Genomic DNA, 57,671 nt, shown 5'->3' with positions numbered 1-57,671 from the left:
CACCACAGATTGATGTAAAAAAACGCCTTGTTGATGTTTTTATTACAACGCCCCGTGATAGTGCCTTCCAATATGACATTGATCTTGTGAGTGGCCGTCTCTACAAAGAAAGAAATTATTGTAAAACTGAAGATATCTGGAAAAATTATTCCTCATCTATTAATAGGCCAAACTTTTCTTGGGCCTATATTCCAAGGCTACTTGGAAGCAATGGAAGACCTCAACGAGTTGCAGTATTTGGCGACTTGAAATATCTCGTTGATGGCAAGTTTCCTAATGAAGAAACAATTCAGGTTCAAGTTATAGGTGGTGTTATCCTTAAGAGTTGCTTGAGTGGTTTATGTGACTTGAGAAACCAGTGGGACTCAGAGGTTATTTTGATAGCAAAGAGTATGCTTGATGAAGATCTTACTAAAGCATATGGGCTTAATTCGTTAAAGAAATATGTTGATTGGGATTATTTTAAAGCATTCCTTGAAAATTCAATGGGTCACAATGATATCGGTCGTACATCAAAAGGCGCTTATCGCTTAGAGTCTCCAATTCTACCAACTAGAGCTTTAAAATACGTCATTAACTCAGGACATTTATTTACAAATAAAGAATTAGCAACCCTAAGAAACTCATGCCAAAGTGTTTATGATAAGGCCTTAAGGGTATTTAAGTCTAAAGAGGGAATCGCTAAGAGATTTCAAAATTATCATAAGAATTATTGGAATAAATTTTTAATTTGTCGTAAATATGTCCGCCACTTTAATATTAAGAATCAGATGAAAGAACATTGGTTAATTGAATATTTAAGTGCATTTGAATATGCAACTGATTCTGGTTATTATTACAATTGTCGAAGTCGCTCATGGGTTAGAAATATCAGAGACTCTAAAGGGGAGTTTGTTGTGGATTCAGCAAAGGAGATTAGAGGCTGCAATGATAGGGAAGTAATGGGAGCATTTCCATCTGCTATTAGTTTACTAGCTTCTTTGGCCAATGCAAATGCTCCACACTATCGTTATATTGAATATGATAGTGGTGCAGACACATTCAATCAAAAGATTTATAATTGGGTATGGTTCAACGGTAAGAAATTGAGTTGTGATAATTCTAAAGTTAAACAAGTCTTTCCAGTTGATGTGAAGTTTAAATTAGGTTTTAAATGAAATTTATCAATATATTAGATTCTATTCGTATTTTATCAAAGTCTGAGTTTGCTCTTGAAGCATTTAGACTCAAAGACAATGATCATATTGTCTTTAATAGTTTAACTTGTCTTGATTTAATGAATTCGCAGAAAATTAAAGATGAGTTAAATCTCTTTAACGGAAGATTCTTACTTATTTATCAATTTCAAAACTTATTGGAACACAAAAGATACTTCTATGGAATTAGCCTGAGCTATGGGCAAACAATGTCTTCGTATGGACACTTGTTTAATGCACTAACTTGGCATGAAGCTGAAGTAAATCGAAACTTTGGAATTCATTTCTATCAAAAAGAAGATCGTATTCAAGAAGAAATTATCACTCCTCAAAAAAAGTATCGTTTTGAAAAGGATTCAGGCTCTAGTGAATTATGTAATACTTACTTTAAACAGGCTTCTCTTAGAGGAGAAGGTGTTGAAGTAAGCTTACAAAAGTTTTTAAATCCTGCTTCTAAATCAAAGATGATCTTTGATGTGGACTCTGATAAAGTTGAAAACTCTATTTTTAAATTTCACTTTGATAATCATATAAGCTTTGAAAAAAATATTGAAACAATGACTATTGAAAACGCCATCAACTCAATGTTGGGGACAAGCTTTTCAAATCGTCTAATGGCCTCGTTATTACTTTATGAATTTGATGAATATGTAAATCATAAAAATAAGCGCACAGACTTAAATATTCAAAGAATGTTTACGTTTGAAGTTTTTAGCGCATTAGAAAATATTAAATGCCTTGAAAAGACATTTGCAAAGAGTTCTGTGGCCGAACTTAAATGTATATTTAAATCTCAATATAATAAAATTATGCAACTCTTTGCTCCTGAAGGAATTAAAGACCTTGAACAATTAAAGGCCATTTTAGAGATGCAAGATCGTAAATGGCTATATGACATAAGAGACTGCATTCATAATTTTGAAAAAGAATTAGATAATGCCTATCAAGTTGTTGAAGGAAATGAGTTGTTTTTAAAGTATAAAGACTATTTTAACTCAAATCTTTCGGCACTTGATCATTCACTAAAGTCATATCCTCTACAAAGCTTAGGTTATCATTATAATTTAAAGAAATTTGAGAGTTTTTATGAATATGATGATTTAGACACTCAAGAGTTCTTAAGCCTAAACGGCTCTACTTATGAGTTGCTAATTATTCGTATTAAAGAACTGAGAAATACTTATTCGAATATCATTAAGATTTGTGAAGAATATCCTGTTGTGAAATTAAAATACCAAACACCTTCCTCGGATAGTGAAATAAAACCTAAATCTGGGCTTTTCTTAGGTGTTACTCAAGTTTCATCTGGAGAGCTAGGTCTCGTACTAAATTTAAATGATGATGGTAAGTTTGATCGCTTGCACTACATTTCTCCATCTGTGACTAATCTTGAGTACTTCAAAAGACGCATCAAAAAATTTGCATTGCCTCAAATGGCATGTGAATGGAATGTTCTTGGCCTAGATGAAGAGGAGATTGTTAAATGATTTTAAAAAAGTCGATTTATAAAAGAAAGTCTCGTATCTTAATATTTTTAAAAAGATTAGCATTATTTATTAATACTAAAAAGAAAGCTTAATAGCTATATCACTTGCTTTTATTGATGTTGTTGGAAGATTTAAAGTACCTTTGTTAAATAAGGGGGTGATCGCCTTTATGAAATCTATTCGAGGAATCTCAGTTGCTCCAAATGATTCTGTAATAGGTGTAACCATTTGAGTGTCTAAAAATGGTATGCCTTCTTCAATAAGAATACTTAAGATACCTAGGAGTGCAAGCTTTGAAGCATTTGTCTCTTTAAAAAACATGGACTCACCACTTAGGAAATGTCCAATTTTCACTCCGTAGAGTCCTCCTATCAAGTCGCCATTTTCGTTTTTTACTTCTACGCTATAAGCAAGACCTTGGTGGTAGAAGTTGTAATAACCATCAATAATTTCATCTGTTATCCATGTTCCATCATTTGATTTGGCATGTACTTTTTGACATTCTTTGATAACTCCCAAAAAGTCTTGGTTAAAACTTATCTTCCAATTACATTTTTTTACAAACTTTTTTAAACTACGATTAAATCGTATGTTTTCTAGTAAGATAACTCCTCTTTGCGGTGGTGAGAACCAAGCAAGGGGATATTCTTCAGAAATTGGCCAAGGGAAAATACCACTTTGATAGGCAAGCAGTAGAGAGTCGTGATGAAGGTCTCCTCCGATGGCAAGAAGACCCTGTTCATCTGCTATATCGACTGGTGGAAACTCAATTATTGGCATTCGTCATGGCCTCAATCATAAGAGCACTCATTGCGGCACCAACTTCTAATGTTGTTTTGGACCCTTGTTCGCTTAGCCCAACAAGTGGAGCAATTTCAACCATATCAGCACCTGTTAATGAAAATGCATTAGTAAACTCTTTGATCATTATAGCACATTCATGAGGCATAAGACCTTCAGGCTCTGGAGTTCCTGTCGCACTTGCTACGCTCTCATCAAGAGCATCAATATCAAAGCTAATATATATTTCTTCGATGCCTTGTTCTTGTAATTCTTTGATTGATTTAAGAGCAAGCTCTTTTGCTCCTATTTCTTTCACATCCTTTGCCCAGTATTGGTTGATTCCAAATTCTTTTTCCCAATGCTCTTTTGTTTTACCAGTTGAACGAATACCGAATTGGTAACAGTGAGAAGGGCTTTCTAGGTCATCCAGTACATGTGTAAGCCATGAACCAAAACAATAATCAATACCAAGTCTCTCACGTAATAAGTCTGTATGGGCATCAAAATGAATTAGGCCAACTTTTTTACCAAGTGAGCGACGGTTTGTTATCCATGCCTTAACAAGAGGGAAACTTACTGAGTGGTCACCACCAATACTAAAGAGCTTAAGGTTTTGATTGAATTTAAAGACTTCATCAACACTTGCTTTTGCAATACTTAAAGGTGATACACTTAATTCTTTGCCTTTATAGAGTGCATTTTGAGCACTCTTAATTGTTTCGTCATTAAGATATTTATCGTGAAGTAGGTGGGGAATAACTCTGATATCACCAAGGTCAAAACATGCTTTGTAGACTTCTTGATGATCTTCTAAGAGTGTATTTCTTAAAAATAATGGTCCCCAATTTGCACCTCTTTGAATTCCGCCACCACAATCAGATGCGACACCTAAAATAGCGCATCCATCTTTTTGTGAAAGAGATTCTAAACTTTTTCTCCATTTTTTCTCAATTTCCGAAGTTTCTGTACTTTGGTATAGGGATTGAGTGAGCTTATCTTTTCTTTCTTTTGCAGTATTGACGGTAAAAACGCCAAAGCCGGGAGGACAAAGGTAGTCGTTTAGTAAATTTTCTTTGTTACTCATATCGTTATTCCTATTTAAATTAAGAGATTTCCTTTTAATCGATTCTTCATTTGAGCATTCTCGTACTTACTGAGAGTGTTATCTTGCATGAATTCTCTTATAATATTTTTTTCAAAATTAATTATTTCTTCATTTATTCCATTGTAAACACCTGCAATATGAGAGCTAAGCTTTATATTAGAAAGATGTTTAAAAGTAGCAAACTCGATTGGTTCTTTTTCAAATACATCTATGATGGCAAAGGCCTTACGATTCTTAGTTAGAAAATCATTAAGTTGATCTCCGTCAATAAGCTTTCCTCTTGCGGCATTCATTATAATGATCTCTTCTTTTAAAAGAGAGAACACTTCTTCATTAATTATGTGATGAGAACTTTCATTTAAAGAACAGGCCATAATAAGGATATCTGTAGTATTTAAAGCCTGCGCGAAGTATTTTTTGTTATGCGACTTATCTTGGTATGGATCGTAGTAATTGACTCTGCTTCCCAGTGTTTCAAGCGTGTGGCCGACTTTTCTGCCAATAGGTCCTTTCCCAATTATTAGAACATTCTTTTCGTTTAAGAGGTTACGTCGAAACCGCCTCGATTCATCCCATTCTTTTGTAATCGGAATCTTACCGAGATGATTTAACAGGGATTGTATGTAAAATTGGGCCACGGCATTTGCTCTTATTTCATTTCCTAGAATAATTGGAAACTGAGCTTCTTTAATGAATTTATAACTGAAATTATCATATCCAGAGTTTGGGTGAATCCAAAGTGAGATATTTGCATGAGAAAGAGATTCTACAATTTCTTCATTCTTAGTGTAGCTTGTGGAAATAACGATAACTTTCTTTCCATCAGGTATCTCTATACTTGTGTCGACGTACTTTATCCCTAGTTTACTAAGGGCATCTCTTTCATTTATACGAAAGCTTTCACCTTGGTAACTCGATATTTCTGGCCGATAGAGATAGTATGTCATGCCTCTAATTTAGCAAGTTTTTTACTACTTTACTACAGGTCGTTGTAGATTAGAGGCTTATCATATGTGGTGCATCGTCTATGGTAACGAGATGCACGATTATTCGCATGGCGATATGTCGTAACTGTTCGACATTTCTTTTCTTTCTTCGTGAAAAGGTCCTCTTGCGCATTGTAATCGATATCAAGATTTGAAGCCATTTCAACTTTAGAGACAAGATTTAATCTACGATCACGTTTTGCCTTAAGTGATAAAATAAAATCGACACCAGAGCCTTTTGTAAAAGCATTTTGAATGATTTCATCTGGTGAAATAGTATGACGTCCCAGAACATAACTTGTTGGCCATCGCTTATAACCAAATGCATGGTATGGAACTTCTGAACATACAACCTTATCTAAAGTTGAGATATCAAAATTAAAGTCATATTCTTTCCAGAGCTGCTCAAGTGCTACTTCTGCAGTCATTCTTGCTTGCCATTTATCATTAAGAATGTTTCGGTCGCGAATAATTGTAATTTCATCAATTTCTAGAAAGTCCTCTAGTGAAACCATACGGCTTCCTGGGCGAATCGATTCAACAATTGTTTTTCCTTGGCGGATAAGGTGATGATACTTGCGAACAAGAGGTACATCCCATAAACCGTATTGTTTTAATTGTTCTTCAGTTCCTAAATAGATGGCAATGTGACCAAAGTGTCCTGGAATGAAAAAGTCTGTTGCCGCAAAAGGTGTTTTTTCAGCAATAATATCAAGCGGTCTTAAAATTTTATAAAGTTCATTAACGGCAACTTGATGGTTTTTCATGTAACCATGACGAAAGCGAATTGCTCCAACAAAGTTTCCAAAAAGACCTGATACAAAGTTTGTCGTTCGATTCCAGATTTCAACAAACCATGTTCCAACATTTTGAAGCTTTAATTTTGGGATTGCTCTTCCTAGTATCGTTTGCTCAATATTGTGTTGTTCTAATATTACGACGGCCTTTGTTACTGTCGGATTAAGTAACTTCAAATAGTAGTAGTGATTATCCACAAAACGATTAGCTTCAAATTGCAGGCTTTGTGCAAATTGATCTGTTTGTGGAATCTCTGAGAACTTCTCCATAACAGCTTTCTGTTTTGGATTATTGATCATATTAAAAATTTCAACCGCAACTTTCTTTACCTCGTTATTCTTAAAGAAGATCTCAACTGCTGATCGGTATAATTTAACATAATTAATTTTAACGATTAGACTTGCTAGTCGTTGTTGGGCAGTCGCGATTTCATTAACTTTAGATGATGTTTTGAATGTATTTGTAAATAAACTCGTCTTCTCTAATAAGAGGATAGTTGAGTTCATAAGGGCCCTCATAATCGAGAGATCTTCGCCCTTTATTGGAAGATTATTTACAGCTCTTTTATGGAGAGTATTCGCATATTGTCTTGCTATGGCCTCTAGCTTCTTTGCTTGCTCATTAATCTTCTGATATTGCGCTAATTTTTCATATGCACCAGACTTGTTAAATGTTGTCTGATTTACCTTGTCGTCAATTTCATGGAGGGCCATGATTGTGGACTTCATATTCTGCTCAGCATGAACCTGAGAAGTTAGAAGGATGACTAAACTTAGAAAAATGGTAGTTAAAATATTATTCATGTAATAATTTCCCTAACTTACGTTAACTTGAATCAGCTTATTTATGCCATTTTTAACGCTACATGTCCTCCCGATTGTAAAATTTTTGTAGTATCTATTCTTTCCAAGTATTTTCTATGTTAAAAGGATGTATATTTAAGGACTTACAATAGAGGATAAATAATGATTTCAATTAAATCAAAGCGTGAAATTGAGCTTATGAGAGCAACGTCGAAGCTAGCTTCTTCGACTTTAGAATATATCGAACAATTTATTAAACCTGGTGTAAGTACTGAAGAGTTAAATGATCTTTGTCATGAATATATTATAAAAAATGGTGCGTACCCATCTCCATTAAATTACCACGGGTTTCCAAAGTCTGTTTGTACTTCTCTTAATGAAGTTATCTGTCATGGAATCCCAAATAAGAAAGATGTATTAAAAGACGGTGATATTTTAAATATTGATGTAACAACGTATTTAAATAAATTTCACGGTGACACAAATAAAACATTCCTTGTAGGTAATGTAAGTGAAGAAGCTAAGAAGCTAGTTGACATTACATACCAATGTACAATTGAAGGAATTAAGCAAGTTCGCCCAGGTGGTCATATTGGTGACATCGGTGCGGCCATTATGGAAATAGCTCACGATCACGGTTATTCAGTAGTTGAAGATTATTGTGGCCATGGAATCGGTAGAGAATTCCACGAAGATCCTCAAGTTGTTCACGTTGGAAAACGTGGAAAGGGCGCAGAGATGAAGCCGGGGATGACTTTTACAATTGAGCCTATGATTAATATGGGTGTTAAAGACTGTAAAACTCTCAAAGATGGCTGGACTGTAATCACACGTGATAAGAAATTATCGGCACAATTTGAACATACAATTTTAGTTACAGATTCTGGTTTTGAAGTCTTAACATTAAGAAGTGATGAGGTTCATCCTTAATAAATGAATACTTCACTTATCGCACCTGATTTAAGAACTAAAAGGCCTTGCTTAATTGAATTAAGGTTTTCGAAATTTAATCAGGTTCGCGAATTCTTTATTGATACCGAAAATGATGAACTCAAGAATTATCTTGGTGATCTCTTATCTAGTGTCCAACAAAATAAATCTTCCCTAAGTGAAGTTATCCTAAGCTACCTTCAAAACGATGAGAGATTTAAAGTCGAATTATTTGATTTCTATAAAGAAGTTCTAATGTACTTTAATCCAAATCAAGGGCTTGTTATTGATACAAGTGAAATTCTTTGTCGCTGTTTTGGAATTACTCGTAATGAAGTACAAAACTTAATATCTAATGGTGCAAAGGACTTACTCACTATCACAAACTTAACGAAAGCAGGTGGAGGTTGTGGTAGTTGTGCTGTTGATATTAGGCCAATGCTTAAAGGACAAGGCAGCGAACGTAAGATTCCAGAAGTTACTTTTTTAAATATGAAAAAAGAAAAAGTAGCAGGGAAGAGCCCAGTCGATTTTCTTAGAGAAGATCTCTTTCCTTTTACGGATAAGTTAAATGATATTGATGTCGAAGGATTAGTTGGAAATCATCTCTATGTTGTTGGAGATGAGGATAGTGAGTCATCTTTAAAATTAAAAGACTTCTTGGCCCAAAAAGATAAGACGATTAGTTTGTTTTTTATTTAACTGCTTTCGTTGGCTTCTTTTGGCACTTCTTTAAGATCTGATCTATATTCTCAAGTGAGTCATAAAGACGTAGAAGGTCTTCTTTTGAACCTTTTAATGCAATTGAATCTATCTCTTCTTCCAAATAGCGAAACCTAGAATAGAATTGAGTAAGGCCTGGAATATTCTTTGTCAGGCAGTCAGCGCTTGCCGCTTGCATTTGAATCTTTGACATATATTGCATAAGAACTTTGATGGATTTCTTTCTAAATTCATCATAGGTTACCATGGCAAATTGCACGCCTGCATCACCCTCATCTTCTTTAAAGTTAAAAAGTCCTTTCTTTCCTAAAGTCATTGCTTTTAAAAGTTTTAAAGAAGGGCTCTGTTCTGGATGGGTACAATATTTCTTGTAATTTCCTGCTGCTAACTCTGGATTCCCAACAGATGAAATCTCATTAATCATAATTTGATTTAGATGATACTTTGGGCCAGTGTAGTGTTTTTTTGCATAGAAACTTTCTTCTTTACCAAGGCAAAGAAGAATTGTCTGAGCACTTGCTTGTGCAGGCATAAATATGAAAAATAGAGTGATAATTAAAAAGTATTTCATTCGCGTTTGTTATGTTAAATTAATACAGTATAATTATTTTACTTTAAGACTAAATTAAAAACTAGGGTAAGTTTTGAAAGAAATGGGTTTGATCGACCATTTAGAAGAATTACGTAGCGCATTGGTAAAGATATTAATTATTATTATGGCCGCCTTTGTCGCTTGTTATGCCTATGGAGACTTAATTCAAGAAATCCTACTAGCACCCCTAAGAGAAGCTTTAGGTGGTGACACTGGTGGAAAGGTTGTCTATTTAGGCCTTCTTGATAAAGTTCTTTCTCAATTTCAAGTTGCTTTCTATTCAAGTGTGATTCTTTCATGCCCACTTTGGTTCTATCAAGTTTGGAAATTTATAGCACCAGGCCTTTATGATCATGAGAAAAAGGCCGTAAAGCCCTTTATCGTTATTGGTCTCTTTCTTTTTGCACTTGGTGTATCTTTTGGTTACTTCATTGTTTTTCCTTTAACTTTCCAAACTCTCATGAGCTTTGGTGTTCAAAATGTTGAAGCAACAATTGCACTTAAAGACTATCTGGTCCTTTCTAGTAAGGTATTAGTGTTCTTAGGTCTTATATTTCAACTTCCAAATGTAATGCTTATTCTAGGCTTTATGGGAATTGTAACAAAGCAATCTTTGGCAAAGATGCGACGCTATGTCTATGTGGGCTTTGCTCTTGTCTCAGCAATGCTAACTCCTCCTGATGTTATTACAATGATGGGATTATGGGCACCTCTTGTTGTTCTCTTTGAAGCTGGGATTTTGGCCGTTGCGTTAATCGTGCACCCATATCTTGCTCGTCATCACATGAAATAATCGGTATGATTTCTCTATGAAATCATTAATGAAAAAGAAACACGTCTTATTAAGTTTAATTTTTGGTATTTGCTTAGCATGGTTTTTTGCCACAGCATTTATTGACTTTATCGCCGCTCCAAATATTTTTCGAAATGTGAGCTCTCTTAAAGAAGCGGGAACGTTAGGTGGGATTATATTTACATCATTTAATATAATCGAGATGATCTTTGCCATTGCTCTTATCTTTTTTACAATTCTTTATAAGAAGAAAGGATCAAAAGCAACGATCATACTTAAAGTTCTGGCGGCTTCAACTTTAGTTCTAGCAATTGTTTATACGACGACATTATCTCCTGGTATCAGAGATACAAATATTGCTAAATCTAATTACACTCACACTGATGAAGAATATCAAGTTCTTGAAGAAAAGCTTAGAACTTATCATAACCTCTATGTAAAACTTGATAGCTATAAATTACTCGCACTTCTTACTATGTGTGGGATAAGCATTACAGGGCTGGCCAGATTAGAAACGAAAGAAGGTGAGGCATGATCTTAGTTACAGGTGGTGCCGGATTTATTGGAAGTGTCTTAGTTGCCAAACTAAATGAACAAGGCCGTGAAGATATTATTATTGTTGATCGTTTTGATCACAAAGATAAGTGGAAAAACTTAAGGGGACTTAAGTACGCTGAGTATTTCCATGCCGATGAATTCTTTGATATCGCTTTAGAAGAAGTACATAAGTCGATTTCTTTCATTTATCACATGGGAGCATGCTCATCGACGACTGAGATGGATATGGACTATCTTATGGTTAATAATGTTGGCCATTCAAAGTACTATTTTGAATTGGCCAGTGATCTAGGAATCCCATTTATCTACGCTTCAAGCGCTGCCACTTATGGTGATGGTGAACTTGGTTATGAAGATAAAGAGGAAGAAATCGGTAAGCTTAGGCCACTAAATCCTTATGGTTATTCAAAGCAGCTATTTGATGAATGGGCCTTAAAGCAGGAGACTAAGCCAAAGCACTGGTTTGGTTTAAAGTTCTTTAATGTATATGGCCCTAATGAATATCATAAAGAAGAAATGCGCTCTCTAGTTCACAAGGCATTTGGACAAATAAATGAGACAGGCCAGGTAAAACTATTTAAGTCTCATAAAGATGGCTATGAAGATGGTAAACAACTTCGTGACTTCGTTTATGTCAAAGATGTTGTCGATGCTATGATTGAATTATCAGATAAAGAAATGGCCAAGCATTCTGGAATTTATAATATTGGAACTGGAAGGGCCGATAGTTTCTTAAATCTTGTCAATGCAACATTCAAGGCAATGGGCCTAGAACCAAAAGTCGAGTTCATCGATATGCCTATGCACCTACGTAAGCAATACCAATACTATACTCAAGCTGATATGGAGAAGTTTAGAGGAATTCTTCCTAACTTCGACTTTCGCATTGTAGATGAGGGGGTTGAAGATTACGTTAAGAACCATCTTATGAAGGATAATCCTTATGTCGAATAAGAAGGAGAGTGGATTTAAGTCAATTCTTGAGGCCATCTCTTTAATGAACAAGGAAGAGAAGGATACTCTTATAGGTAACCTCTCTCGAATGGATGCTCAATTGGCCCAAAAACTTAAGGCCAATATGTATCGTCTTAAAGATCTTCTTTATATAACTCCAAAAATGCTAAGTGAATTTCTAAGAGAAGTTAAAACTGAAAGTTTTGGAAATGCTCTTAAGGTGGAAGATGAAGAGGTTCGTAGCGCAATTCTTGCTAAGCTGCCAAAGAGTATTCGCCAAGATGTTGAATTCTACATTGATAAGAAGGTCCCAAAATCTCATGCTTTTGAGGCCCATCGTGACGTTATGGCCGTATTCACTCAAATGATCGATGATGAGCGCCTTATTATCTCCAAAGACGATAAAACTATCTAATCCGGTGCCATGCTCCTTTTGTTTCGCACTTGCTAAATAATAATGATTTAAGACCTTGATGGATCTTTAGCAAGTGCGAAACAAAAGGAGCATGGCACCGTAGTGGTGCGATATGACAGGGGCGAATCAGGCCCAAATACGCCAGAATGACACCAAATCTTACATAAATATGACTAAATTTCTAGATTACTAAGACAAAAACTTGGCACGGCCGTTGCACTATACATTGGCAGAGAAAGGAATCTCTCTAAAGTTCTCAGGAAGAAAGCTTTAGTTAAGACGTGATGGACTACTTATTTTTAGATTGGATGGAGATACTATGAACATTGAACAAAAAGAACATTTCAAAAATCTTTTTATTAATCTTAAAAATCAACTGGTCAATTCAACAGGAAGTGTCGAGCAAGTTTTAACTAATCAGGCCAGTGGTGACATCATCGACCAAACTTCTAATGAGAGAGATGCTCAACTAAAATTAAAACTAATGGGAAGGGATAAATTTCTTCTAAATAAAGTAAACCGCGCACTTGATAAAATCGCTGCAGGAACTTTTGGTGAATGTGAAGAGTGTGGTGAAGAGATCTCAATGAGAAGACTACATGCTCGTCCAATTGCAACTTGTTGCATCGCTTGTAAAGAAGAGCTAGAAAGAGAAGAAAACTCTCGTACATATGAAAAACGTTCTCATACAAATGGAAATAAGATGAGTGCACACAACAAGAACGTTGGTTTCAATCATGCCGATGGTATGGATGAGAAAAATAATGTTGTCTCAATCGAAACTTTTGCAAGAAAATTCGATGAGAAGAATGCAGCGTTTTAAAAATTAGAAAACAAAAGGATTTATAAAAGAAAGGCCAGCTTATTAGCTGGCCTTCTTTATTTTAAAGTCCTATTACATCAGTTAAGTCTGTATTATTAAAAATTAAATTAGATCGATTAATATTAAAAAAAGTAGTTTCTCTCAAATTTGCATCAGTGAAGTTTAGATCCTTGAGATAAGCATTTTGTATTTTTGAATTATTAAGTTGCGTTCCAATAAATGAATTATTAATAAATGTACCACTTAAAGTGGTGTAACTAAGGTTAGTACCATTGAATGAAGAGTTGTGAATATTTGCATCAATAAAGCCGCCTCTTACATGTGCATTCTCCATTGTTGTCTCATCCATTTGAATACCTCTTGATATAGTCATTCCATGGGCACCAAAATTTTTAACATTATTTAAATTTGATTGAATAAAGATAAGGCCATCAACTTTTGCATTATTAAAGTTTGCACCAGTAAAATCATCTTTTTCTAGAGACATTCCACTCGAGAAAAATGTATCTTCAAAGTTTGCACTAACAAAATCACTTTCTACGATAGTTGTATTACTGAAGATAACTTGAGAAAAGTCTGAACCATTGAAGTTAGATTTATATATGATCGATTCACGAAAACCAGATGCTTGTGTGAAATCTGAATTATTGAAGGAACTTCCGTTGGATTCAATGTGAGTAAGGCGTGCCTTGTTGAATTTCGAGTTATTGAAGAAGCTCCTATGTGATAGAAATTTATCAGTATATAGATTGGAAAAATCTGAGTTATTTAACTCTGAGTCGATGGTGACAATACTTGAAGCTTTAGTGTTACTAAAATTACAATTGTTACATTTTGAGTCTTTAAGTACTAGCTCTCTAGATTCTAAATTATATTGTAATTGATTTGTATTAAAAATTGATCCGCTTAAGTCTGTATTTGCAGTCGCTATTACATCAATATTTGAATGGGAAAAGTCCGTCTTTAGAGCTTCAGACTCTTGAAGGATCAAGCTACCACCTTCATTACTGTTTATCTTTATCCCTTCAACTTTAGAATATAGGATTACAAGTTGATCCAATTTACTGTTGTTGATCTCTAACTCTTTAAATGGTTTGATATTTACAAAACCTACTTCTTTAAGTCGACTATTGTTGATTGAAAAGTTATCAATAGATCCTGCATAAATAGATGACTTCGAAAGTCTCAGTTCATTTGATTTTACTTCTATAAAATCAGCTTTAAGTACTTGAACCTCTTTAAGTTTAGATTGTTCTAATTCAGTGTTTTTTAATATTAGGTTACAAAGGTTTATTCTTTTTAGTTCAAGGCCTTTTATCAACGAGTTTTGTAGCGTTAGTGAGATACTACAATGTTCTTTATCTAAAATCCTATCACTGTCGCCTGTGAGTGAAATGTTTTTTGCAGTAATATCCTTGAGTTGATTTGGACTATTTGTACTGGAACTTAAAGAGACCTCGATGTCTAAGTGATTTATTCTATTTAAGTTAAATATATTCCCTGTAAATTCACCTTTGATTGAAACATTGTTTAATTCATTATCTTCAATTAAACTATTGATAAGACCACTTTTAAAATATGTCTCTTCTAGATTTGTTCTTACTACTTTTATTCCAGAAATTGGTTTTATTTGCTCAAAGACTAGGTGACTTAAATTTGTATCAGTGAAGCGTGAGCCATTAATTGATTTACTCGTGATCCCGATATTGCCATATTTACCATATTTAAAACTGATGCCATTAAAGTCGTAACATTCAAGATCTTTAGCTGTAATTAAATCTTTTGGTTCTGTAACTTTATTTAGACCTTCTGCTTTTGTTGTTGGGTTTATGCAACTTTTTGACTTTGGGTCCCATTTAAAGTTCTTCTCTTTCTTTTCTCCCATAATCTCATCGATACAGCCTTGCATACCTTCTTTAGTTACGGTTGTAGAGCAATATGAGACACCAAGTTTTGAGAAAAACTCTTTTTTTCTATCAATCATTGCCTTATAGCTATAGTTTGGATTTGTCGATTCAAAATAGTCAATTTCTACGAAAAAGATTTTACTACATTGATTGATTATCTTTTTTATTTCTTCTGTTTGTACAAACTCTGTACTGATATCGAATGTGAATAAAACAAAATTGTGACACGTTGATTGTCCTTTTACTCGACGTTTGTATAGAAAACTAAAGTTGGCATATAGGTAGTCTCGCGATTCACTATAATACTTTGAGTAACCATATTGATTAATATCATTAATAATAAGATCTAAATTACCAAATTCGTTTTCAACTTCAGCATTGTAGAAAAAACTGCCTGTCATAAGTCCTGCCTTCTTTCTGCTAGGCTCATTCCTTAAATTCTTTGCAATTGTTCTGATTCCATCTCTTATAAGAGTCAATGAGGAAATAGTCCCATCATAGTGTATTTTATCACTGTGTGTATCGGCCATAAGCCACCACGAAGTAGCATCACTATTCCACTCTGGCGTTGCATAGAGGTTAAATTGTAGGGTGATCCCTAACTGCAATAGAAGTACTATTTTCATTATTTTCATAGTTTAAAAATACAGTAAAGGATATCTGTTGAGGAGATGCCTTGTAATTTCTATATGGCGGTGTCTATAATTTATTACGTTATTTCAAAAGGTTAGGTGAGAGTAAGGCCAGTTAACACTGGCCTTTTTATTTGTCTTGAATAATTAGTTAATCATATTTGAAAGTTCACTAACAAGATCTTGTGAACGCTTCACAAAGAGCTCGCGCTCTTCAGGCTTAAGGCCTTCGCTTGAAATACCAGCAAGGTCTTGAACGTGAAGACAAAGCTTCTTTGCTAGATCTTCATTCTTCCCACTTGTATGAAGTTTAAAAGCATTTTGAACAAGAGGGTTAGAAGCATTAACAACTAATGTTTTCTTGATAGGGAATTGTTGTCCGCCACCCATTGATTGAGTCATTTGGGCAAAGCGCTTCATTGACTCATCAACTTTGAAGTAAGCTGGAGTTGTTGCACTTGCAATGCGACCGATTTCTAAGCCGCGATCACTTGGTGCTTCACCTTCTTTTTCTTCAAGTTTGATATCAAGGAATTTTGCAAACATCTCTTTTACTTTGATATCGTCTTCAGAAGTTGCTTCACTTGCAAGTAGGTTCTCAATTTCACTATCAACACTTACAAATTTTATCTCAACTTCTTCTTCACCTTTTTTGAATTTCTTCATTTCTGAGTGTTGAATAAAGTGTGGATCAATATGATTATCTGTTTCTACAGCAGATAGACCGACTTCTTTTAATTGGGCAAGAAGCGATTGATTCGCATTTTCTTTTTCAAAGTAGAGGATCTTACCATTCATCTTCTCAGCATAATCAGCTGGTACAGACTCAAGGTATTCAGAAAGTGTTACATACTTTCCTTCATTTGTTTTAAAGAGGGCACGCTCACGCATGATCTTATCAAATTTCTCATCTGAGACACATCCGTACTTAACGAAGAGTCCGATATCTTCCCAGATGCTTTCATACTTTTCACGGTCTTTCTTATTAAGAACCTTAAGTGCTTCTGCAACTTTCTTAACAATGTAGTTTGAAATCTTTCTCACGTTTGGATCACCTTGAAGTGATGAACGTGAAACGTTAAGAGGAATATCGTGTGAGTCAATAGCACCTTTTAGAAGTCCTAAGAATTCAGGGATAATATTTTTTACGTTATCAGATACAAAGACCTGACGACAGTAGAGACGGATATTCTTATCACCAACTGGCTTCATTGGATTATATTTTGGGAAGAATAAAATACCATTTAAAGTAAATGGGTGATCAACGTTTAGGTGAATCCAAAATAATGGTTCGCCGTCCATTGGAAAGAGCTTACGATAAAGACCTTTGTAGTCTTCATCTGTTAATTCTTTTGGGTCACGCTTCCAGATTGGATTTGTATCATTAACGATAATTGGCTCAACATCTTTACCTTTGTCATCACCGTCTTGGATCTTCTCATTCACGTCTCGTAGTGAGATTTCATACGGCATGAAATCACAGTGATTAGAGAGAGTTTCATTTAACTTCCACTTATTTAAGAATTCCTCTGAGTCCTCATTGATGTGAAGAGTAATTGTTGTCCCAACCTCTTTCTTATCAGAGTCTGAGAATGTATATTCTGTGTCACCCTCACATGTCCACTTTGTGGCCTTTGCACCCTCATTCATTGAAAGAGAGTCAACTTCAACTTTCTCGGCAACCATAAATGCTGAATAGAAACCAAGTCCAAATTTACCGATGATATCTTTATTTGATTCACCACCAGCATCTTCCATTTTTTTGATAAATTCTTCAGCTCCAGAGAAGGCAAGTTGAGCAATGTACTTTTCAACTTCTTCTTCACTCATTCCAATACCGTTATCTGTTACGGTAATTGTCTTTGCTTCTTTATCAACTGCTACTGAGATCTTTCCAGTTGGAACTTCAGATCCTGTTTGGCGACCTAGCTCGGAACGCTTTGTGATGGCATCACTTCCATTGGCTATAAGTTCACGAATAAAAATATCGTGCTCTGAGTAAAGCCATTTTTTGATGATTGGGAAAATGTCACTTGTTGCTACGGAAATTTGTCCTGTGCGGTTAGTCATTTGTACTCCTTATATTAATAATCAAATAGATAAGTGTCTTACAGCTATAACATGGTATGCTTTTTATAGGCGTCAAGGGTATTGGCCAAAAAAATTACATAAGATCTTAAAATCACTGATAAAACAATGTATAACTAAGTTCATTATTAGAATTCTTTAAAAAGGGTAGTTCATGGATAACCATGTTCAAAATATTCAACTCATCTCAACTGGTGGAACCATAGAGAAATCATATAGTGAAAGTGATGGATCACTTAAGAATCGCGATTCATTTATTCGCCAGACCATTATCGATCGCTTAAGGCTTCCATATACGAAGCTCCATATTATGAATATCATCAATAAGGATTCTCTTTATTTTACTGATTATGACCGTCAGGTCTTATTAAAGACGATCAAGTCCCAGCTTGAGAAAAATATTCCTCTTATAATCCTTCATGGTACAGATACCATGGCAAAGTCTGCAAAGTTCGTTTATGAAGCATTAGACGGAGCAAAAGAGCTAGATGTTCCAATTATTTTTACCGGTGCAATGAAGCCGATGGGCTTTGTTGATAGTGATGCCTTTCAAAATGTTACAGAAAGTCTTTATGCTGCTAAAATAGTAGATGCTGGCATTTATATCTCTTTTCATGGACAATTATTTAAAGTCCCTGGTGTGAGAAAGAATCACGCAAAACGTACGTTCGAATATATTGACGACGAATAAAGAAGCATTTGGAGTATGCAATGGATATGCAAGATAACTCAGAAATAGAAACAGTAACATCAAGCCAATATGGAATCATTGAAGCAATGTATGATGCTATTAGTATAATGAAAGAGCGTCTTGGCCCTTATTCTATTCTCTTTGTCTTCTCATTTCTTTTAAAAGCATATGCTATATACAATGCTAACTTAGGGGATATGGCAACTGATATGAAGATCATTGAAGCGGCCATCGTCAATGTTCTCGGTGCTGTTTTTCAATCTGTTTTAATTTTGAATTTCTTCTTCTTTGCTCTCAATGGCCTAGACTTTAAGATAAAGAAAGTCTTATGGGATATACCGACATATGTCTTCTTTGGTTTTTTAATGAGCTTATTAACTGTTTTAGGTTTTGCCCTGTTTGTTATTCCCGGCCTTTATGTCATGTATTTCTACATGGCCCTGCCAATGGTTGCGATTCTCTTTGATCAAGAAGGTGAATCAAATTTTAAGATCACAAAGACAAAGGTATCAAGTCTTGGTGGTACGTACGCAATTTACTTTGTTCTGACGATGATTATCTCTGGTGTTGGCACTATCGTTACAAATTATGCTCCAGGAACAGGAATCCCAATGGGAATTCTCTACATTTCTTGTCTGATTTTGACTCTTGTTCAGGATGTTATGGCCGGGCTTGTTGTCGCCCTCTTCAATAAAGCATAAGTATCTGAAAATTGGTGATTTTCGACGCCTGCTCTCGTTGGCAGAGGCTTCTACGTTACATTTCGTAATTTCAGTAGGTTAACTGATTTTAGGCAGTTTTTTCACGTTAAAGGTTAATATTTACTTAGGGTTAACTTAATTGTCAGTTAACTCGATAAGTTGAGGGAAGACTATCAACTTACAAAAGGTACTTAAGGCCAAAGTGATGATGAAAAAAACGATTACATTTCTATTAATGCTTACTCTCTTTGCTTCATGCATGGAGCAGCCTCGTTCAAGAAGAGCGAGTCTTGACTCACCAACTGATTCAATAGGTGATGGAAGTGGCAATAATGGGTCTTCTGGTGGAAATAATGCCACTGATGGAGATACTGAGGTCATCACAAATATTCCTGAAGATACGGCCGTTGAGATTACGCAAATTATTGATCCAAATACAGGCTCTTTTAAAAAGAAAGTTTCAATACCAAAGGACTTTAGAGGAAAGCTTCATCTTACGGGGCTAAATATTTCTTCACTTAAAAATCGTGTTATTAAGGGTCGCTTCTACTTTGGACGTGAGCGCACACCAATTGAATTAGATGGTGTTGTTGGTCAAGTTCCTGGGGAAGGGATCACTCAATATTCTACTATTAATGTCATTACTTTTGATATGGCAGCTAGAAAATTTTCTGATATTCGTCTTCTATATAGTCTCTTTGATTATAATGACTACGATAGTGATACAGCTGAGGATGTTATAACTGATCCGACAAATGCTGGACTTTACTGTCGCGGCCTTCGTTTAGAAGACGATCCTACTTTTACACCTTCTATTAGCCATCCATATTGTGATCAAGCAGGTGATGTTTGTCTCTATGCATATGCTGGTGTTGGTGATCAAACTCTTTGGCGTGAAGAAAATGTCGATGGAGAAATTGTAGAGAGAACTAATATTCCAACTTATGAACAAATTGATATTGATGGAAATTTACTTTCAGGTGAGCCTCTATCAAATAATCTTTTAAAGTGTCTTCCTGATCGTAATGATAGTTCGATGTTTCAAAGCTTATTTGGTGTAAATCATCCCGCAAATATTGGTACGACTTTAACTCTTGGTGGAAATCAATATGAGTATCGTGGTCCATATCGTATCTTCAATGAAGATGAATGGGAGATTAAAGGCGCCGCAATTTATCAACAAGGATCTGTACCTAGTGGTGTTTTTAAAGCACCTTTGGCCGGAGCAAGTTCATTTTCTAATGTGGCAGCAGGTATGCAGTCATATATGTTTCCAAGGGCCGGAAAGATTAATTATCAAACAACGGGGATTCAATACTTAGGATCAGATTCACCATTTTCTAATCGCTCAGTTCAAACACTTAACTCAGCAGGTGATACAAAGTATATGGATGGTTGTAATATTCGTGCCAAAAATTATAATGCGACAACTGGTGAGACAATTTCAAGTTGTAATGTAACTGGAACAATTGAACTTTTCACAATGGAGAATGGTTCAGAGGTTCAAATCGCAGTTACAAAAGATATTAAACTTCAACTTCTAAAATCGGGCCTAGGAGCTCAAGATGGTTATGATTACAATTCTCTAAAATCTTGTAATGGAAACCGTGAATGTGGCTCTGGAGAGTGTTGTTTTAATAATCGTTGTTATTCAAGATCGATTGTCGGTCAGTGTAGTGATGATTACGATTCAACAGGAAACCAACCGACTGGTGAAAGTTGTAACTCAGACTTTGACTGTTCATCTCTGTGTTGTAACGGTTCAACTAATACATGCCAAGATCACGTAAATAATGACTTTGAACAAGTTCTTTGTTCAAAAGTTCCAAATCAATCATGTGTGTCGAAGGAATTTTGTCGAATTGAATACGTTCGTCAATGTTACTTAATTCGCATCAATGATCCGAATAATTCACTGACATGTGCTAAGCGTTGTTATTCAGTGCCTACATTTGGGGATTGTGTTTCAGGATATTGTAAACCTCCTGTAACGCCTCAAGAACCGGCAGCTCCAACAACTCCGGCCGATTGTGCAGGGGATAATGTTCTTGATAACCCACCATTTAATTTAAGTGATTTATAGTCAGCTTGCTAAGGGGTAGTGACTTTCTTATAATGCTTAAAAATTAAGTGGAGAAGATTATGTTTAATAAAGATTGTTTCCTTGATCATATTGCTATCGCAGTAGAGAATCTTGATAATGCAGAAAAAATATATCGTGACTTAGGTTTAACTTTTAACCACCGAGAAGTTGTCGAAGATCAACAAGTAACAACTTCATTTGCTCATATTGATGAAAACGCTCATGTTGAATTGCTAGAGCCGATTGATGGAAAAGGGCCAATTGCTAAGTATCTTGAGAAGAAAGGTCCAGGGATTCACCATATGTGTTACCGTGTTCCTGATGTGACAAAAAAGTCCCAAGAGCTTCGCGATCTAGGTTATAATTTATTATATGAAACACCACGCCAAGGGGCGAATAATTGCTTAGTAAACTTTATTCATCCAAAGTCTACAGGTGGTGTTTTAATTGAAATTGCTCAAAAAATGTAAGGAGAAATAATGCAACAAATGTACTTACCACCGCTAACGAAAGTTAATAAATATCTCATTGGTATTTTAGTGGTTTCATTTGTCTTAGGGGCCGTTTTTGCAAAGGCTTTTGATATTTCTCTTGTGGCCATTCTTGGCCTTGATGTAGCAAGTTTAAAATCTGGTTTAATTTATAAGATGGTGACTTATCCTCTTGTGAGTACAGGTCTTTTTAACGTTGTCTTCACTGGGCTTTTATTTTGGTTTCTTGGTAGTGATCTTGAAGCGCGCTGGGGATCACGACGCTATATTCACTATCTATTAATTGCGACATTTGTAAATGCTTTTGCCTACTCGTTATTTGCAATCTTTATGGGTGGCGCTTCATTAAATTATCCATTTCATGGTATGGCCTTTTTATCGTCTGCTATGTGTGTTAGTTATGCCGTGATCTACCCAGATCGAATTTTTCAATTCTTTATGATTATCCCAGTTAAGGCCAAATACTTTTGTTTAATCCTGGCCGGGATGAATGTTTATCAAGGTTTCTTCTCTCCTGGAGGAGCTCAGGCATTTGGAAATATTGCTTCAATGATTTTTGGTGCAGCATTTGTTTTTGGTATGAGAGGACTTGGTTTTTATCTTAGAGATCAAGTTGGTAATCTTAAGAAGAAGCAAGGCAAGGTAAAGAAGAAGCGCAAGGGCCATCTCAGATTAGTGGATGATGAAGAAAAGCCAAATCCAGATGAGCCGCGTTATTGGCAATAAGCTCAAATATCCAGCAAGTTATTGATTACTTTAGACTTTGCAAAGCTTGTAACACATGATATAAAGCTACATTATTACGTTTATAACTCAATTTTACATAAGGAAAATCCATGAGACTTTCAAGAGCTTTAGAAGAAAAAATTCTAGACCTAAGATTAAGAGATAAGCTTATTGCTGAAGGTAAAGTAACACAAGCACAAGTAGATGAGTTTTTAAACTCTCTAGGTGATGATGAAGCTAACGTGACAACTACTGATGAGTCACAAGCTCCAGGAATGAAAAAGTAATTTTCAATTCATTTTCATATATGAAGGCCACCTTATAGGTGGCCTTTTTTATTTAAATATTTTCTGTTAGATATTCAAATAGACTCAAGGCCACTGGCCCCATTTTTCTAGCATTCAGATAAGCGAGATTTAACTCGTTAATCATATGATCTTTCGTACCATTAAATTGTAATAACTTCTTTGAGTTATCAGATCTCTCAAGAACGTGCAAAGGTAATACTGAGATACCAACACCTGCTAAGGTGAGCCTTAGAACACCTTGAACATCCATTAATTGTGCTTTTGCTTCAGTTTGAAAACTCTTTTTAAAGTGATACTTAAACCAACTTGTAATTACTGGAGCACCTTCTAGATAGGCGATAAAATCAAGATTATCCGTTTTTTTAAACTTAGTCTCACTAGTTAATTTATGCTCTTTTGCATAGTCATGAGAACAGCAAAGAATGAGCTTTTCTGAAGAAAGATTTTTCGTTGCAATTTGTTTAGGAAAATTAAAGCTATCGGTAATAGCGAAGTCGAGTCCACCATTTAATAGCAGCTGACTTTGTCTTGCGGCGTGATCGTAATTAATACGGATAGAAACTTCTGGATGAAGCTTTAACCACTGGCCTATAATTGGTAGAACCCTGTTATTTCCAAACTCAATTGGAAGACCAATATTTAAGATACCCTTAAGCTTATTCTTCTTTGCTGAAACTTCGCTTAAAGCATCCTCTAGCCCTTGAAGTGCTCTCTTGCAATTTTCAAAGAGTAGGTGAGCCTGTTCTGTGGGAAGAACCTTTTTATTTATCCGATCAAAGAGACTTATTTGAAGTAAGCCTTCAAGAGATTTTATATGTTGAGAGACTCCTGGTTGAGTCATGGCAAGGTTTTTTGCCGTCTGAGACATATTCTGGGTTTGATAAACCTCAAGAAAGACTCTTAGTGTCGGAATGGAAATATGATCAATATTCATAATTTCAGCTACTTATTACTAGTTCTTTGTATGAAGTATAACATATGATTATGGATATTGATTAGTATATATAATTTTTACTAATTTATATTCTGATCTATAACTCTCTCACAAACAAGATAGGACTTAGATTCTTTTTTAGGGAGAACGTTATGAGCAAATTAATTTCAATTATTCTACTAGCAGTTGTTGCAACAAACATCAGTGCAAAAGAGATTATTCTTAACGGTGACTTAATTGATTCTCAGTCTTTTACTGGAAGAATTTTCAAAGTGATTATCACTGAGGAAAATGAAGAAGTTAAACTTGTTAATGAGTACTTTGAAGCACAAAGTTGTGAAAACGGTGAATTCGCACTTAAAGAAGAGTCTCTTGGAAAATATCGATTAGAAGCAGTTCTTAACTGTAAGAATTGGGTTGATCAACCAGAAGAGACACAGTTTTGCCCAGAGATCTTTTCACCAGTTTGTGGTGCAGTAAGTGGTATTGACGGTGATATGCTAATTAATTATTCAAATTCTTGTGAATTATATAGAGCAAAGGCCATCTTCGTAAAAGAAGGGTCTTGCGAGTAATTTAAAATTCCCTTTTTAAATTCCTTTAAAGTGTTGTTGTCTAAGGCCCGTGTTCCCTCGCGGGCCTATTCATTTAAAAATCTTATTGTACGACAAATTTAGAGTAGAAGACTTCTTTTACAACTCGTTTTTTCACTAGCTCATTAATTCTTTTTTTAATTCGACTTTCAAAAATGAGTTTTCCTGATAGAGAGTTGAGCTCTTCTGGAGAGATGGCCGCAGCAACATCAATTACGATATCGTAGATTTGAGGCTTATATTGATCAAGAATTTCACTGTCATCTTGATTAAAGAGTACAAGATTAATTTGTACGTCTAGGAATCTAAGTCTTCGAGTGGCAGATTCTAAATTGAGAGTTATCTTGTCGAGAACATATGTTGAAGGGAAGTTTAACTCGCCAAAGTCTTCCTTTAGTGACGTTAATTCTTTCTGATTACTAGGAAGTTCTTTTTTATAGATCACATTGGTATAAACAAAGACTCCAACTGTCGCAATTGTCGTCAGTAGAGTTAGGGCAATAATGATTTGATCAAGTAGTTTTCTTCCTGTCATAACTCTATAATATCATAGTTATTTTAGTGATTTAACTGCTCATATTATGGGTAGAAAATACTAGCAAATAGATGTTTAAAACCGAGTGAAGCGCTTGGTCTATCATCGACAAGAATTTTAGTTTAAAATATATATTCAATATAAATTTCTCAAGGATGTGGAGAGTTCTCATGGGTAAGTCTCAAAAGAATAAGCGTAAGAAAAAGTACGTAATGAATAAAGAATCTAATAAAGCGAATAAAAGTTCTAAAATGAATACATGGATCTTAGTGGCCATGACAGTTGTAGGCGCAGGTGTTGTCATCTACCTATCGTAATTTTAGATACTTGAAAATTTCTCACTGCATTAACCCTCTTAAATTTTTGTGATTGTGTTTCAATTTTGCTAGCATTTTTCTTCACACACGCAAAATATTGGAAAATAAAAGTTTAAAGAGGGATAAATGTTTAAATTGATTTCACTTCTAACGGCATGTCTAGTTGCTACTACTGCAATGGCCGAGATTTCAGACCTTAATCAAAATCAAATTGAAAGAATTCAACAAGAAAAAGACTACGTTGGAGTCATTAATCCTATGTCACTAGAGTTAGCAAGCTCAAATGATGATATTACATCTGGTGGATTCAACGATCTAATGAAATATGTTGTAGCGACACCTGATCAAGAAGATGCTGGTTCATGTCTTTATATGTCACATACTGGTGTCGTCGAGTGGTGGTATAACAGATTAAATAACTTAACTGGATCTCGTAAGGTGGACTTTGCTGAACGTTACTACATGTCTTTAAAAACTGAAAAAACAAATCAGGAAGAAATTGATAATTGGAGAACTGATAATATTCGCCGAATTAACAAAAGTTCAATCTTCTTTAGCAATAAAGATTACCGTTTTACTAAGGGTTACTATAAAAGAGTTGATGGTAAACGCGTTGTTACTGATAAAGAAGATGAAGATGCGAGCTATGGTACATCATATAATTGGATTAATTTAACAGATGAAATCTCAAAAGATGCAAATGTATTTAAGCTTCCAAAGTTTAAAAGAGAAGTGCTATTTGCAGATGCTGAGCGTGACCAGTGGGCCGTAGGTAAGGCGCCAAAAAATATCGTTGAAAGAATCAAGAATGCTCTTCATAAAAGAAATGCACCTGTTCTTGTCATCTACAATCATAAAGGCTTTTGGCATGCAAATTATATCTTCGGCTATAATGACAATGCAGATACAAAAGGATGTCCTTTTACAACTTCTTTTATAACACGTATGCAAGAAAAGTATGACTACTGGATTAAGAAGTCACAAACAACAGAGTCTGATAAATGGCGTCAGAAGTATCTTGGATATGCTGATAAAGCAAAAAGAAGAGAAGCCGCTGTTAAGAACCGCTTAGAAGAAGTTGGTGGTTGTGCAAAAAAAGGTGTCTTCTATGTTAGAGATTCAATTTATGGAACAGACACTATGCCAGAGTATGATTATGACTTCTCTCAAAAAGGTGAAGAAGGGCATTTAAATGCACCTTTAATTGCTCGTGAGTTTGCTTGGGTACAAACGACACTTAATCATGCTATTCAGATTTACCCAGAAGGTATGGAGTAATTGAAAAGAAGTTCTTTAAACTTTTTAATATTATTTTTTTTACTTTTTTCTATCTCTGCTAGTGCCGAATGTGGCACTAGCAAAAATCATATTGTTTTCATTCATGGAATAGCCAGTAACAAAGGAGCCTTTGGTTACTGGGACCAATATGTACAAAAATTTCATAAAGATGAATGTTTAAGTTCACACTTCTTTGAATATGATACTGGAAATAATAGATTATCTTTAAATGACTTTGTTGAATCTTTTGATGAATTCATGCATCAAGAAAGCTTATCTGAAGGTAAGATTAAAATTGTTGCTCATTCTCAAGGAGGGCTGATAACTCTTTATTGGTTAAAGAGAATGCTAGATAATAATGATTCTATTAGATTTCGTGTAAATGGCCTTATGACGATGGCGACACCTTATTACGGTGCTAAAATAGCAAATCTTGGTTACAGTCTTGGAACATTTATTTTGCCGATACTTGGAAAAAAAGAGCTAAAAGATATGAGGATTGGCTCCAAGCAAGTGATGCAAACTTATGAGTTATTTAATAATAAAGATTTTCTTTCTTACCTTAAGGGTCTGAATTTTATTTCTATTTCAGCACTGTTTGCTCCAAATCTCTTTGATGTAGAGGGTGATTTTGCAGTAGCGCCTTATAGTTCAAATCCTAATGTCGTTCTGGGAAATAATATTTCAAAGCACTATAATATTCACGGAGTGCATTTGAGATTTAATCTTCCGCGAACGCCTGCTACCACTTATGTTACAAAGACATGCTTAGAAAAACCTGAGCTTTGTAAAAATTCAAGTCTAGCTATATTTGAAAAAGAGTTTCTTTCACAACAATATGTTTCAATTGATAAAGCCGAAGATATAAATACCTTTGCGGTCTACTTAAAATTTGAAAAAGGCTCTTTACCAAGTGGACCAATATTTGTTGGAAGTAAGGGGATTCTTAGAGGTCTTGCTATTAAGTTTCATCATATTCGCGATGGGCTTTATTATTATAAAGGAAGATTGTCCTCTGGTGATTCGAAAGGCTATTTAAGAACATATATTGATGGAAATAAAATTTTAATACCTGTTAAGGCATCTCGAAGTACATTTATCACTCGTTAATATAGAATTTAAACTCACTATGTTGGGAAGCAACTAATTCAAATATTTCTTTTAATCGATCAAAATCATTTCCAAGTTTTAATTGGGCCTCTTTTGCATTTGCCCAATAAACACTTAGATTTTTATCAGTATATGTTTGAAGAAACTCATAGAGTTCATCCAGATTATTTTGGTAAAAAGAAGGGAAGTTAAATAGTCGGCCACATTCAGATAGGTAATCCTCAAGTGTTTCTAGTCCATTTGAATTTAACTCAATTTCTTTTCTCATTTACTTACTTTTTATTTGCTTGATATCTAAATATCGTTAGAATGGTTATAGTGAATAAGTTAATGATTTTTCTATTTACCTGTCAATTATTGTTTTCATCTTCTGTTATTGCGAAAAAGCATATTACTATTAAGCAACAGCAATACCTTAAAGCTAGAAAACAATATCTTCTCGAATACACCACTTTCGGTGTTGATGAGTGCCTAAAGCTTTATAATAACAAGATTACGACGAAGAAGAATGAGTCTGGAAAGATTCTCGTTGGCTCACCCGAGTATTTTAAAATGCTCAGTATGTGTTTTCATAAGATCACTAATAAATGCTACGGTGAGAATTGCATCGTATCACGCTCAATGTCAAAGAGACTCGAGAACGTTAATCATGTGGATTCCATTCTAAAAAGCCTCTAAAATCAAGTATTTTGCCTATTTTCAAAGTGCCATTTCTATTCAAAAACGCTATAATGCATTGATATACGTTTAATTTATTTTTTTAAAAGGATTTGTATGACTGTTCGCGTTCGTTTTGCACCATCTCCAACTGGATACCTTCACATTGGTGGGGCCCGTACTGCTCTTTATAGCTACCTATTTGCTAAGGCAAATGGTGGTAAATATATTCTAAGAATTGAAGATACTGATCTTGAGAGATCAAAGCGTGAATACGAAGAAGCACAAATTGCTGATCTTAAGTGGATGGGAATTGAACACGATGAAGGACCTGATAAAGGTGGGGACTTTGGCCCTTATCGCCAATCAGAAAGATTACAAATTTATAAAGATATTGCTTGGGACTTCGTTAAGCGCGGACTTGCTTACCCATGTTTTTTAACAAGTATTGAACTTGAGCGCTTAACTGAAAAGGCCACAAGTGAAAATAAAGACCCACATGCTTATCACGGTCAATTTCGCGACCTTGATCCAGCGCAAGCTCAAAAGAGAATTGATGCTGGAGAAGAATATGTGATTCGTTTTAAAAACCCTGGAAAGACTTGGGAGTTCACTGACCTTGTTAAAGGACACGTAAAATTTCCAGAAAATATGGTAGGGGATTTTGTTATTTTAAGAGCAAATGGAATGCCTGTTTATAATTTCTGTTGTGTTGTTGATGATGCAAAGATGGAAATGACTCACGTATTCCGTGCAGAAGAGCATTTAAATAATACTTGTCGCCAGCTTATGATCTACGATGCAATGGGTGTAACTCCTCCAAGATTTGGTCACGTTTCACTTTTAATTGGTCACGATCGTCAAAAGCTTTCTAAGCGCCACGGAGCCACTTCTGTTACTCAGTATAAAGATCAAGGCTACTTACCAGCTGCTCTTGCAAATTACTTATGTCTTCTCGGTTGGTCTCATCCAGATGAGACAGATATCTTTGATGTAAATGAGCTTGGAGATAAATTTGGTTATGAGAGATTTTCTAAGTCTTCTGCAATGTATGATATTGCAAAGCTAAACTTCTTCAATGAGCAGTGGCTAAGAAAGTTAGATGATAAAGATATTGCTGCTGGCTTTGATCGCTTTATTCCTGAAGGAAGCGAGTATCATAATCAAGATGAAGCTTGGAAGGTTAAGTTTGCAGGACTTATGAAAGAGAAGATTCAGCTTTTTAGTCATATTAACGAACACCTGCCGATTTTCTTTGATGCAGCTGTCGATGCTGATGATCAATATAACGAGGCCATGGGGTGGGAGACAACTCCACAGATTAAAGAATACCTAAAGGCTCAGCTTGCTGATCAGACAACTAACGTAACTGAAGAGCAAGTCGGTGAGTGGATGAATTACTTAAAGAAAGAATTAAAAATAAAAGGGAAGCCACTATTTATGGGAACACGTGTTTGTCTTACTGGACGAGCGCATGGGCCAGATTTAAAAACTGTCGTGGCGCTGACTCCAATTAAAATTATCAAAGAGAGATTAGCTTAATGAATTTTTTTGAAGAATTAGAAGCCAGAGGAATTGTAAATCAATTCTCGCATGATGAATTAAAAGAAATCTTAAATGAAAAGAAAATATCTTTTTACTGTGGGTATGATCCTACAGCAAAGTCCCTACAACTTGGAAATCTTTTTGCTGTTGTGACAATGATGCGACTGCAGAAACAAGGACATAAGCCTTACGTTCTTGTTGGTGGTGCTACTGGAATGATTGGAGATCCTTCAGGAAAGAGCGACGAGAGAAATCTTCAAACTCAAGATGATCTTGATAAGAATTTGGCGGGACAAAAAGCACAACTTGAAAAGCTTTTAGACTTTAGTGGTGAAAATGCCGCTACCATGGTTAATAATATCGATTGGATTGGTAAGTTTTCACTTATTGAATTTCTAAGAGATGTTGGAAAGCGTTTTAGAATAGGTGAAATGCTTTCAAAAGATTCAGTAAAATCACGTCTTAATTCAGATGCTGGTATTAGTTTTACAGAATTTACTTATCAAATGATTCAAGGTTATGACTTTGCTCACCTTAATAAAGAATATGATGTAAGTCTTCAAATTGGCGGTGCCGATCAGTGGGGAAATATGGTTGCAGGAATGGATCTTACTCGTAAGATGCACTCTAAACCTGCCTTTTGTATGACGATTCCTCTTCTTACTGATTCAAATGGGAAGAAGTTTGGAAAGTCTGAAGGTGGAGCAATCTATCTAGATCCTTCAATGACATCTCCTTATAAGATGTACCAATTCTTACTAAATTCAGATGACTCTTCTGTTATAAAGTATCTTAAAACTTTAACTTTTTTAACTCTTGAAGAGATTGCTGAATATGAAAAGTTAGTAGAAACTGAGCCTCATTTAAGAGCAGCTCAGAAACGCTTGGCCGAAGAAATTGTTACTCTCGTTCATGGCAAAGAAGGGCTTGAGGCTGCCATAAGGGCCACTGACTTCTTCTTTGGAAAGGTCATTGAAAACACGACAGATGAAGAACTTGCTGGAATCTTTGATGATGTACCTTCAATAGAATTAGATAAAGCTCAATTAGGAGAGCTTTCTTATCTTGATATGCTTGCTCTAACCCCTCTTTTTAAATCTAAGGGGGAGGCAAGAAAAATGGTTGGCCAAAATGGTGTGGCCATTAACAATGTAAAGAATAAGGATATTGATCACGTAATCTCAAAAGATGATCTAGCTAGTGAGTCGTGCCTTATCCTTAAAAAAGGTAAGAAGAACTACTGTGTAGTGAAATTTATTTAATTGTTAAACCTTAGGGAAGTATGAACTTAGAGAAGTTTATCGAATTATTAAAATACGGAAATTTTGAAGATCAAAATTCTCGCATTGCTATATTTGATAAAGATGCTCGTTTTGTTTTTGTTTCCACCACTCTTTTTGGCTTCACTGAAAACTATGTGGGTATGACAGTCTATGAATATTATCAAGGTCACCTTGCTGATTCAGAAGTTAAAAAAGTTAAAGACTGCTTTGCTAAGGCCTTAAATGGGGAACCCTCATGTACGCAGGCTATTTTAACGAATCGGTTAAATAAAGAAAAAATCACTTGGGACGTGGACTTTAATTCATTTGTGGATGATAAAGGTGATACCTATGTTTTATCAAGGATACGACCTCATGAAGTCAATTTAAGTACAAGTTCTACAAATTTCTTTATTCGTGAAATGGTTGAACAAAGCTCTGATGTTTTCACTGTATTTGATAAGGACTTTTATATCGTTTATGTTTCAAAAGTTCTTGGAAAGTGGCGTGACGAGTCTGTTTTAGGGCTACATATCTCAGATCTTATTTCTGGAAAAGCTCTTGAAAAATTTTATAAGCGTTATAAAAAAGCAAAAGAAAATCCAGGCGTTGTCATCACTGATATTGTCACTATTGATATGAGTTCTGATGATGATCCTCGTAATGAGTTAATTCTAGAATCATCAGTTGAATTTCATGATTTTAATCAACTCGGTTGTTATTATCTTGATCGTACTTCTGATGTTACAGAAAAGGTTCTACGAAATCGTGAAATTGAAATTCAAAAAGCAACGATTGATAAAATGTCTAAATGGACAGCTCTTGGTCAAATGGCCGCTAATATTGCACATGAAGTAAATAATCCACTTGCAATTATTGAATTACAAACTCAAGCTCTAGAAAAGAGAGGCAAGGACTTAAAGATTGAACAAGTCCTTGAGAAGGTTCGCTCTATAGCTGAACAAAAGAATCGAATAGCAAATATTGTTAGCTCCCTTCATATATACTCTCAAGATGATCGTTCAAAAAGAGAATCTGTAAGTCTCTCGTCTCTTATTCATGACTCTATTGCTCTTTTTAAAACTGCTCTTGTTGACGAAGACTTAAAGATCGTTTTCTCGAATGATTCAGATAATGACATCGTAATGGTTAATTCATCCGAGATTATTCAAGTATTTATTAATCTTTTAAATAATGCTCACGATGCAATTCTTGATTTGAAAGATAAATGGATTGAAATTAATTTGGATGATAGTAATCATAAGGTCTATGTTGATATAATCGATAGTGGCCATGGAATTGAGCCTAAGTTAGCGAGTAAGATCTTTAATCGTTTTTATACAACGAAGGGTGAAAAGAAGGGAACTGGGCTAGGATTAAATATCTGCCAAGAGATCATGAATGATCATGGGGGCCATATCTCTTATGTTAAGGATGCCGAACACACGACTTTCTCATTAACTTTTCCTAGTGTTGAATTAAACTAGAATTTCAAGTTCCCCTTTAAAACTAAACTTTAGTAGCATCGATACCTGAATGCCCTTCTAATAGTCCCTCTGGTAGTCCCTCTGGTAGTCCCCTTGGCTGTGTATTACATGGTTTTTTCTGGTGTGTAATAACTACTTATTACTTGTAATCGAATATTGTTTAGAGGTACAAGTGGTCAATATTTATTCTTTGATACGTAGGTAAGATGAAAGTCGATGAGCTTATTGATATTTTTAAATACGGAAATTACGAAGATCAAAATATTCGTATGGCCGTTATTAATTCTGAATCAAAATTTCTCTACATGTCTTCTACATTGGTGAGCTTTTATGAAAATTATAAAGAAATGCCAGTTTATGATTATTACAAGGACCATTTTCCAAGTAGTGAGTTAGATAAAATTATTAACGGTATTAATAATGCCCTAGAAGGTATTTCAACAAGTTCAGTCATTGTACTTAAAGACAGTTTAGATAAAGAAGAAATTAATTGGGATACGACTTTTTTACCTTTTACCTCTGAAGAAGGGGACAGGTTTTGTGTTACTAAGATTCAACCACGAGAAATACAGCTTTCCACTACTTCAACTAATTACTTAATAAGAGAAATTGTAGAAAAAAGTAATGATTATTTTGCCGTTTTTGATGAAGACTTAAATTTCGTCTATATTTCAAAAACTGATCAGGATTGGGATATTAAACCAATTGTAGGTAAGCATATAAGTTCTCTTATTAATGGTAATGTCTTAGAAATATTTAAAGATCGTGTGAAAAAGGCCACTGAAAATCCCGGAGAGGTTATAACTGATATCGTAAAACTTAATGTAGCTAATCGCGGTCTTGTCTATTATGAATCTTCAATGGAGTTTCATGACTTTGGTGCTCTTGGAAAGTATTATTTAGATCGCACAGCAGAGGTAACTGAAAAGGTTTTAAGAAATCGAGAAATAGAATCTCAAAAGTCTGCAATAGAAAAAATGTCAAAGTGGACAGCTCTTGGGCAAATGGCAGCTAATATTGCTCATGAAGTAAATAACCCTCTTGCAATTATTGAATTACAGGCGCAGTCAATTTCTAAAAGAGGTGCTGACTTTACGATTGAACAAGTAAGGGAAAAGATCAATTCAATTAAAGAGCAAAAGGATCGTATCTCAAATATTGTAAGTTCTTTAAAAATTTACTCTCATGATGACCGTTCAAAAAGAGAGCATACAAGTCTCTCGTCTATTATCCATGATTCAATTGCTCTTTTTAAAACTGCGACAGTTGATGAATCGTTAAAGATTGTATTCTCTAATGATTCAGATAACGACATGGTAAATATAAACTCTTCTGAAATTATCCAAGTCATTATTAACTTACTTAATAATGCTTTTGACGCTATTGATGAGTTAAGTGATCAATGGATTGAGTTAAATCTCTTTGATCACAACGGCCTAGTTTATCTTGATGTTATTGATTCTGGTGTTGGAATTGATAAAGAAATAGCAACGAAAATTTTTGATCGCTTCTATACAACAAAAGGCAGAACGAAAGGGACGGGACTTGGTCTAAATATATGCCAAGGAATTATAAATGATCATGGTGGAGCTATCAGTTTTGATCCTGAAAGTGAATACACTACATTTAGGATTTGCTTGCCTCAAGTTAATCCTTCTTAGTCATTATTGCTTCTTTATGCTGGTGCTGTATGGATACCTAAAACAGAACAAGAAGCTTGAGCAATAATCTTATCATCTTCAGTACCAAAGACGTTATACCACTTATAATTAGTACTTGTGTTGAATAATAGAAGATCGTATTCAACACTTAGAGATTCAATCTTCTCAATCTTATTTTGATAGTGCTCAATGTGACCAACCGCTCTTACATCAAGTTCATCAGAGAGATCTCTAATGTACTTTTCTAAGTTTGATGTTTCGCTAATATCCAAGTCTTTATTTGTTAAGTATACAAAAGTGAGCTCTGCATTGTTATTTTTTGCAATATGATATGCTGCTTGTGCAAGTACTTCATCATTAGAATTCTCATCAAGGATAATAAGAATTTTTCTTGTGTATCTTACTCCTTTATCTCTGTAAATTGCTAGGTGACAGCTTAGGTGTGAACGCAGCCACGCAACTGGACTTTGAGTTGTAAATGTACCGCGAAGTCTTCCTTTCCACTCCATGAATAACCAATTACAGTGAAGTCGTTGTCCAATTTCAAAAATTGACTTAGAAAGGTCGTGTGTAACAATAGGATCAAAGTTAATAGGTGTTGTTTTTTCAATGGCCATTGCAACAACACGTCGTCTTAATGAACGAAGATTAGGATCTTCATCTGTAAAATCATTCAGGTCTGATTGTTCTGGCGCCTCTGTTAAATGGGCCACCTCTATTTGCTCTCCATCTGCGAGAGAAGTTCCAATATCAATGAGCATCTCTGGAGATTTTTCATTTCCAACCAAGGCAACTACGACATTGGCATCTTGGTCAAGTTCACAACGGCCAAGTGAGTGCATTGTTGGTGAGAAGTTTGGTGTATCATCGAATAGATCCTTTCTCTTTCCACGAATTCCAAGTACTCCTTTGCGGTTAACACGACTTTTTGCATATAAGAAGTATATCAAAATTCCTGGTACTGAAATTGAGACAAGACCAATAATTGCAAGATCTTTCATCATTACTAATAAGTAGAAAGTTGAGATGATTCCAAAAATTTGTATATATGGATAAAATGGTGATTTATAAGTCGGTCTATACCATTGAATATGTGTTTCTCGTAAAGCTATGACAGTTATATTTACAAACATATAAAGCACTAAGATAAATGCAGATGCTAGTTTTGCAATTTTTGCAATATTTAAGAAATAGATAGCACAAGCAATAATAATCCCTGATGCAAGAATACTCCATACAGGTGTTAAGAATTTACGATGAATATGGCCAAAGGACTTTGGAAATAAGTGGTCTCGGCTCATAGCAAAAGGGAAGCGTGATGCTGCAAGAAGCCCAGCATTGGCCATTGAAGTCATAGTAAGGATGGCCAAGATGGCCATGATTGTTGCAAATGTATTACCACCAAATACTTGGGCCAATGTATAAATTGGACGTAAGTTACTTTTTAACTGATCAATAGGTAGAAATTTAGCAAGTGCAAGTGTTGTTACACAATAAAGTACCGTCACAATAAGTAGTGATAAAAGAATTCCTCTTGGGAGGTTCTTCTCAGGTGTTTTAATTTCTTCTGCAATAGCCGCAACTTTAGTTACTCCTGCATAAGAGATAAAAACAAGTCCTGAAGCTAATAAAATACTATCCATATGTGAGAATGAAAATGGAATCCCCGGTATGACGGTAGCGGTTGAAAGTGTTCCAATATTTAAAATAGTAAGCCCAAGAGTTGATGTAATGACAACAGCAATTAGTAGCCCACTAACTTTACCAACACCAATAATATTTAAAATTGTGATGATAACTGTCAGGAATAACGCTAGGTATTTTAGATCGAAGCTTGTTGTCAATGTACTTAAGTATGCACCAAAACCCATGAGGGCAAATGCCGCTTTTAAAAGTAGGGAGATCCAAAGACCTAAGCCTGCAATTGTTCCGGCCATTGGCCCAAAAGTTCTTTCGATATAAATATAAGTTCCACCTGAGGCAGGCATGGCCGTCGCAAGTTCTGACTTAGACAGTGCTGCAGGTAGAACACATAGTGCTGCAATTAAATATGATATCCAAACATATGGACCTGTTACTTCAAAAGCTAGACCTGGCAGAACAAAAATACCTGATCCGAGCATTGATGCAATACTTATGGAAATGACTGATGATAGCCCTAAATTTCTTTCAAGCTTCTTCAAATAATCCTCTCTAATTAGGGTAATTAAGTGTGCATTATCCCTTAAATAAAGAGGAATGTTAATAAAAATACTACGTTATCTATAATTCTCGCAATATCTCTTCTAGCGCCTTCTTTACACGATCACGCTTTGAGTCAAGATGCTGATCCATCTCAAATGCCTTTAGTGTAGAGCCTATTTGAAGGAAGTTATAACAGGAGAAACTACCGGCCATCTTGTGAAGAACTTCTCTGAGCTCTTTTTCACTCATAGTGGCAACCTTAGGTAATAAATGGTTGATTTCTGTTTTTTTAGACTGTTTAAACTTCGGAAGAAGTTTTTGAATATGTTGATTGAGACTTTTTTCCATGACTGCACCTTATATATGAGGGCAGAGTAGGACTCTGCCCAGGTTTTAATCATTTACAATTTTAAGCTCTTCTTGTTGATTGGCGAGTTGACTTCTTTTTTGAAGTCGAAGATTTGGCTTTTTTCTTTGCTGTCTTCTTTGCTGCTTTCTTGGCTGTTTTCTTTGCTGCTTTCTTTACACCAGTTGCCTTCTTCTTTGAAGTAGCTTTTTTGGCCGCTTTCTTCGCTGTCTTCTTTGTTGTTTTTTTCTTTGCTACTTTCTTTTTAGCAGCTTTCTTTAGGCCTGTTGCTTGCTTGGCCTTTTTCTTTATAGTTGATTCAGCTTCTTTCACTTTTTTTGAAGCCTTTTTCTTAGCTTTTTTCATTTCATCTTTAAGAAATTTATCCAGCTGTTTTTGAAGCTTTTGAACATCTTTGATATGTCCATCTAGGTATTTCTTAGCAGCTTTAACTTCTTTTTGTATCGTTGAATCAACAAGCTTCTCAACTTTTTGACCTTCTTTCTTTAACGTTTTCACTACTCGAGGAATATCTTTATCCATTACATTTTTGGCCTCTTTTTCAACTTGGCCAATAAAGTCTTTTACATTTTTTTCAACTTCTTTAACGGACTTATTTGCCATAACTCCATCAACCATAGACTTAACTTCATCAAATGAGCTAAGAACTCTTTCAAAGGCTTTATTCATTTCATTACTCCTCTTAGTATGCGTATTCGAATCACTATTGTTATCCGAGATTAAAATCAACCTTCTTACATATCGGCACTCGTCGACCAAAACCAAAGCTTTTGTCTTTCAATTTTAGTATAGGACAAAATTGTTGCCTTTTGTACTCACTATTTAATATCAATTTTATCACCCTTTCAACTTCAGTTTTGTTTAACCCTAAATTAAGAAGATCTGGTAAGTCGTAGCGATAAGAAAGGTATGATTCTAATATCATATCCAGTGTTTCATATGGAGGTAAAGAATCTTCATCTTTTTGATCGGCCCTTAATTCTGCACTTGGTGGCCTTTCTATAACCTCAACAGGAATAATATCACTGAAATTCTTATTGATATGTCTGGCCAGAGCAAAGACTTCACTTTTGTAGAGATCTCCCAATAGGCTAATAGCGCCAACAGAGTCTCCATATAGAGTCGAATAACCAACAGCTAACTCTGACTTGTTTGATGTATTTATAACCATGGCCCCTGTTTGATTTGAGCGAGCAAATAGTAAGGAGCCTCGTAGTCTCGATTGAATATTTTCATCTGCAAGGCCTTCTAATGGGTCGAGGTTATCATTAAAGAGGTTTTGCACAGATGAATGGAGGAATTTGATTGGTAGATTATGTAATTTAATTCCAAGATTCTTGCATAATTTATCACTAATTTCCCAGCTTAGTGATGCCGAGAATTTACTTGGCATATAAATGGCCTCAACTTCTTGGCCCGGCTTTAGAAATAACTTCACAAGCGTAAGAACAAGTGCCGAATCAATTCCTCCTGATAGAGCAACCAAGAATTTGTTCATACCACATTTTCTAGCGTAGTCTTGTAAGCCTAGGTTTAAAGCACCTAAAATGGCATCAAGTTTGTCATCACTGAGCTTTTTAAGGCTCATTTTTCCGTTTATCTTTTCGATATGTGGCCCAAATAATGACTCCCAAGAGTTAGCACCAACAGGGGCCACTCCAAGATTCTCAATTTTTGATTTTTTGGCAATCTCAACCTTCATAAGATCGGATTTAAAGGATTTTGCTTTGGCAATGACTTGTGTTTCATTAACGACAAAACTTGCACCATCAAAGATGATTTCATCTTCTGCACCAACTTTATTCACATAGTAGAATGGTGTCTTAAATACTCGTGATATTTCGCTGGCACGCTTAATTCTCTTTTCTTCTTTATCGATATTCCATGGAGAAGCTGAAAAATTGATTATTCCATTCAACTCTTTGCCATTGGCCTCATCCATTAGCATTTGTAGTGGGTTAACAGCATATTGTTCAGAATGCCACATGTCTTCACAAATAAGTAGGCCAAAATCACATCCTGCATGAGACCAGATACATGGGGCACTCCCAGGTGTATAATATTTAGATTCATCAAATATATCGTAATCTGGAAGAAGACATTTTGTGTAAATATCATTGAAATTTGATTTCTTTGTTACTTCGTAAATAACGTTATAGATATTTGAAGGAATATCTGCGTTATCCTTAAATTCGTAGCGTAGTCCACCAACAAGAAGCGCCGTTTTATCTGAAAGCTTTATCTTTGCAAATAAATCTCTCAGGGCCTGTAAAAGCTCATGGTATTGGCGAATAAATGTTTTTTGTAGGACTAAATCCTGAAGAGGATAGCCTGAAAGAAATGTTTCAGGAAAGATATGTATATTATCTTGAAAGTCTTCAGATCTCGTTAGGTTTTCTATGTATTTGTAAATTTGTGTAAAGTTGCCAATTGTGTGATCTGTTTGGTGAATGACTATTTGCATTGCGTCGTCTCTATGTTAATAATAATACTTAAATACTGGTAATTAATGGACTTTATAGCATGTTTGCATATATAAGGTCTATATCATCATATAAGTATATTAAAGAGGTTGAAATTGTCTAACTCACACAAAGTTATAGTAATTGGTGCCGGTATGGCCGGTAGTGAAGCAGCAAACTTTCTAGCAAGTCAAGGTGTTAAGGTTGTCTTAGTCGAATCGAAAACTGTTAAGAAGAATCCTGCACAGAAGATTGATGCTTTTGCCGAGTTAGTTTGTACCAATTCTTTAAAATCAATGAATCCTGCTTCTGGCCACGGACTATTAAAATATGAAATGGATGCACTTGGATCAATCATCCTTGATTGTGCTCGTAAGCATGCAGTTCCAGCAGGAGATGCTCTTGCAGTTGAGCGTGATGGATTCTCTGGAGAAGTAACTGATCGCCTTCATAATCATGAAAATATTGAAGTTGTGGCCATGGATGCAAGTGATCCACAAGAGTTAATGGCAAAGTATGAAGCAGATGCATGTGTTATTGCTTCTGGTCCATTAACAACAGAAGGTCTCTCAAATTGGATTGTTAAGAATATCTCCGATGATGACTTTTATTTCTATGATGCTATTGCCCCAGTGGTAGATGGCGATAGTCTGGATTACTCAAAACTATATTATAAAGATCGCCATAAGCCGGTAAGTGAAGAAGAAGGGGAGCAGGCAGATTATCTTAATGCTCCAATGAATAAAGAACAGTATGAAGACTTCATTGCTGAGCTTGTTAAGGCCGAAAAAGTACCAGCTCAAAACTTTGAGGATTATAAATTCTTCGAGTCATGCCTGCCTGTTGATATCATGGCCGAGCGTGGCGTTGATACGGCCCGTTTCTCTTGTATGAAACCAATTGGACTTGAGCTTCCTGATGGTTCTCTACCATATGCTTGTGTACAATTAAGACGTGAAAACTTACTAGGCTCAGCTTTTAATATGGTTGGTTTCCAAACTCGTCTAAAATATCCTGAGCAAAAACGCGTCTTTAGTAAGATCCCTGGTTTTGAAAACGCTAGTTTTCTTCATCTTGGCTCTGTTCATAGAAACTCTTTTATCAATTCAAGAACTCTTCTAGACTTTGATTTAAGTGTTAAGAAGTTCCCAAATATTTACTTTGCAGGTCAAATAACTGGTGTTGAAGGCTACACTGAGTCTGCTTCAATGGGACTTTATGTTGCTTTTCAACTACTTAAGAAACTAAGAGGTGAAGAAGTAAGGCCATTTCCAGTTGAAACAGGAATGGGAGCACTCGTAAATTATGTAATGACTGTGCCAAAGCCTGTGCCATCAAATATTAATTTCGGATTACTACCACCGGTTGCTCTTACAAAGGAGCAAAGACGTGATCGTAAAAATAGAAAGAAAGTAAAAAAACAATTGGCATCAGATCGTGCAAAAGAGTCATTTGATAACTTTATGAAGGAATATAATAAGTAGTGAAAGGATTAATTTTCATTCTAATTGCCTGCTTTATTTGGGCCCTTGATACTCTTATAAGATATCCTCTTCTTTATAAGTATAAGAGTAGTGAAATTATTGTCTTCGGTGAGCATTTGTTTTTAACGATTATTTTCTTACCTGGTCTCTATGCGGCAAGAAAGAAAATCATGAGAATGAAGGCATTTGAACTTCTATGCTTTCTCATAATTGGAGCAATGGGTTCAGCAATTGCTACATTGTCTTTTACAAAGTCTTTCTCACTTATAAACCCTTCTCTTGTTATTTTACTACAGAAGTTACAACCATTTGTGGCCATAAGTCTTGCCTATATAATTCTAAAAGAAAGAATCACGAAACGATTTCTTGTATGGGCGCTCCTAGCTATTTTAGGAGCTATCTTAATTAGTTATTATGATATTGTTAGTGCAATCAACCTCATTAAAACAGGAAAATTGAGCTTTGATCGCTCATCATTGTATGGACTTTGTCTTGCCTTAATTGCAGTCATAAGTTGGGGGAGTGCGACAGTTTTTGGAAAGTATTTAATCAAACAGGGATGGATTGAAAAAGAAGTTATGGCCATCCGTTTTGCCGTTGGTTTCATTGCAATTATTCCATTTATGGCCGCTAATGATGTTGGCCTTGTCTTTCCAATGGAGTTGTGGGCAAAAGTTAGTGTACTCGCTCTAATATCAGGTGTTTTTGGTATGTATTTCTACTACCGAGGTCTAAGCTTGGTAACGGCAAAAGTTTGTACTTTGGCCGAAATGTCATTTCCATTCTTTGCTGTGATTATTAACTGGGTTGCCCTTGATCAAAAGCTGAGCTTTGTTCAGATTACAGGTGGTATACTTTTACTGTTAAGTTCCACAATGCTACAATTGGCCAATCGAAAACAAGAACGTCTTGAAGCACAAACGAATTATTAAAAGTACGGAGAATATATAGATGTTAGAATTACCAATGGATCACAAAGGGAAGAATTTCTTAATTGCAGGTGCAGCCGGATTTGTTCCTTCTACTGTGGCACAATTATATTTAGATAAAGGTGCTACTGTTTATGGTTTAGATAATTTTATTACAGGGTCTAAGTCAAATATTGAATTACTATCTAAATATGAAAACTTCCACTTTACGGAATGTGACATAACTCATGGCCTACCAGATTTCGGAGATATAAAATTCCATTATATTTTATCCCTTGCTTCTCCAGCTTCACCAATTGATTTTAAGGTTATTCCTTTGGAAATTATGACTGTAAATTCGATTGGTACACAAAACTTATTAGAGCTTGCAAAGGATCATGGGGCACGCTTCTTAGAGGCATCAACTTCTGAGGTTTATGGAGACCCAGAGATTCACCCTCAAACCGAGGATTATGTTGGTCATGTAAATCCAATTGGTCCAAGAAGCTGCTATGACGAAGCGAAACGTTATGCTGAAGCATTAACAATGACTTATCGTCGAAAATATAATGTGGATACAAAAATTATTCGTATCTTTAATACATATGGGCCAAGAATGCGTCCTGATGATGGGAGAGTTATTCCAAACTTTATCAATCAAGCCTTAGAAGGACGAGATATTACTGTTTATGGTGATGGAAGTCAGACGAGATCATTTTGTTATGTGACGGATCTTGCTAATGCTATTGATCACGTTTTAATGCTTGGTGATCATATGCCATATAATATTGGAAACCCTGATGAGTACTCAATTAAAGAAACAGGGGAGTTGATTGTTGATGCTCTTGATTCATCTTCAAAATTAACTTATCAAGAATTACCAAAAGATGATCCTAAGCGTAGAAGACCAGATATAAATCGTGTTATGAAATTAGGATATTTACCAAAAGTAACATTTGCTGAAGGGATTGAGAGAACGGCAAAATTCTTTAGAGAATACAAAAAGTAGAAGAGAAATATATGCTAAAAGTTGTTGTAAGTTGTGATGCTGTTGTTGAAAGAGACTTTTATATTGAATGTCTTGAAACAATGATGGGTGTAATTGGTGAAAATGTTGAACTCTATACACTTGTACATAGACAGGGGCAGGTCATTGGGCCAGTTGAGCAACGTAAAATTCATTCAACTTTTTTAAGCAAGATGGTTAAGTCTTGGGATGAACTACTTGATAAGTCTCATCTTATTCATGGAGCTGCCCAGGGACTATTTATACCTTGTAGTGTTGATTTAGTTGTCAATCTCTCTCGAGGTTTTTCACAAGAAATCAAGGTTTGTGATAAGACCCATCTATTTACTTATCTCATTGAAGACATTAATCAAGGTAAGAAAAACCTTTCTCTTTTGAAAAGATTTTTTAGCTCCTTTGTTCGTTCAAAGCAAATGAAGTACTTAAAGAGGGCCGACACTCTTTGGACTAATGAAGAATATATCTTATCTCAATTTCCAAATGCAAAACAGGTAACACCGGCAACATCTCTCAAAGACTATAAAGTATTACCTGAGGGCATGTTTAAAAGGGATTACTTCTTAATAAATTGTGAACCTCTAAGTATTGAAGAAGCACGCCTTTTTATTGAAACTTATAAAGATCATAAATTTAAATTCATTGGTAAAGAAGATCATTTAGGTGAACTTCTTGGCCAGTATCCTCAATTCTTTTTTGGAAATAAGTGCTCAGGCGAGCTAGCTCCTCTTTATGCTGGTGCTAATTATGTCATTGATACTGAAGTGAAGTTCCCACATTTTGCCCTTAAGGCACTAAGTTGTGGACGCCCTGTTTTCACTATTGGAAATAAGTTCTTACCATTTGGTCTTGGTGTTCATAAACTTAACGATGACTTCTTTACACAAACAACTCCAGTGGCCTTAGATGTACCTGAAGAAGATCCTAAAAAGCGTCATGGCATTTCAGCTAATTACGAGATGGTGAAGTTTAAACATATCTTTCATCGAGAATTTCAAAAGATTTGTGATGAGCTAGAGGCAAAGAAAGCTTCACAGGCATCAAAGTCAAATGACTCATGCTGTGAAGCTTAGAATATTTTTAATCTAGAATTTTCTTCAATTTTATTTCGTTATAACGATTTGAAATAATTTTCCATAGAGAGACTCCAGAGTCTTTATGAATCGTCTCTTTTGGGTCTTTATTATTTTGGTTTAATTGATCAACAGCATTGCTATCAACAGTTGGGTCTCCAAAATTACTCATGGCCATAATTCCTGTATCATCAGCTAGGAGCGATTCATAATCTTCAAGTTGGGCCTTGATTTTCTTTAAATAATCTTTTGACGAGCTATCGTAGGCAACGGCCGTTTCTGGTTTTACTTTTGTATTATTTTCTAATTCTTTACTAGCATTTGCACCACCTGCTTTACGGTAATTTAGCGCCATGGCAATAGGGGATGTATTATCTGCTAAAGTATTAGCAAGAAATCTTTGACTATCTTCACTATTAGGATTTAGAAATGCATTTGCCGCAGACTTTGCTTTATCGTCGGCCTTCTTTGATTTTGCGACTAGTTCTAATACCTTTCTTGCTGCTTTTGAAATTTTAGCTGCATTCTTATCGATAGAATCGTTAACATACTTTGTATCACCTTCTTTAACTGTGCGGTTGAAGCCTTCGATTACCTCTGCTCCACCTGTTTCGTTAAGAAAGTTCTGTCCATTCGTTCCAAGTGTACCCATGTTGATATTCATCTCAGGAACTTCCGAAATAACTTCTCCTTGAACATTTCCTGCAGAAGCTTCATTTTGAGATACTGAAGCGTTTTGGAAGTCAGACTGACCGACTGTTCCAGCAGAGCTTGTTGCAATCTTTTGCGTTCTCCCTGCACTGTATTGGTTATTATATCGGCTTTCTAATTTCTTTAAAACCTTCTGCGCTTTTTGACGTGCACTTTGCGCACTCTTCATGGCCTTTTTCGCAATTTGATTAGCTTTCATCTCTAAGACAAAGGCGACAGCACTTAGGCCAAAGGCCCAACCAGAACATGGATTACTTACACTACAACCAGTCCAAGTTAAAGCGATACAAATACCAGCTAAAATCCCAACAATTGATATTAGTGTGGATGTTCTCTGATGGTGCTTCATCTTCTTCTTCGCTGCTTTTTCCATGTCCTTTAACATATCAATTTCAGCTTTTAGTGCTTCTCTTTGAATTCTATGGTTCCAGCCTTTTTCATCAGTTTTCTCTAGGTTCTCAAGACGTTTCTTTGCATTCTTAAAGTCATCCTTATATGTATCTCCCATTAAGCTCATGACTGCTGATGACATAATAATAACTGCTGCTATCTGTAGACCAAAGTCTGTATCACAACCACCGGCTCCAAGGAGTACACATCCATATCCAATATTTGCGGCAACTTTTAGATAACGAAGTACATCGTCTTTGGATTTTACGGAACTAGCATCAGTGGCCTTATGTTCTGTGAACATTTTAGCATCCGCTTTAAGTTCTTCCTGACACTTCTCACTACCACCGCATTTCATATACTCTTGGTTGTAGTTTTCGTTATCTTCATTCGCTACACAACTCTTTAGATGGCAATTATAAACATACTTACTAGGGCAGTCCTTAGCACTACCATCTTCATGGCAGTAATTAGGATTCATACTCGAAGGTGGTGTGCTATTTTGCGTCGTCGACTGTTGTGATGTTTCAGTTTCAGTCTCTGTACCTTCTTGAGGTGCTGAAGTTTCCTGCTGTGTTGGAGTAGTCTCTTGCTGTGCCAAAGCATTTGCTGTTGGTGTAAGTAATAGAGACCATGAAATCACAGTAATTAAGATTTTTTTGAATATGATGAAATTTCGTTGTGCCATATGCATAGCAAACTCCTTACCTTATATAGTAATTTTAGCGAACCTTTGGTTAATCTCTTACTATTATATAAGATTTATAGAGATTTTAGGTACTTAGGCAGGAATTACGCTATTTATGAGCGTGTCCTATTTTTGGCATTTTTAGACTTGTGATTTGAAGAGTTTATGCTCTTAATGCTAATATCTGGCCATGAATCAATTTGATCTCTTTGGAGAAAGTACACAAGAAACTAGTGATGAAGTTGTCTATAATTTAAAAGACGCTAAAATCATTTATTACCCAAATTTCTTTGGACGCACTAAAGTCGATTTTGAGGCTTTGAAGAACTCGTTAAATCTACGCCAAGATCAGATTACGCTTTATGGTAAAACTCACGATATTCCTAGACTTCAGGCATGGTATTCAAATGACATGGAATATAGTTACTCAGGAATCAAGCTTTTACGAAATGATTGGAATAAAGAATTAAAAACGATTAAAGATGAAATTGAAGCAATAACAGGTGAAAGTTTTAATGGCTGTCTTTGTAATCTCTATCGCGATGGAAGAGACTACGCCTCATGGCATAGTGATGATGAAGAAAGTTTAGGGCGAAACCCAGTCATCGCTTCGGCCTCTTTTGGTGAAACTCGAAAATTTGTCTTAAAGCATCGATTTGATAAATCATGTGAAAAAGTAGAAATCGAGTTAGAGGATAGAAGCTTACTTATTATGAAGGGAGCAACCCAACATTACTGGAAGCACCAGTTAAATAAAACTGCAAGAAAAGTTGGGCCAAGGATAAATTTAACCTTTCGAAGAATTATCCGCTAATTTCCAAGTCTGCTCTTTCCAGTCATATAATTGATGAGGGGTGTAGCGGGATTTATATCTCATGTACTTATTTTCTTCAACCCAGTATCCCAAGTAGTAATATTCAAGGCCTATACTTTTTGCATATAAGATCTCACTTAATGCTCCAAGGTGACCCAAGCTCATTTTCTCGTAGTCTGGATCATAACTAAAATAAACGCTACTAAGAGCACTTTCTGACTGCTCTAAGATACCAAAAGCTATCAATTTACCATCCTCAAAAATTTCACTCAATAATTGGGTTCCAGTAAAGCGATAAAAAGTCTCTTTAAATAATTGCTCATTATCTATAATTGAAGCATCAATACTATTTTGAAATCTCTCGATACCGTGCTTTCTATATATTTCATAATGTCTTTTTCTAAAGATTAGAGGAGTAAACTTAATTTGCAGGTGTTGATGTTTTTTTAGAAACTTTCTTTGATTCTTAGTTGCTTTAAAGCTGGAGAGGTCAACTCTAAGAGGGATACATTTTGCGCAATTTGGACACGTGGGGCGAAAGACGAATTGACCAAATTTTCTCCAACCGTGTTGCAAAAGATAATCAAGTTCATCTAAGGCCAGCTCTCCCGCAAAGAAGAATTCATGTTGTTCCATGTGACCTTCTAAGTAAGGGCATGAGTCAAGTTCACTAAGGCGAGGAGAGACAAGCATCTTCATACAATATATTGTATCATTTTTTGAAAGCTTCTTGTTGTTCAATTAGCTTTTTTAGTGGAGAAATTAATTCCTCATAAGAATTTTCATTGAGTTCCCCAAGTGCTTTTAAAGTCATTCCTATGGCCTCTAAAGTCGATAAATGTTCTTCACCACAGGACTTTCTTATTGAGGAGTAGATCGTTCTTTGATCTTCTTCAAGGTGGTAGCACGGAATCGAACTTAGCTTAGGCCATTTAAAGTAAACACCTTTGGCCTTCTTCCATGTTCCATCTAAGACTATCATCTCTCCCTTTGGAAGATCGCTTTTAGAAATAGGCCTTGAGTGTTCATTCTTAAATAATAGAAACGATTCTTTTGAGGTAAGTTCGTCTATTATTTCTTCTGTAATATCATCACTTTTTATAATCCTAATCTTATCACTAGCAAGTGGCCCAAACTTTGCGGTGTTAAATGGGTGCTTTGCCTCATCTTTACTTTGAAGGATAGTAATAGGAGTTTGAATTTTTACTGGTTTTACATGTGCGCATAGACAAGACTTCAAAGGCCTGTGACATTTATCACAATGAGCGCGTTTTTCTTTATTCATAAGAGTCTATATATTGACTTCTTTATTGTACTTATCCATTAGAATTGGCTTACGGTAGTACATAATGAAGTAGACGATAGGGTAGATTAAAAGATCAAAGAGGAAGTTTTCTGTTTTATACTTTATATTATCTGTTATTTTAGTCATGCCATTTTCAAGCATACGAATATGATAAGTGTGAATCCAAAGGTTAAACGGGAATGGGCACTCTGTTGCCTCTGTTCGAATGATTATACCTTTGTCGGTTCTCTTTGTTTGCATCACTTCAATTATCCAAGACTGGTAGTGACCAAGGATAGAAGTAATCATATGTGTCTGATTAGCATATTCAACTCCATCAAAGCGCGTAACTTCAAGATTGATGAAGGGGGGCGTTGCTTCTTGCATTGTTTTTGCATTGAAATTGCTCAGAATTTCATCCACTGAAGCCTTTAATGTCGTGTTTATCACTAAGCTTTTCATTTATTAAATTATACCCCTTTGCGGTACTTAACTCAATAAGTAGTATCTAACTTCTTAAAACTTAATTAATAGTTTAGAAAAACTAAATTTTGTGCACTTTGGAAATCTATAACTCTCTTAAGTTGCTATTGATGCACTACTGTGGCCAAATAGAATATATTTCCCAAAATGTGACCAAGGAGAAATTTATGAACCTGAAGGAAAGACTCAAGCTTGAAGAGAAGGAGTGTAAGAATCTCATTCAAGCTTACTGGCGATTTAGGAAGCGTCCTGATGCAAAGAAGAAAGGTGAAGAGGAAGAACAAGAGTTAATCAATGGAGAAGAGCTGGGAAAGCAGTTGGGGCCGATTCTGGAAAATTAGATAATGTTGCAGATTTGTCTTTTAAACGTATTGAAAAGGCAAAACAAAAGGCCCAAGAGAAACAAGATCAAGAAACTCAAAAGCATGAAAAGCACGCTAAGAAGATTGAAGATTCAACTGTTGAAAAAGAAAAGAAAGCAGCTAATTAAACTTCTATCTTAGAGATTTTTTTATACAGTCAGTCAGTCGTCTGTCTCCGGGATTATATTCTTGGAGACACTTATCAAAAATACGAGTCGATAATTCATCGCAATTATCCATACGTTGTTTTATACAATGGAATGTTAGTAATTGCTCTATTTCAATTCTTTGTCCATGTGGATCAACTGGGATAATTTGTGGCTTCTTTTTTTTCTTTCTTTTTTGGCGTTTAGGCTGAACCGATATTTTCTTATCTCTGTGATATGAAGGAGTCGACTTTTTCTTCTTTGTTATCTCCTGCCACTGGGCAGCTCTTAGACGTTGGTAATATAGAAGTTGACGCTCTCGACGAGTGAGAGGCTTAGTTTTTTCTTTAGTAGGAGTGGCACAAGAAATAATGGCCATTATAAAAATTGAGTATTTAAAAATCTTTAATAGCATTGACTAATTCTTCGTCGTCAATAAATGGGTTACGACTATTTTGAATTTCATAAATTCGATTATTAATTTGCACTTCAAAATCATCAACTGGATCTTCACGGTGCCATCTTCTTAAGTAGTACTCTTGGGCCTCATCAATTGCTAAGTTGTAGCGAGTAGAGAAGTAGAATAGAGCGCGAGCAATATTTCCTCTTATCTCTAGTGGCGGTTCAAAAGATGTGGTTAGTTGATCCTCGTAATTAACTTCTCCTATTGAAGAAGATGTGCAATTAGAGTTTACAGCTCGCCCAGTTACTTCGCCAAAAGGATGATTGCTTCTTGATGAATTCGCTCGAGAGTTTACTGGAAAGAGGTGGTGTAGGTCATTCTTCTGTGTGTTGCGACTTTCGTTAGGGTTAAATTTAGATTGAGGCCAGCTATGTTCACAATTCATGACTCGGTGATTTGGAATTTGCATTGGCCCGATACCATCGTTTTCACCAATTTCTTGGTTACAATAAACATCTTTAACAAAGTACTGACCGCGGCTTTGTCTCAGATAAATATCTCCAAATAGATACTTTCTTGCTTGCTTGTAACTATCAGGAGCTTTTTGCTCGTAGCAATTTTTTAGACCTTTACATGAACTTGTTAAGATATCTTTTTGCCCGGCCTTTCTTATATGTCCTGAGACAATAATATTGCGCAAGGCTTGCTTGAGATTTTGTTTTGAATTGTTTTTTGAATGAGTTTTATTTAGATACTTTTCAATATTCTCAGGATAGTAATTTATTTTACTGAGAGGGGTTGAGGTAAGATTAAAGTGAACATTTGCGTGAACACTGAAACTTATTTGAATGGATAAAAGCACCAAAAGGTGACTAAGCTTAGTCATTTTAATTCCTTCCTTGGAATATAAATATGTTAACAAGAAAAAATATGATGGCCAATAAAAAAAGAGGGGAAATACTCGAGCATAAAAGTTATGTCGGGGCAAATTAATAAAGATAAAATTGTAAGGTAGCTATCTATCGCATCTAAGAATATTGTGTTAAATTTGTAAAATATCATTCACCAATTCAAATGTAAGAAGATTTATGAAAAGGAAATACTATGGGTGTATTGGCAAGTAAAATTATTGGTGTGGGCTCTTACGTACCACCAAAAGTTTATAAGAATACTGATATCGAAGAAATGATGAACACTTCTGATGAGTGGATCGTTCAAAGAACGGGAATTGAGCAACGTCATTGGGTTGATTCTAAAACATCAACATCTGATTTGGCCGTAAAAGCAAGTGAAGAAGCAATTTCAAATGCTGGGCTTAATAAAGAAGATATAGATATGATTGTTTTTGCAACTCTTTCTCCTGACTTTGACTTTCCTGGAACAGGTTGTTTTCTTCAGGCAAAACTTGGAATGAGTGAAATTCCTTGTCTAGACTTAAGACAACAATGTTCTGGCTTTCTTTATGCAATGTCTGTTGCAGATAAATTTATTTCCACAGGTACAAATAAAAATATCCTTGTTGTTGGAGCAGAAGTTCATTCAAAAGGCTTAGATCAAACGCCTGATGGAAGAAATGTTGCTGTTCTGTTTGGTGATGGAGCCGGTGCAATTGTTATGAGTGCAGCTGAAGTTAACGATAAAAAATCAGAGCCATGTTTCATCGATGCAAGTCTTAATAGTGATGGAAAGTATGCTAAGGAATTATGGATTCCAGCTCCGGGAACAGGATTTGATTCATCTGAAAGAATGTCTCAAGAAATGCTTGACGAAAAATTACATTACCCACAAATGAATGGGCGCACTGTTTTTGTTCACGCAACGAAGAGAATGGCAGAAAGTCTTGGTGCTCTACTTGAAAAGAATAATCTTACAATTGATGATGTGGATGTTTTCTTATTTCACCAAGCAAACCTAAGAATTAATTCTAAGGTTGCTGAAATGATGGGAATCCCAGAAGAAAAAGTATTCAATACAATTCAAAAATATGGAAATACCACAGCGGCAACAATTCCACTTGGAATGCATGATGCCATGAAAGAGGGTGTTTTAAAGCCTGGTATGCTTGTGGCCTCTGCTGCATTTGGTGCAGGCTTTACTTGGGCATCAGCTCTATACCGTGTTTAAAAAAGTATCTAATTGATAGAAAAAAGAAAGCCTCCAAAATGGAGGCTTTTTTATTATTGGCAATAATTATAATCGCGGAAATATCGACTACAGTAGTTAGAAGGGAAGCGGCAGTCATCTAGGTTGCTTGACCAGTAACTTGCTTGAGGGCAGTATTTCGTTTCTTGTTTTTCAACATTAACGACAAACTTTCCTGTTGCAACTTCGCGTCCATCTTTTTCAAGCTTATACTCAACTTCATTTTCTCCGTAATAATTTAGGAGAGGTCTTTGAAAAAGTGTATGTATCCAAAGGTTAAATCTATTCTTACTTTCACCTTTTTCAGAGTCAAAGCGTGATGATTTTGATTTCGTGCGACCCTTGTGGTCTTTGTAGTAAAGAGTTACTTCATCAGCATCAACTCTTTCACCTTCACCAAGAACGAATTTTGAGAATTCTGATGGACTTAAGAAGTTTGCGCGGCAATCGACAAAGCGAAAGTCTCTTCCATTACGATCAGAGCATGTAAGACGGATTGTTCCCTCAACAGGGTTTGACGTTAGGTCATTTCCAATTTTAAGCCCAGCACCAAAGGCAGGCAGAAGCAGTAGTAAACTTATGATTACTTTCATTATAAACTCCTTTTTATAATCCTATTAATGATATTAAGGAGTTTTAATTTATGCAATTTAGTAAAGCTTAAAGATAGAACTTGTAAGTTTATCTTTAAAGTTCACGGGCCTTAACTTTGCAATAATTGTAGATCAATTCACGCCAGTATTGGATATATTCAGGTCCACATAATTTAGCGTAGGCAGGATTACTAGGAATGTAGTCGTAGAGGAAGTACTCCATGGCAAATTGCATTGTTTGCATACCTAGGAATAACTCTGTGAAGAAATTAATATCACCACGTTGATAATAAGAGATGAGTTCGGCAACATCCTGGTGGAATTCACAAGATGAACAGCCATTACACATTCCATAATTTTCAACAAAGTTTAAATGATGCTGTGTTTGAGTTGCGATAATTTGCTCTCTTTCATCAACATCAGCACTAAAGCTATCAATTAAATCAAGTGCGCGCTCTGGATGAGAGGCGATGGCCTGAAAAATTTTTTCATAAAATGTTGCATATAGTGATGTGAAGATAGAGTCTTCAATTAAATAGTAGAAGAAGTCTTCACTCGATTTTGTGCTTTCACGTAGAGACTCATAAGTTGAAAGGGCCATTTTTAAAGGTGCATCTTCAAACTCTTCAAGTTCAAAAAACACTTTCGCTAACTCTTTTTTACCCTGATCGAATTCATTATTGGTCTTTCTAATTCGATTAAACATGAGTTCCTCCACATCCGTTCATAAATAGATTTTAACAAAATATGTAAAATCAAAAACTTAGTGGAGGACTAGGCAAGAAATTCCAATTAAGGGCAAGGAATCGTGAAGATCTTATGAATATCTTCAATTCTTTGGAGAGTCTCAGTATCTAGTGTGATCTCACTACTTGCTAGATTCTCTCTTAATTGCTCAAGATTTGTAGCACCGATAATATTTGATGTTGTAAATTCTCTGTCATTAACAAAGGCCTGTGCTAGAGTGGCCGGTGTTAGTCCAACATCATTTGCTAGTGTTGCATATTCTCTAATTGCATTTGCTGCATGCTCAGATGAATAGCGTGTGAAGTATTCACCAAAGATCGTTAATCTTGCACCTTCTGGCTTAGCACCTCCAAGGTACTTTCCACTTAAGGCTCCAAAGGCAAGTGGTGAGTAGGCCAAAAGCCCAACTTTTTCTCTGATGGCCATTTCTGAAAGGCCAACTTCAAAAGAGCGATTTAGTAGAGAGTATGGATTTTGGATAGAAACGGGTGCATCGACACCACATTCTTTTGCAGCGTTAAGGTATTGCATCACACCCCAAGGTGTTTCATTTGAAAGTCCCCAAGTACGGATTTTTCCTTCTTTTATCAATTCACCAATCGCTTCTACTCGTTCACGAAATGATACTTCTATTTCTGGTGTGAAGTGCTCGTAATTTAGACGGCCGAAGAAGTTAGTTACTCGTGCTGGCCAGTGAATTTGGTAGAGATCTAAATAATCTGTTTTAAGTCTTTTTAATGAAGCTTCACAAGCTGTTTTGATATCGGACTTTGAAAAAGGAGTTTTTCTAATCTCACTTTCTCTTATGTAGCTATCCATGCTCCCCGGGCCTGCAACTTTAGAAGCGAGAACAAATTGGTCTCTCTTCGTTTGCATCTTATCCCAAGTACCAATATATTGTTCTGTTTTAGTATATGTCTCTTTTCGTCCTGGGACAGGATACATCTCTGCTGTATCGATGAAGTTGACACCGTATTCGAGGGCCATATCTAATTGCTCATGGGCCTCTTCTTGTGTGTTTTGTTCACCCCATGTCATTGTCCCTAGACAGATCTTACTTACTTTTATTTGTGAATTACCTAATTGATTTTGTTGCATCTATCCCTCTCGTTTTCGTTTGGGTTATTGTTGTTTAACCATGGCCTCTAGAGGCAGGTCAGTTTGCTTCTTTATATAATTAACAAGTCCAAAAATAATAAAACCAGTGGCAATAACTGTTGGAATTGAAATTACTGGGAAGCTTAGGGCCGTCATTCTACCTAGACTCTCGTTAAATTCAACGCTTCCTGGAGAACCTTTCAATACGATTACAGCAAGTACATAATTTAAAACTGCAGACAGAAAGAATGTGCAAGAGAAGTAAAATCCAGCAATATAGATTTTTTGATCAAAGTCGTCTTTTATATTCTTCTCTTCCATTGCTTGATGGATTTTTTCTAAATCAAAAATTTGCTCTATTAAAGTCTTAACAAGTGGCTTCTTAGTAAATTGTGAAGCTAGAACAAATAAACCAATAACTAGAGGAAGGGCAGTTTCTTTTACAATCATCCAGGTCTTATTAAGTTGGAAAAGTCCAATTCCACCAGTAAGTAAAACACTGATAAGACCAATGGCCGCAATCCAGTTAAACTTTCTTTGAGAAATAAAGTCCCATGCTCCATAGATAAGGGGAAAGGCCAATGCTATGATTAAGGCATTAACTTGTCCTAAATATTCTTCAGATGAAAATTTCGTTAAAATTACTGAAGGAATAACCACATTACATATTAGATTAATGAATGGGTTCTCTTTTTTTCTTGTTTCGTTATTATTTGGCATATCCGTCATTTGTGATCCTTAGCTAAACGCAATTATCATACCCAATTGTCTAAGCTATTCAAAGTTTTAATCATCCGACATGTAAAGTCGGGTATCGTAACAACTTCTTACACCTTGTAAAGTGAACTTGTCTTAAGAAAATTAATTTGAAATAGTTTTAGAATTGAAAAACTTTTGGTCACGGAAGAACATAAGGATAAAAACATGAAAAAACTATTTCTAGCACTTGGACTAACTTGTGCACTGAGCGCATCAGCTCAAGACTTCAACGGTTACATTGTAAAACTTAAGCCAGGATACGAATCATTTGTTAATACAACGTATGCTGACGCTCAAATGAGAAAGCTTAGCTTTGGTACATTTGCTGTTGTTAAAGAAAAATTTGAAGGGTTAGTTGCTGATCCTGCAGTAGAGTACGTTGAAAAGAACTGGATCATTAACTTAAATGATTTTAGTGCTCCTCAATCAGTAGAATCTGCTCTAACAGAGAATCGTGATGAGCAATTCTCTAAGCAATGGGGATTACTAAATGATGGCCGCAATAGTGGTGGTTGGTTTTCAAGAGGTAAAGCTGGAGAAGATATTAATGCTACTCAAGCATGGAATGTTGAAACTGGAAATCGTGATTTAGTAGTAGCGGTAATTGATACAGGTGTTGATTACACTCACTCTGATTTAAAGGCCAATACTTGGAAGAATGAAGGCGAGATTGCAGGTAATGGAATTGATGATGATGGAAACGGATTTGTTGATGACGTTTACGGATATGATTTTGCTAATAAAGATGCAGATCCAATGGATGGTCACTCTCACGGTACTCACTGTGCTGGTGTAATTGGTGCTCGTCATAATGGAACTGGGATCATGGGAGTAATGGCAAATGTTAAGATTATGTCGATTAAATTCCTAAGTGATAGTGGTTCAGGTGAAACAATTGATGCAATTTCTTCAATTGATTATGCCGTTGCTAATGGTGCAAAAATTCTTTCTAACTCTTGGGGTGGAGGAGAATATTCAGAAGCATTAAAAGAGTCAATTGAGAATGCACGTGATAAAGGTGTTCTATTTGTTGCTGCTGCAGGAAACTCTCGTTCAGATAATGATGTTAGATCAACGTACCCAGCAAATTATGAAGTTGAAAATGTAATTTCAGTAGGTGCAATGGACGGTAAAGGTAATCGTTCATCATTTTCTAACTACGGACAAGAAACAGTTCACGTATTTGCTCCAGGTTCTAATATTCTTTCAACAGTTCCAGGTGAGCGTTATAAGAAAATGTCAGGAACTTCAATGGCAACACCAATGGTTTCAGGTGTTCTTGGACTTCTATTATCAAAAGAAGATCAACTTTCATTTTCTGAGATCAAGGAAAGAATTTATAAGACAGCAGTTCCAAATGCTACTCTTATTACAAAAGCTAAGTCGGGACGTATCGAAGCATACCGTCTACTTAACAATATCCAAAATTAATTCAAATATCTGAATAATAGTGATATATAAGAGGGAGTCAATTGACTCCCTTTTTTATTATGAAAATTAAACTACCAGAATTTCTCATTCGTAAATTTAAAATGACTCCTTATGAAAAACTAGGTGGCGCAGTTGGTGTCCAAGAGCTTGTGGATGATTTCTACGAAATCATGGATACTGACCCAAAAGCATCAAAGTGTCGTGGGCTTCACGCCACTTCCCTTGATGGTGCAAATAAGAAATTATTTATGTTCCTATCGGGATGGCTTGGGGGCCCAAGTCTTTATATTGAAAAATATGGCCATCCTCGTATGAGAAAACGTCATTTCCCATTCAAGATTGGTTTTGCTGAGCGTGATGAATGGCTCTATTGTATGAGAAAAGCTCTTGATAAAAAGCAGCTAAAGCCTAAGTTTGATGATGAGATCTGGTCTGCTTTCCAGCGGTTTGCTGAGCATATGAGAAACCAGAACTTTTAATTCCATAAGTTTGATGCCGCAAAATTCTTCGTAATTTAATTGGTCTAATAATTCAAGGCAGCGCTCAAGGTGAGTGGCGCAAGCGCTTTCTTGGCCCATATCTCTTTTAAGTAAGCCTGCCGCAATTTTAATGATGGCCTTAAAGAGGATGGCATAATCATCAGTTCGGTTATGTTCATTCCAAAGTGATTCAAGATACGCGTGACATTCCCAGTAGTAACCGTGATTAATCAGGTCAATAGCGTATAGATAATCTGAGTTATTTCTAAAGTCTGCACTACTTTTTAGAGCATTTGTTTCTGGTTCACCTGTAAATTCCATATGCCCATCTTTTTTGAGTGGGTGAGGGTTCTTTCCTGGGCGAAACTTATATACAGGTAGCGCTCGATCAGAATATCTTATGAGAGTCTCCAGTCAAAGTCATACATGAGCTTACCTTCATCAATATGAACTTGAGAAACAATCTTAGACCATTCTTTTACATTTGGATCCCATTGAAAGCGAGCACGTGCAACTTTGTGCTTGATAGTATTAAACTTTTCAACTTCTTGCTTATTCTTCCAATTTGGTGCCTTCAGCTCTGCTACGATGCGAACTTTTGGTGCACTTGCAAGCTTTGTCATTCTTGCATAATCATAGTGAGAAGCAATTTTAAGCATTGCTAGAACATCTGTAACCGCACGGTGTGGAAATGGATTAATAAAGCCGTGAGAGTGCTCAAGCATTGCCATGGACTTATGTCTGATTTTACTTGGGTATTCGATATCTTCTTGGGTATCAATCCAAATCTTATTTGGCATATCTACTTCGTATCTTTCAAACATGGCCGTTAACATTGGCTTGTCATATTTTGCACCGTTGTGCGCCATAAGATAGTCTGCTTTTTTAATTAATAGAGCTAATCTTTCAAGGGCCATCTTAATTTCGTCACCTCGACGTCCCCAGTCTTTTAATAATTGCTCATCAATTCCTGTTAATTCGATAACTTCTTGAGTAAGTTTAAGACGATCTTTTTCGTCAATAAGCTCTGAGAAGATTCTCACTGGAGAGTTGATTCGTGTATCCCATAGGACTGCACCAATTTCAGTAACTCTATCGACATTGAGGTTTACGCCTTTCTGTGTAAGATTTTCGTTGATTCCTTCTAAGTCGACACCAAGAATGAGCATGAGATTTCCTTTTGCTTTGTGTTATGGCAGAATTGACAAATTTCTGACTAATCTAGGACAATTATGAGCGATACAACCTCTAATGTAAATGCTGGGATTTTAAAGATTTAATGAAACCATATATTGTACTCATATTCACGGCCCTAATTGTGGCCTTTTTCTCTGGAAGTTTTGTTTTAAAGACTTTTGCACCTCGTTTTGCCAGCCAATATCAAATTGAAGAGATAAACGATATTAAAGAGCAGATGAAAAGTCAGATCACGCCTTATGCAATAGTGAACTTCTCGTCTCTATATTATTCTGATGAACAATTCCAATTATTGAATCCATCAATGGCAATTGAAGAATTTGATTCTGACCTTTTATCAAGTTCAAAAGGATGCTCAAATATTGAGGTTCTTCAGTCCCAATTAACAGCAAGTCGTAAGAAGGGGATGTGGGAACTTATTAGATGTGGCCGTATTAGAAGTATTCCAAGATGGTTTGTTAAGACCCCGCCATTTCTACATGACTCTGG

General features: G+C 35.6%; 61 protein-coding genes (2 of these 61 only partly in view). 35 read left to right on the top strand and 26 right to left on the bottom strand.

Features of this window, described 5'->3' with window-relative positions; genetic code table 11:
* Positions 1-1,157, top strand: the 3' portion of a protein-coding gene (locus DAY19_RS13480; protein ID WP_115363327.1) for a hypothetical protein. Its footprint begins 193 nt before the window's first position; the window shows 1,157 of its 1,350 coding nt (coding positions 194-1,350); its start codon lies off the left edge, out of view; it ends in the stop codon at positions 1,155-1,157.
* The gene (locus DAY19_RS13475; RefSeq protein ID WP_115363325.1) at positions 1,154-2,683 is read left to right on the top strand and encodes an NADH-quinone oxidoreductase subunit D-related protein; all 1,530 of its coding nucleotides are present in this window, start codon (positions 1,154-1,156) and stop codon (positions 2,681-2,683) included. The genes DAY19_RS13480 and DAY19_RS13475 overlap by 4 nt, the downstream gene beginning before the upstream one ends.
* A 75-nt stretch (positions 2,684-2,758) precedes the next feature.
* Here the strand turns inward: DAY19_RS13475 and aat are convergent, their stop codons facing one another.
* Genes aat through DAY19_RS13455 form a run of 4 tightly spaced genes read right to left on the bottom strand, consistent with a single transcriptional unit; the run spans position 2,759 to position 7,158 of the window.
* Positions 2,759-3,463, bottom strand: a complete 705-nt coding sequence (aat, locus tag DAY19_RS13470; RefSeq protein ID WP_115363323.1) for a leucyl/phenylalanyl-tRNA--protein transferase — start codon at positions 3,461-3,463, stop codon at positions 2,759-2,761.
* Entirely contained in the window at positions 3,450-4,550 is a 1,101-nt protein-coding gene (locus DAY19_RS13465; RefSeq protein ID WP_115363321.1) for an arginase family protein, read from the bottom strand. Before DAY19_RS13465 ends, aat begins: the two co-directional genes overlap by 14 nt.
* Before the next feature lie 14 nt (positions 4,551-4,564).
* On the bottom strand, positions 4,565-5,518 hold the full coding sequence (locus tag DAY19_RS13460; protein ID WP_115363319.1) for an NAD(P)-dependent oxidoreductase: 954 nt from the start codon (positions 5,516-5,518) through the stop codon (positions 4,565-4,567).
* A gap of 32 nt (positions 5,519-5,550) precedes the next feature.
* The gene (locus DAY19_RS13455; protein ID WP_115363317.1) at positions 5,551-7,158 is read right to left on the bottom strand and encodes a YiiX/YebB-like N1pC/P60 family cysteine hydrolase; all 1,608 of its coding nucleotides are present in this window, start codon (positions 7,156-7,158) and stop codon (positions 5,551-5,553) included.
* A 159-nt stretch (positions 7,159-7,317) separates the two neighbouring features.
* Between DAY19_RS13455 and map the strand changes: the two genes are divergently transcribed.
* A complete protein-coding gene (gene map, locus DAY19_RS13450; protein WP_115363315.1) occupies positions 7,318-8,088 on the top strand; it encodes a type I methionyl aminopeptidase in 771 nt (256 codons plus the stop codon).
* A 3-nt stretch (positions 8,089-8,091) separates the two neighbouring features.
* Positions 8,092-8,790, top strand: coding sequence for a (2Fe-2S)-binding protein (locus tag DAY19_RS13445; RefSeq protein WP_115363313.1), 699 nt, complete (start codon positions 8,092-8,094; stop codon positions 8,788-8,790).
* On the opposite strand, the gene DAY19_RS13440 is transcribed toward DAY19_RS13445, so the two are convergent.
* Positions 8,783-9,382: a hypothetical protein gene (locus DAY19_RS13440; protein WP_133296975.1), complete on the bottom strand. Its 600-nt coding sequence runs from the start codon at positions 9,380-9,382 to the stop codon at positions 8,783-8,785. The two genes, DAY19_RS13445 and DAY19_RS13440, sit on opposite strands and share 8 nt — an antisense overlap.
* Positions 9,383-9,464: 82 nt before the next feature.
* On the opposite strand from DAY19_RS13440, the gene tatC reads away from it, so the two are divergent.
* The 5 genes from tatC to DAY19_RS13415 all read left to right on the top strand — a co-directional run bounded on the left by tatC (position 9,465) and on the right by DAY19_RS13415 (position 12,946).
* Entirely contained in the window at positions 9,465-10,196 is a 732-nt protein-coding gene (gene tatC / locus DAY19_RS13435) for a twin-arginine translocase subunit TatC (protein ID WP_233500283.1), read from the top strand.
* 16 nt (positions 10,197-10,212) lie between these two features.
* Positions 10,213-10,731, top strand: a complete 519-nt coding sequence (locus DAY19_RS13430) for a DUF4149 domain-containing protein (RefSeq protein ID WP_120405008.1) — start codon at positions 10,213-10,215, stop codon at positions 10,729-10,731.
* Positions 10,728-11,708 (top strand): ADP-glyceromanno-heptose 6-epimerase, encoded by a 981-nt coding sequence (gene rfaD / locus DAY19_RS13425; protein WP_115363305.1) that lies wholly within the window; start codon positions 10,728-10,730, stop codon positions 11,706-11,708. Before DAY19_RS13430 ends, rfaD begins: the two co-directional genes overlap by 4 nt.
* Positions 11,698-12,123, top strand: a complete 426-nt coding sequence (locus tag DAY19_RS13420; protein ID WP_115363303.1) for a FliG C-terminal domain-containing protein — start codon at positions 11,698-11,700, stop codon at positions 12,121-12,123. The genes rfaD and DAY19_RS13420 overlap by 11 nt, the downstream gene beginning before the upstream one ends.
* 319 nt (positions 12,124-12,442) lie before the next feature.
* A complete protein-coding gene (locus DAY19_RS13415) occupies positions 12,443-12,946 on the top strand; it encodes a TraR/DksA family transcriptional regulator (RefSeq protein WP_115363301.1) in 504 nt (167 codons plus the stop codon).
* 61 nt (positions 12,947-13,007) lie between these two features.
* Here DAY19_RS13415 and DAY19_RS13410 read toward each other — a convergent pair whose 3' ends face one another.
* On the bottom strand, positions 13,008-15,488 hold the full coding sequence (locus tag DAY19_RS13410) for a pentapeptide repeat-containing protein (protein ID WP_115363299.1): 2,481 nt from the start codon (positions 15,486-15,488) through the stop codon (positions 13,008-13,010).
* Positions 15,489-15,632: 144 nt separating this feature from the next.
* On the bottom strand, positions 15,633-17,555 hold the full coding sequence (htpG, locus tag DAY19_RS13405) for a molecular chaperone HtpG (RefSeq protein ID WP_115363297.1): 1,923 nt from the start codon (positions 17,553-17,555) through the stop codon (positions 15,633-15,635).
* A gap of 172 nt (positions 17,556-17,727) precedes the next feature.
* On the opposite strand from htpG, the gene DAY19_RS13400 reads away from it, so the two are divergent.
* The 6 genes from DAY19_RS13400 (at position 17,728) to DAY19_RS15280 (ending at position 22,552) form a co-directional block, all read left to right on the top strand.
* Positions 17,728-18,264 carry an asparaginase domain-containing protein gene (locus DAY19_RS13400; RefSeq protein WP_115363296.1) on the top strand — a complete coding sequence of 179 codons (537 nt, stop codon included), beginning with the start codon at positions 17,728-17,730 and terminating at the stop codon, positions 18,262-18,264.
* Positions 18,265-18,284: 20 nt separating this feature from the next.
* Positions 18,285-18,965, top strand: coding sequence for a hypothetical protein (locus tag DAY19_RS13395; RefSeq protein ID WP_115363294.1), 681 nt, complete (start codon positions 18,285-18,287; stop codon positions 18,963-18,965).
* Positions 18,966-19,170: 205 nt separating this feature from the next.
* Positions 19,171-21,048, top strand: a complete 1,878-nt coding sequence (locus DAY19_RS13390) for a hypothetical protein (protein ID WP_115363292.1) — start codon at positions 19,171-19,173, stop codon at positions 21,046-21,048.
* A gap of 59 nt (positions 21,049-21,107) precedes the next feature.
* Positions 21,108-21,518: a methylmalonyl-CoA epimerase gene (mce, locus tag DAY19_RS13385; protein WP_115363290.1), complete on the top strand. Its 411-nt coding sequence runs from the start codon at positions 21,108-21,110 to the stop codon at positions 21,516-21,518.
* 9 nt (positions 21,519-21,527) lie between these two features.
* The gene (locus DAY19_RS13380; protein ID WP_115363288.1) at positions 21,528-22,265 is read left to right on the top strand and encodes a rhomboid family intramembrane serine protease; all 738 of its coding nucleotides are present in this window, start codon (positions 21,528-21,530) and stop codon (positions 22,263-22,265) included.
* A gap of 110 nt (positions 22,266-22,375) precedes the next feature.
* Complete coding sequence (locus DAY19_RS15280; RefSeq protein ID WP_158536912.1) at positions 22,376-22,552, top strand: hypothetical protein; 177 nt, start codon at positions 22,376-22,378, stop codon at positions 22,550-22,552.
* A 52-nt stretch (positions 22,553-22,604) separates the two neighbouring features.
* On the opposite strand, the gene DAY19_RS13375 is transcribed toward DAY19_RS15280, so the two are convergent.
* Entirely contained in the window at positions 22,605-23,507 is a 903-nt protein-coding gene (locus DAY19_RS13375; RefSeq protein ID WP_115363286.1) for a LysR family transcriptional regulator, read from the bottom strand.
* Between the two features lie 152 nt (positions 23,508-23,659).
* Here DAY19_RS13375 and DAY19_RS13370 point away from each other — a divergent pair, with 152 nt between their 5' ends.
* On the top strand, positions 23,660-24,082 hold the full coding sequence (locus DAY19_RS13370; RefSeq protein WP_115363284.1) for a Kazal-type serine protease inhibitor family protein: 423 nt from the start codon (positions 23,660-23,662) through the stop codon (positions 24,080-24,082).
* 82 nt (positions 24,083-24,164) lie between these two features.
* On the opposite strand, the gene DAY19_RS13365 is transcribed toward DAY19_RS13370, so the two are convergent.
* Positions 24,165-24,635: a flagellar basal body-associated FliL family protein gene (locus tag DAY19_RS13365; RefSeq protein WP_115363282.1), complete on the bottom strand. Its 471-nt coding sequence runs from the start codon at positions 24,633-24,635 to the stop codon at positions 24,165-24,167.
* Positions 24,636-24,805: 170 nt separating this feature from the next.
* On the opposite strand from DAY19_RS13365, the gene DAY19_RS15275 reads away from it, so the two are divergent.
* The 3 genes from DAY19_RS15275 (at position 24,806) to DAY19_RS13355 (ending at position 27,340) form a co-directional block, all read left to right on the top strand.
* Positions 24,806-24,952: a hypothetical protein gene (locus DAY19_RS15275; RefSeq protein ID WP_158536911.1), complete on the top strand. Its 147-nt coding sequence runs from the start codon at positions 24,806-24,808 to the stop codon at positions 24,950-24,952.
* A 126-nt stretch (positions 24,953-25,078) separates the two neighbouring features.
* On the top strand, positions 25,079-26,230 hold the full coding sequence (locus tag DAY19_RS13360) for a hypothetical protein (protein ID WP_115363280.1): 1,152 nt from the start codon (positions 25,079-25,081) through the stop codon (positions 26,228-26,230).
* Positions 26,231-27,340: a lipase family alpha/beta hydrolase gene (locus tag DAY19_RS13355; protein ID WP_115363278.1), complete on the top strand. Its 1,110-nt coding sequence runs from the start codon at positions 26,231-26,233 to the stop codon at positions 27,338-27,340.
* Here DAY19_RS13355 and DAY19_RS13350 read toward each other — a convergent pair.
* On the bottom strand, positions 27,330-27,608 hold the full coding sequence (locus DAY19_RS13350) for a barstar family protein (protein WP_115363276.1): 279 nt from the start codon (positions 27,606-27,608) through the stop codon (positions 27,330-27,332). The two genes, DAY19_RS13355 and DAY19_RS13350, sit on opposite strands and share 11 nt — an antisense overlap.
* A 50-nt stretch (positions 27,609-27,658) precedes the next feature.
* Here DAY19_RS13350 and DAY19_RS13345 point away from each other — a divergent pair, with 50 nt between their 5' ends.
* The 5 genes from DAY19_RS13345 (at position 27,659) to DAY19_RS13325 (ending at position 33,952) form a co-directional block, all read left to right on the top strand.
* Complete coding sequence (locus DAY19_RS13345) at positions 27,659-28,018, top strand: hypothetical protein (protein WP_115363273.1); 360 nt, start codon at positions 27,659-27,661, stop codon at positions 28,016-28,018.
* A gap of 96 nt (positions 28,019-28,114) precedes the next feature.
* Positions 28,115-29,539: a glutamate--tRNA ligase gene (gene gltX, locus DAY19_RS13340; protein WP_115363271.1), complete on the top strand. Its 1,425-nt coding sequence runs from the start codon at positions 28,115-28,117 to the stop codon at positions 29,537-29,539.
* Positions 29,539-30,804, top strand: a complete 1,266-nt coding sequence (gene tyrS, locus DAY19_RS13335) for a tyrosine--tRNA ligase (RefSeq protein WP_115363269.1) — start codon at positions 29,539-29,541, stop codon at positions 30,802-30,804. The genes gltX and tyrS overlap by 1 nt, the downstream gene beginning before the upstream one ends.
* 20 nt (positions 30,805-30,824) lie before the next feature.
* Entirely contained in the window at positions 30,825-32,291 is a 1,467-nt protein-coding gene (locus tag DAY19_RS13330) for a PAS domain-containing sensor histidine kinase (RefSeq protein WP_115363267.1), read from the top strand.
* 206 nt (positions 32,292-32,497) lie between these two features.
* Positions 32,498-33,952 carry a sensor histidine kinase gene (locus DAY19_RS13325; protein WP_115363265.1) on the top strand — a complete coding sequence of 485 codons (1,455 nt, stop codon included), beginning with the start codon at positions 32,498-32,500 and terminating at the stop codon, positions 33,950-33,952.
* A gap of 14 nt (positions 33,953-33,966) precedes the next feature.
* Here the strand turns inward: DAY19_RS13325 and DAY19_RS13320 are convergent, their stop codons facing one another.
* From DAY19_RS13320 to DAY19_RS13305, 4 genes are all read right to left on the bottom strand, one after another.
* Entirely contained in the window at positions 33,967-36,135 is a 2,169-nt protein-coding gene (locus DAY19_RS13320) for an APC family permease (protein WP_115363262.1), read from the bottom strand.
* A gap of 79 nt (positions 36,136-36,214) precedes the next feature.
* Positions 36,215-36,484, bottom strand: coding sequence for a hypothetical protein (locus tag DAY19_RS13315; RefSeq protein WP_115363260.1), 270 nt, complete (start codon positions 36,482-36,484; stop codon positions 36,215-36,217).
* A 61-nt stretch (positions 36,485-36,545) separates the two neighbouring features.
* Positions 36,546-37,172, bottom strand: a complete 627-nt coding sequence (locus DAY19_RS13310; RefSeq protein WP_115363258.1) for a hypothetical protein — start codon at positions 37,170-37,172, stop codon at positions 36,546-36,548.
* Positions 37,173-37,212: 40 nt separating this feature from the next.
* A complete protein-coding gene (locus DAY19_RS13305; protein WP_115363256.1) occupies positions 37,213-38,967 on the bottom strand; it encodes an NAD+ synthase in 1,755 nt (584 codons plus the stop codon).
* 114 nt (positions 38,968-39,081) lie between these two features.
* On the opposite strand from DAY19_RS13305, the gene trmFO reads away from it, so the two are divergent.
* Genes trmFO through DAY19_RS13285 form a run of 4 tightly spaced genes read left to right on the top strand, consistent with a single transcriptional unit; the run spans position 39,082 to position 43,454 of the window.
* Positions 39,082-40,449 carry a methylenetetrahydrofolate--tRNA-(uracil(54)-C(5))-methyltransferase (FADH(2)-oxidizing) TrmFO gene (trmFO, locus tag DAY19_RS13300; RefSeq protein WP_115363254.1) on the top strand — a complete coding sequence of 456 codons (1,368 nt, stop codon included), beginning with the start codon at positions 39,082-39,084 and terminating at the stop codon, positions 40,447-40,449.
* Entirely contained in the window at positions 40,449-41,381 is a 933-nt protein-coding gene (locus DAY19_RS13295) for a DMT family transporter (RefSeq protein ID WP_115363252.1), read from the top strand. The genes trmFO and DAY19_RS13295 overlap by 1 nt, the downstream gene beginning before the upstream one ends.
* A 19-nt stretch (positions 41,382-41,400) precedes the next feature.
* A complete protein-coding gene (locus tag DAY19_RS13290) occupies positions 41,401-42,366 on the top strand; it encodes an NAD-dependent epimerase/dehydratase family protein (protein ID WP_199506662.1) in 966 nt (321 codons plus the stop codon).
* 11 nt (positions 42,367-42,377) lie between these two features.
* Positions 42,378-43,454 (top strand): hypothetical protein, encoded by a 1,077-nt coding sequence (locus DAY19_RS13285; protein WP_115363250.1) that lies wholly within the window; start codon positions 42,378-42,380, stop codon positions 43,452-43,454.
* A 7-nt stretch (positions 43,455-43,461) separates the two neighbouring features.
* Here DAY19_RS13285 and DAY19_RS13280 read toward each other — a convergent pair whose 3' ends face one another.
* Complete coding sequence (locus DAY19_RS13280) at positions 43,462-45,249, bottom strand: hypothetical protein (protein ID WP_115363248.1); 1,788 nt, start codon at positions 45,247-45,249, stop codon at positions 43,462-43,464.
* A 184-nt stretch (positions 45,250-45,433) separates the two neighbouring features.
* Here DAY19_RS13280 and DAY19_RS13275 point away from each other — a divergent pair, with 184 nt between their 5' ends.
* Positions 45,434-46,057, top strand: a complete 624-nt coding sequence (locus DAY19_RS13275; RefSeq protein ID WP_115363246.1) for an alpha-ketoglutarate-dependent dioxygenase AlkB family protein — start codon at positions 45,434-45,436, stop codon at positions 46,055-46,057.
* Here the strand turns inward: DAY19_RS13275 and DAY19_RS13270 are convergent.
* The 3 genes from DAY19_RS13270 to DAY19_RS13260 are packed head-to-tail and all read right to left on the bottom strand — an operon-like array spanning position 46,031 to position 47,804.
* Entirely contained in the window at positions 46,031-46,756 is a 726-nt protein-coding gene (locus DAY19_RS13270; RefSeq protein ID WP_133296974.1) for an arginyltransferase, read from the bottom strand. The two genes, DAY19_RS13275 and DAY19_RS13270, sit on opposite strands and share 27 nt — an antisense overlap.
* A gap of 13 nt (positions 46,757-46,769) precedes the next feature.
* On the bottom strand, positions 46,770-47,342 hold the full coding sequence (locus DAY19_RS13265) for a DTW domain-containing protein (RefSeq protein ID WP_115363242.1): 573 nt from the start codon (positions 47,340-47,342) through the stop codon (positions 46,770-46,772).
* Between the two features lie 6 nt (positions 47,343-47,348).
* Positions 47,349-47,804, bottom strand: coding sequence for an SRPBCC family protein (locus DAY19_RS13260; RefSeq protein WP_115363240.1), 456 nt, complete (start codon positions 47,802-47,804; stop codon positions 47,349-47,351).
* 188 nt (positions 47,805-47,992) lie between these two features.
* Between DAY19_RS13260 and DAY19_RS15270 the strand changes: the two genes are divergently transcribed.
* Positions 47,993-48,166, top strand: coding sequence for a hypothetical protein (locus DAY19_RS15270; RefSeq protein ID WP_158536910.1), 174 nt, complete (start codon positions 47,993-47,995; stop codon positions 48,164-48,166).
* A 14-nt stretch (positions 48,167-48,180) separates the two neighbouring features.
* Positions 48,181-48,315: a hypothetical protein gene (locus DAY19_RS15460; protein WP_255509263.1), complete on the top strand. Its 135-nt coding sequence runs from the start codon at positions 48,181-48,183 to the stop codon at positions 48,313-48,315.
* Between the two features lie 4 nt (positions 48,316-48,319).
* On the opposite strand, the gene DAY19_RS13255 is transcribed toward DAY19_RS15460, so the two are convergent.
* Positions 48,320-48,712 carry a hypothetical protein gene (locus tag DAY19_RS13255; RefSeq protein WP_133296973.1) on the bottom strand — a complete coding sequence of 131 codons (393 nt, stop codon included), beginning with the start codon at positions 48,710-48,712 and terminating at the stop codon, positions 48,320-48,322.
* 16 nt (positions 48,713-48,728) lie between these two features.
* Positions 48,729-49,622: an endonuclease I family protein gene (locus DAY19_RS13250; RefSeq protein ID WP_115363236.1), complete on the bottom strand. Its 894-nt coding sequence runs from the start codon at positions 49,620-49,622 to the stop codon at positions 48,729-48,731.
* Between the two features lie 218 nt (positions 49,623-49,840).
* On the opposite strand from DAY19_RS13250, the gene DAY19_RS13245 reads away from it, so the two are divergent.
* Entirely contained in the window at positions 49,841-50,860 is a 1,020-nt protein-coding gene (locus DAY19_RS13245; RefSeq protein ID WP_115363234.1) for a 3-oxoacyl-ACP synthase III family protein, read from the top strand.
* Between the two features lie 53 nt (positions 50,861-50,913).
* Here DAY19_RS13245 and DAY19_RS13240 read toward each other — a convergent pair whose 3' ends face one another.
* From DAY19_RS13240 to DAY19_RS13225, 4 genes are all read right to left on the bottom strand, one after another.
* Positions 50,914-51,471: a hypothetical protein gene (locus DAY19_RS13240; protein WP_115363232.1), complete on the bottom strand. Its 558-nt coding sequence runs from the start codon at positions 51,469-51,471 to the stop codon at positions 50,914-50,916.
* Between the two features lie 94 nt (positions 51,472-51,565).
* On the bottom strand, positions 51,566-52,177 hold the full coding sequence (locus DAY19_RS13235) for a hypothetical protein (protein WP_115363230.1): 612 nt from the start codon (positions 52,175-52,177) through the stop codon (positions 51,566-51,568).
* A gap of 86 nt (positions 52,178-52,263) precedes the next feature.
* Positions 52,264-53,316 carry an aldo/keto reductase gene (locus tag DAY19_RS13230; protein WP_115363228.1) on the bottom strand — a complete coding sequence of 351 codons (1,053 nt, stop codon included), beginning with the start codon at positions 53,314-53,316 and terminating at the stop codon, positions 52,264-52,266.
* A 24-nt stretch (positions 53,317-53,340) separates the two neighbouring features.
* Entirely contained in the window at positions 53,341-54,045 is a 705-nt protein-coding gene (locus tag DAY19_RS13225; protein WP_115363226.1) for a VC0807 family protein, read from the bottom strand.
* A gap of 195 nt (positions 54,046-54,240) precedes the next feature.
* Between DAY19_RS13225 and DAY19_RS13220 the strand changes: the two genes are divergently transcribed.
* Together DAY19_RS13220 and DAY19_RS13215 are read left to right on the top strand one after the other, a co-directional pair.
* The gene (locus tag DAY19_RS13220; RefSeq protein WP_115363224.1) at positions 54,241-55,506 is read left to right on the top strand and encodes a S8 family peptidase; all 1,266 of its coding nucleotides are present in this window, start codon (positions 54,241-54,243) and stop codon (positions 55,504-55,506) included.
* Positions 55,507-55,565: 59 nt separating this feature from the next.
* Positions 55,566-55,985, top strand: coding sequence for a group II truncated hemoglobin (locus tag DAY19_RS13215; protein WP_115363222.1), 420 nt, complete (start codon positions 55,566-55,568; stop codon positions 55,983-55,985).
* Here the strand turns inward: DAY19_RS13215 and DAY19_RS13210 are convergent.
* On the bottom strand, positions 55,908-56,306 hold the full coding sequence (locus tag DAY19_RS13210; RefSeq protein WP_115363220.1) for a DUF309 domain-containing protein: 399 nt from the start codon (positions 56,304-56,306) through the stop codon (positions 55,908-55,910). The genes DAY19_RS13215 and DAY19_RS13210 overlap by 78 nt on opposite strands.
* A gap of 77 nt (positions 56,307-56,383) precedes the next feature.
* Entirely contained in the window at positions 56,384-57,154 is a 771-nt protein-coding gene (locus DAY19_RS13205; RefSeq protein ID WP_115363218.1) for a 3'-5' exonuclease, read from the bottom strand.
* 110 nt (positions 57,155-57,264) lie between these two features.
* Here DAY19_RS13205 and DAY19_RS13200 point away from each other — a divergent pair, with 110 nt between their 5' ends.
* On the top strand, positions 57,265-57,671 hold the 5' end (the start) of the coding sequence (locus DAY19_RS13200) for a sensor histidine kinase (protein ID WP_115363216.1). The gene runs 1,174 nt beyond the window's last position; 407 of the gene's 1,581 nt are visible here — the first part of the coding sequence; the start codon lies at positions 57,265-57,267; the stop codon falls past the right edge of the window.

Origin of the sequence: Halobacteriovorax vibrionivorans (assembly GCF_003346865.1) — a bacterium.
Taxonomy (GTDB): domain Bacteria; phylum Bdellovibrionota; class Bacteriovoracia; order Bacteriovoracales; family Bacteriovoracaceae; genus Halobacteriovorax_A; species Halobacteriovorax_A vibrionivorans.
Note: the sequence above shows the minus strand (reverse complement) of the source record. Positions and strands in the feature narration are given on the sequence as shown.

Bases quoted from the DNA above. Each gene is read 5' to 3' on its own strand.
- DAY19_RS13260 (WP_115363240.1), bottom strand. From the start codon at position 47,804: ATGAAAAGCTTAGTGATAAACACGACATTAAAGGCTTCAGTGGATGAA.
- DAY19_RS13310 (WP_115363258.1), bottom strand. From the start codon at position 37,172: ATGAATAAAGCCTTTGAAAGAGTTCTTAGCTCATTTGATGAAGTTAAG.
- DAY19_RS13265 (WP_115363242.1), bottom strand. From the start codon at position 47,342: ATGAATAAAGAAAAACGCGCTCATTGTGATAAATGTCACAGGCCTTTG.
- DAY19_RS13230 (WP_115363228.1), bottom strand. From the start codon at position 53,316: ATGCAACAAAATCAATTAGGTAATTCACAAATAAAAGTAAGTAAGATC.
- mce (WP_115363290.1), top strand. From the start codon at position 21,108: ATGTTTAATAAAGATTGTTTCCTTGATCATATTGCTATCGCAGTAGAG.
- DAY19_RS13390 (WP_115363292.1), top strand. From the start codon at position 19,171: ATGATGAAAAAAACGATTACATTTCTATTAATGCTTACTCTCTTTGCT.
- DAY19_RS13420 (WP_115363303.1), top strand. From the start codon at position 11,698: ATGTCGAATAAGAAGGAGAGTGGATTTAAGTCAATTCTTGAGGCCATC.
- DAY19_RS15280 (WP_158536912.1), top strand. From the start codon at position 22,376: ATGAGACTTTCAAGAGCTTTAGAAGAAAAAATTCTAGACCTAAGATTA.
- DAY19_RS15270 (WP_158536910.1), top strand. From the start codon at position 47,993: ATGAACCTGAAGGAAAGACTCAAGCTTGAAGAGAAGGAGTGTAAGAAT.
- DAY19_RS13205 (WP_115363218.1), bottom strand. From the start codon at position 57,154: ATGCTCATTCTTGGTGTCGACTTAGAAGGAATCAACGAAAATCTTACA.
- DAY19_RS13220 (WP_115363224.1), top strand. From the start codon at position 54,241: ATGAAAAAACTATTTCTAGCACTTGGACTAACTTGTGCACTGAGCGCA.
- gltX (WP_115363271.1), top strand. From the start codon at position 28,115: ATGACTGTTCGCGTTCGTTTTGCACCATCTCCAACTGGATACCTTCAC.
- DAY19_RS13430 (WP_120405008.1), top strand. From the start codon at position 10,213: ATGAAATCATTAATGAAAAAGAAACACGTCTTATTAAGTTTAATTTTT.
- DAY19_RS13475 (WP_115363325.1), top strand. From the start codon at position 1,154: ATGAAATTTATCAATATATTAGATTCTATTCGTATTTTATCAAAGTCT.
- tyrS (WP_115363269.1), top strand. From the start codon at position 29,539: ATGAATTTTTTTGAAGAATTAGAAGCCAGAGGAATTGTAAATCAATTC.
- DAY19_RS13315 (WP_115363260.1), bottom strand. From the start codon at position 36,484: ATGGAAAAAAGTCTCAATCAACATATTCAAAAACTTCTTCCGAAGTTT.
- DAY19_RS13330 (WP_115363267.1), top strand. From the start codon at position 30,825: ATGAACTTAGAGAAGTTTATCGAATTATTAAAATACGGAAATTTTGAA.
- DAY19_RS13325 (WP_115363265.1), top strand. From the start codon at position 32,498: ATGAAAGTCGATGAGCTTATTGATATTTTTAAATACGGAAATTACGAA.
- DAY19_RS13465 (WP_115363321.1), bottom strand. From the start codon at position 4,550: ATGAGTAACAAAGAAAATTTACTAAACGACTACCTTTGTCCTCCCGGC.
- DAY19_RS13360 (WP_115363280.1), top strand. From the start codon at position 25,079: ATGTTTAAATTGATTTCACTTCTAACGGCATGTCTAGTTGCTACTACT.
- htpG (WP_115363297.1), bottom strand. From the start codon at position 17,555: ATGACTAACCGCACAGGACAAATTTCCGTAGCAACAAGTGACATTTTC.
- DAY19_RS13455 (WP_115363317.1), bottom strand. From the start codon at position 7,158: ATGAATAATATTTTAACTACCATTTTTCTAAGTTTAGTCATCCTTCTA.
- DAY19_RS13445 (WP_115363313.1), top strand. From the start codon at position 8,092: ATGAATACTTCACTTATCGCACCTGATTTAAGAACTAAAAGGCCTTGC.
- DAY19_RS13350 (WP_115363276.1), bottom strand. From the start codon at position 27,608: ATGAGAAAAGAAATTGAGTTAAATTCAAATGGACTAGAAACACTTGAG.
- DAY19_RS13460 (WP_115363319.1), bottom strand. From the start codon at position 5,518: ATGACATACTATCTCTATCGGCCAGAAATATCGAGTTACCAAGGTGAA.
- DAY19_RS13245 (WP_115363234.1), top strand. From the start codon at position 49,841: ATGGGTGTATTGGCAAGTAAAATTATTGGTGTGGGCTCTTACGTACCA.
- DAY19_RS13210 (WP_115363220.1), bottom strand. From the start codon at position 56,306: ATGGAATTTACAGGTGAACCAGAAACAAATGCTCTAAAAAGTAGTGCA.
- tatC (WP_233500283.1), top strand. From the start codon at position 9,465: ATGGGTTTGATCGACCATTTAGAAGAATTACGTAGCGCATTGGTAAAG.
- rfaD (WP_115363305.1), top strand. From the start codon at position 10,728: ATGATCTTAGTTACAGGTGGTGCCGGATTTATTGGAAGTGTCTTAGTT.
- DAY19_RS13275 (WP_115363246.1), top strand. From the start codon at position 45,434: ATGAATCAATTTGATCTCTTTGGAGAAAGTACACAAGAAACTAGTGAT.
- DAY19_RS13250 (WP_115363236.1), bottom strand. From the start codon at position 49,622: ATGACTAAGCTTAGTCACCTTTTGGTGCTTTTATCCATTCAAATAAGT.
- DAY19_RS13225 (WP_115363226.1), bottom strand. From the start codon at position 54,045: ATGACGGATATGCCAAATAATAACGAAACAAGAAAAAAAGAGAACCCA.
- DAY19_RS13375 (WP_115363286.1), bottom strand. From the start codon at position 23,507: ATGAATATTGATCATATTTCCATTCCGACACTAAGAGTCTTTCTTGAG.
- DAY19_RS13400 (WP_115363296.1), top strand. From the start codon at position 17,728: ATGGATAACCATGTTCAAAATATTCAACTCATCTCAACTGGTGGAACC.
- DAY19_RS13235 (WP_115363230.1), bottom strand. From the start codon at position 52,177: ATGTTTAATCGAATTAGAAAGACCAATAATGAATTCGATCAGGGTAAA.
- DAY19_RS13380 (WP_115363288.1), top strand. From the start codon at position 21,528: ATGCAACAAATGTACTTACCACCGCTAACGAAAGTTAATAAATATCTC.
- DAY19_RS13280 (WP_115363248.1), bottom strand. From the start codon at position 45,249: ATGCATATGGCACAACGAAATTTCATCATATTCAAAAAAATCTTAATT.
- DAY19_RS13215 (WP_115363222.1), top strand. From the start codon at position 55,566: ATGAAAATTAAACTACCAGAATTTCTCATTCGTAAATTTAAAATGACT.
- DAY19_RS15275 (WP_158536911.1), top strand. From the start codon at position 24,806: ATGGGTAAGTCTCAAAAGAATAAGCGTAAGAAAAAGTACGTAATGAAT.
- DAY19_RS13290 (WP_199506662.1), top strand. From the start codon at position 41,401: ATGTTAGAATTACCAATGGATCACAAAGGGAAGAATTTCTTAATTGCA.
- aat (WP_115363323.1), bottom strand. From the start codon at position 3,463: ATGCCAATAATTGAGTTTCCACCAGTCGATATAGCAGATGAACAGGGT.
- DAY19_RS13415 (WP_115363301.1), top strand. From the start codon at position 12,443: ATGAACATTGAACAAAAAGAACATTTCAAAAATCTTTTTATTAATCTT.
- DAY19_RS13270 (WP_133296974.1), bottom strand. From the start codon at position 46,756: ATGAAGATGCTTGTCTCTCCTCGCCTTAGTGAACTTGACTCATGCCCT.
- DAY19_RS13395 (WP_115363294.1), top strand. From the start codon at position 18,285: ATGGATATGCAAGATAACTCAGAAATAGAAACAGTAACATCAAGCCAA.
- DAY19_RS13365 (WP_115363282.1), bottom strand. From the start codon at position 24,635: ATGACAGGAAGAAAACTACTTGATCAAATCATTATTGCCCTAACTCTA.
- DAY19_RS13305 (WP_115363256.1), bottom strand. From the start codon at position 38,967: ATGCAAATAGTCATTCACCAAACAGATCACACAATTGGCAACTTTACA.
- DAY19_RS13285 (WP_115363250.1), top strand. From the start codon at position 42,378: ATGCTAAAAGTTGTTGTAAGTTGTGATGCTGTTGTTGAAAGAGACTTT.
- DAY19_RS13440 (WP_133296975.1), bottom strand. From the start codon at position 9,382: ATGAAATACTTTTTAATTATCACTCTATTTTTCATATTTATGCCTGCA.
- DAY19_RS13410 (WP_115363299.1), bottom strand. From the start codon at position 15,488: ATGAAAATAATGAAAATAGTACTTCTATTGCAGTTAGGGATCACCCTA.
- DAY19_RS13240 (WP_115363232.1), bottom strand. From the start codon at position 51,471: ATGAAAGTAATCATAAGTTTACTACTGCTTCTGCCTGCCTTTGGTGCT.
- DAY19_RS13370 (WP_115363284.1), top strand. From the start codon at position 23,660: ATGAGCAAATTAATTTCAATTATTCTACTAGCAGTTGTTGCAACAAAC.
- DAY19_RS13255 (WP_133296973.1), bottom strand. From the start codon at position 48,712: ATGGCCATTATTTCTTGTGCCACTCCTACTAAAGAAAAAACTAAGCCT.